Raw genomic sequence first — 57,671 nt, 5'->3', positions numbered from 1 at the left:
GTGAGAATACCCCATAGTTCATCCCTTCCTATCCTGGCACCGTGGCCCTGCTATCCTTAAAAGCGAACGTCTTCAAATAACCATTTAGACGTCTATATGTCTACAGAATGTCGTGATAACAATTTAATGTCAACCAAGTAATCATGAATTTTTCTCAAGTTCATCTTGCATAATTTTCACAATAAAAAAACCTGCCAAGGGCAGGTTTTAAAAGGAATAGTGCATGTTTCTAGCGATAGAATTATTGCTAACTAATCATCCTATTTAGTCAGGTTACCATCGCTATATTCAACTGCCTTAGATGATCATAGCAGTCGATTACACAATCGCCATTAATACTGAACATTATGGATAACGACTTCATCACGTCCCTAAAGCAAAGCCGCTAAGCGATTAATATCAGACAGCAACGCCCCAGCCGTGACATCACGACCCGCCCCCGGACCACGGATCACCAGCGGATTATCGCGATACCACCGACTTTCAATTGCAAAAATATTGTCACACGGCAGCAAGTTCGCCAATGCATGTTCTTTCGGTAAGGCTTCCACTCCCACGGCTGCTTTGCCTTTCTTATCAAGCCGAGCAACATAGCGCAGCACTTTTTCTTCCACATTCGCCTTCACCAATCGCTCTTCCAAGCGCGTATCGAGCTCTCCCGCTTGTTCGAAGAAGGTATCGAGACTGACATCAACCAAGGATTCAGGCACCAGTGTTTCCACTTTAACCTGCTCGGGCTCAATGCTAAGCCCTGACTCACGCGCCAGAATAACCAGCTTACGCATCACATCACTGCCGTCTAAATCATGGCGAGGATCGGGTTCAGTTAACCCTTGCTGCCACGCTTGCTCAATCAAGGCTGAAAACGGCACTGAACCATCGTACTGCTGAAATAACCATGACAAGGTGCCAGAGAAAATGCCAGACACCGCAATAATATCATCGCCACTCTCTCGTAAATCACGCACAGTGTGATTTACAGGTAAGCCCGCGCCAACCGTGGCGTTATACAACCAGTGCCGACTGGTTTTGGCAAACGCATCCTGCACCGCATGATAATCAGCACTTGATGCCGAGCCTGCCACTTTGTTTGCGGATATCAGGTGTAAACCACTCTCAGCAACCTGCGGGTATTTCACCGCTAGCTCAGCACTGGCTGTCACATCTAACACCACCACGTCATCGTATGGGTGTGCCGCTAAAGTCGACAGTAATTCACCCTCTGCATATTCAACCGCTTCATCGTTAAAACAGGTTAATGCCCGTGAAGGAGCGATACCTTCATAATCAATCCAATGACGACGACTGTCGGCCACACCGATCAAGGTAAATGTCTTACCATGACGCTTACTCAGTTGCTCACGCTCAGTTTCAAATAACTCAAGCCAGCGACTGCCTATGTTACCTTTGCCACACAGCACCAAGCCAATCCGCTTTTGGGCTTGGAATAAACTTTGGTGGACGCGGCCGATCAAGGTTTCAGGGTTCACATGGCGTAAAATAGCCACAAGACTCAAACCTGATTCAGCTTCAGCCAGAAACTCAACCGGTTGACCTTTAAGTTGCTGATAGAAACCGTGACAATGCACAGGGTTATTGACCACACCCGCTCCCACCACTGCGATCATAGTGAAACCATCACGTAACCGTAATTCAGCAGCAATACCGCTATCTTGCAGTAACCCTAAAACACCATTGACCACCTCACCCGTATAAGCCAGCAAAATACGACCTTGTTCTGGATCCACGCTTTGGGCCAGCGGTGGCAGCTGAGCTCGGAGTAAAGTGCGATCTAACTCTTTACGCACTGGTTCAAAGTCATTCGCACGTGGTACATCAAGCTCAATCAAACAAACATCATCTAGTGAGGTCACAATCTTTGCGCCACGACCAGAAGCTAATACGCGTTCCACCCGCGTCGATCCCGATTCGGGTTGATGACTGCAACGCAAAGTTAAATCTATCGTGCTCTGCGCAACGGGCTGGAGGGTACGGCTATGGAGTACAGGTGCCGCAAGACGTGCTAACTCACTGGCTTCATCAAGCCGTAATAAGGGTAGTAAGCAAGCATCTTTAACTTGGCGCGGATCGGCACTATAGACCCCTGCGACATCACTCCAAATCGTCACTCGCGCAACATCGGCCAAGGCGCCAATCACGGTTGCCGAATAATCAGAACCATTACGCCCCAATAGCACGGTTTGCCCCGTGTGGTTTTGCGCCATAAAGCCTGTGATCACAATCCGATGCTGGCTATGCTGCACCAGTTGTTGTTGCAGTAATGGCCGTGAAGCCGCGCAATCGACTTCAGGTTGTGCGGCAAGTTCAGCCCGTAAAAACTGGCGAGAATCGAGTGAACAAGCCGGTAAAGCACTCGCATTAAGCACAGCGGCAAGTAGCCGTGCAGACCACAGTTCACCGTGCCCTAACACCTTGGCACGAGTCGCCTCATCAAGGTCTAATTCACTCAATGCCGATAAGGCACTCAACTCAAGGTGAAGCTGAGTTTGCAATTCGTCAGCGGCGAGTTCAGGCAATAAATCCGTGATTAAATCTTGCTGATACTGACGTAGCTCCTGCAACACTTCATGCGCATGACGACCGTCTTTTGCCAGCAAGGCTAACCATTCTATGAGACGGTTGGTTGTTTTACCCGCCGCAGAGACCACAATCAGATCTTCGGCTGCCGAGTACTCTTGCAAAATCGTTGCAACGCGGCGATAGCACTCAGCATCTGCTAGACTACTGCCGCCAAACTTATGTAATTGACGTGCTTGTACTTGGCTCATTTATCCTACCTCGACAGCTTGCTGAAAGGCTTGTGCAAGATCGGCTACAAGATCGGTAGGATCTTCCAGCCCTACCGATAGACGCAATAATGCCGTATTGATACCCGCTTCGGCTTGCGCTTCATCTGACATCGCACGGTGTGTCATGCTCGATGGATGGGCTATCAAGCTTTCAGTTCCCCCCAAAGATTCCGCAAGCGAGAAACATTTCAGCGCTTTCACGAACACCTCAAGTTGTTGGAAACTCCCCGCCAACTCAAAACTAATCATAGAACCAAACCCTTTCTGTTGACGCTTCGCGATGTCGTGGCCTGGATGATCCGGCAAACTTGGGTGATAAATAGCCGCAACTTGGGGGTGGTTTTGTAAGAAAGCCAGCACCTGCGCCCCATTTTCTTCGTGCATCTTCATCCGTGGCACTAACGTACGTAAGCCCCTTAGGGTCAGGTATGCATCAAAAGGTGCGCCTGTTGCACCAATACAGTTAGCCCACCATGCAATGTTCTCAGCCTGCTCGGCATCAGCAGAAATCAGAATACCGCCGACGACATCAGAATGGCCATTGATGTACTTGGTCGTCGAGTGCACCACAAAATCTGCTCCTAATGCGATAGGTTGCTGCAAGACTGGTGAAAGGAAGGTGTTATCTACGGCCACCAGCGCCCCTGCGGCTTTGGCTTGCTGACACAAAGCTTCTACGTCAATCACGCGAAGTAAGGGGTTGGAGGGGGTTTCCACCCAAATAATTTTCGGTTGTCGAGCCAGCGCAGCGGCAAACGCCAGAGGATCAGATTGATCAACAAACTCAACCTTGAAGTCACCTTTGTTGGCACGGGTATTAAATAGTCGGTAAGTGCCGCCATAGCAGTCATGCGGCGCTATAATCAGATCGTCTGGGCCTAATATCGCAGAAACAAGAAGGTTAATCGCTGCCGTTCCACAACTTGTCACAACACCACCCGCACCACCTTCTAATTCTGTCAGTGCATCGGCCAACATATTGCGACTTGGGTTACCAGAGCGGGAGTAATCGAATTGCGGTACCTCACCCAGCTGTGGAAAACTGTACGTAGATGTGAGATAGATAGGTGGGACAACAGCGTGGTGCTGAGAATCGGATTCAATGCCGGTACGAACTGCAATAGTGGCAAGTTTCTTGTCACTCATATTAACCTTCCTTGTTTCGGTTTAATGCCGAATAAAATTCCTTCACCAACATTAACCATATAAAACTGGGACGTCAACACTTCTAGACGTCTATATGTCTTTGCTTATGGCGGTAAATATCGCTAAAATTCACCCAAACTTTAATTATGACTCACTGCCCTACTCGCAGTTATTTCGTATGACCCCATATTCTCTGAGGTTTTCTCAGTATAGTCATGGCATGAAATAACCTGAGCGGCGGTAAAAACAACAACGCTGAGAAGGTAAAACATGGCAGAGTGGAATGGCGAGTACATCAGTCCATACGCGGAACACGGTAAGAAAAACGAACAAGTAAAAAAAATTACGGTGTCAATTCCATTAAAAGTCTTAAAAATTCTGACTGATGAACGTACACGTCGTCAGGTAAATAACCTGCGCCATGCGACCAATAGTGAATTACTGTGCGAAGCATTTTTGCATGCTTATACCGGCCAACCGTTACCAACGGATGACGATATTCGTAAAGACCGTCCTGATGACTTACCGGCAGAAGCGAAAGCTTTGATGGATGCGATGGGAATTACTTACGAAGACATCAACGAGTAAGTTGATAACCAACAAAAAACTGACTGTGATGACAACTTTGGAATCACAGTCAGTAAATAAGGAAACACGCTACTTCGTTATCTAATTAATGGTAGCTTTTACTTTATCAGCTCTTTTACGCGGTTCGCCCTACAACCAGCGTCAAAAGAAAAATAGTAATAACGATTCCAAGTATCTTAAGTTCACGCTTTTTCATAACTCTCTCCTTGCTGTTTCTCACTCAAAATAAGTTTTCTCACCACCATGATGAACACACCGGTTAGCACTAAGTTCAGCGCCAGCGACAGCATGCTGATCGTGACAATAGGGCCACCAAAGCCATAACCTATGCTTATCATCAACACACCTGCACCTACTTCACCGCGCGGCCACATGCTGATCGACAACGCTAAACGCTCTTTCAACGTGGCTTCTTTGCGGTAACAGAACAGTGGGAACATCTTGCCGATATTGGCAATCACAGAAATGATCAACACGTGGTAAGTAATTTCAGCTAACGACATTGCTGGCATTGCCACTGTGATGCTCTCTGATGAGGAGGTTGCTACTCCCCCAAAGATTTGCGGCAAGCTCAGACCAACCAACATCATAAACACACCAGCCACAAAGCTTGATACTTGTTGATCGGCGGCGGATTCATGTTGCGATTTCATCATGCACCCCAACACGAAAGCGGGTAGCAAGACTTCGAAATGGACGCCACTGCGTAAATAAAACAACTCACACAGCAACGCAATAATGACGGAATAGCCCATCACAGCACCCGCTGACGATGGAATAGACCAAAGGTGTAAATAGCGATAACCCAGCGCTAATAAGCCAAACATTAAGACTAAAGTGACACCTAATGCAGGCTGCCAGCCCACCACTAAAATTGATAAAGGGATCATCAAGAGCACGGTATCGAGATCATCAAAGATGGCTAATACACGCGCTTTACTAAACATCCAGGTCGCCCCTAATCCCGCGGCAGCTAACATCGCAAACAGTACACCCGCAGACGTTGGCGCAGCAAAGCGGCCAATCACTAAGGTCTCTGTCCACGCGTCGACATTACTCCACATCTCTGCTGGCATAAGGACAAAAATGAAATACAGCACAACGCCAATCCACGGGAAGGTTGCCGTTGTCATTGCGACCACGTAATCCCAGCGGTATTGTTTTAAGTTGTTCTTATCAATTTCAAATTCACGACCAACATTGATCATGATGTAGGCCAGCGCTGACATGGTCAGCACCATAATGGTGGGTTGCAGTTGGCCGTAGCCGGCAATGAATGATGGTAGCAGTTGTGAGCACACTAGCCCCACCAACAGTAATGCGGAATATAGAATGATTTTTTTCACGTCATAACCTCTTGTATTACATTGCTCGTCGAAGGGTCAGCCCCCTAAAAAGAGGGCTGACAGTTGGGTTAGACGAATTTCACTTTCGTTATTTCTTTGATACCCGACAGTAAGAATGTCGGTACAGATGCCGCAATAATCACAGTCATTAGGTGACCAAACGACAGTGCTTCGGTATTAAAGATCATTTGACCTAAGCCTGTGTACATCACGCTCAGTGATAGGGTTGCAGACAAGGCTACTGCGCCTAGTAGGTACTTATTGGTGAATGGATTTTTGCGGTATAGCGTTGTAAAGCTACGCGAATCAAATAAGTGCCACAGTTGTGCAAAGATCAGCATGGCGAAAGCAACCGTCTGTGCATACTGCGCGCTATGACCCGCATTCAACGCCCAGCTAAATGCTACGTAACTCATGCCACCCAGTGCTAAACCACGGATCACTATCTTGGCGCCCAAGTTGTCACCAAAGAAGCCTTCGTTACGCTTGCGCGGTTTACGTGACATCACGTCTTTTTCTTCTGGCTCAACCCCCAATGCCAAGGCTGGTAAACCATCAGAGACCAAGTTGATCCACAAAATCATCAGTGGTGTCAGCGGCAAGATAGTCTCTGGCCCCATCATCAGAAAGGCAATCAAGATCACCGCCACTTCACCCACATTGGCTGTCAATGCCTGACGAATAAACTTGCGTAAGTTATCGAAGATCTGACGACCTTGGCGCACGGCTTTGACTATGGTGCTGAAGTTATCATCCAGCAATATCAAATCACCAGAGTCCTTCGCCACCGAGGTGCCTGCAATCCCCATCGCTACTCCGATGTCAGCGCGACGCAGTGCTGGGGCATCGTTCACACCATCACCTGTCATGGCAGGGACTTCGTTATTGTCCTGCTGCGCTTTAACAATACGTAGCTTATGCTCTGGGCTAACTCGCGCAAATACAGCGACTTCAGGACAAATGCGACGCAGTGCTTCATCGTCCATCTCATCAAGCTGAGCGCCCGTGATCACTTTATCGTTTTCAGAGCGAATAATACCGATATCGCGGGCAACCGCTGCCGCAGTAAGGGCGTGGTCACCGGTGATCATGACAGTACGAACGCCGGCATCAAAACAACTGTTCACTGCATCACGTACTTCAGGACGCGGTGGATCCATGATGCCGTAAAGGCCAAGGATGGTAATGTCGTGCTCAAGCTCGTGATGGTCACGCTCTAGATCTTCGTCGGTTAATGGACGGAACCCAACGGCCAGAGTACGCAGCGCTTGATCAGCAAACTCTTTGATTGCTTGTTGATAATTTGCAATATGCTGTTCTGCAGGGCTGGTTGCCAATGCAAGATTACCTTGCATTTCTTGCTCAGAGTGCGCCACAACCGTGCCATCAATCATAAAGCCTGATGCATTACGCAGGATCACATCGGGCGCACCTTTGACAGCAAGGAAGTGTTGGCCTGCTTTATCTCGTACAATGACAGAAGCCATCTTACGTCCAGAATCAAACGGGAATTTTTCAACAATCGTAAACTCACCCGATGCCAGCATATTGCCCTGCTGTAAGCCGGCTTTAGCCGCAGCAACAATCAATGCGCCCTCTGTTGGGTTACCACGGACGGCGTATTTACCTTTTTCTTGCAGATACTGTGCATCGTTACATAAAGTCGCAACAGTAAGGCCACGCATCATTTCAGGGCTATCTGCCACGGCAACTTGATGTTTCTGTGGTTCAAACTCCCCTTTAAGATCGAAACCTTTACCCGTCACTTTCCAGTAACGACCAGCGGCATCGTATGCTTGCATCACCTGCATTTGGTTTTGAGTCAGCGTACCTGTCTTATCCGAACAAATAACCGTAGTGGAGCCCAGCGTCTCAATCGCAGAAAGTTGTTTTGCCAAGGCGTTACTCTTCACCATCTTGGTGGAACCCATGGTCAATACAATAGATACAACTGTTGGTAGACCTTCAGGAATAGCAGCAACAGATAACGAGATACCCGTATTTAAAATTTCCAACCATGGCATACCGTGGTAGAGACCAATGGCACACACAACAGCAACCACTGATAGGGCTGCAATCATCAATGTATGCGCGATGGTATCCATGCGAACTTGCATCGGCGTCTTAGTTTCTTCAGTGTTGGTCATCATGTCGGCAATGTGGCCAACTTCAGTTTGCATTCCCGTACCAACAACAACGCCATAACCATTACCTGACGTGACAATCGTGGTCATGAACCCCATATTGACCTGATCACCCAAGCCAATGTTGTCACCATCAAGCTCAGCAATACGCTTATCAACAGGCTCAGATTCCCCCGTTAGAGCAGCTTCATCAATAGAAAGTCGATTGGCTTCAATGATCCGCACATCTGCAGCTAAGATGTCGCCAGTATTGATTTTAAGGATATCGCCGGGTACCAGTTCACGTGCTGGTATCGACAGCACGTCACCATCCCGCACCACTTGTGCATTCGGGGCAGCCATTTCTTTTAAGGCGTCCATGCCTTTTTTCGCTTTCATTTCTTGCCAGAAAGCAATCAAGGCATTAATGAAAATGATCACTGTGATAGCAATGCCATCTACATTATGACCAGTAAAGAATGAGACTAACGCCCCTACTCCTAGAATAAAAATAAGTGGATTTTTAAATTGATCTAAAAACATCGCTAGAGCAGATTTACCTTCTTGCTCTTGCAATTCATTTGGGCCGTATTTTTGTTGACGTTCTTTTACTGTTTTTGATGATAATCCAGAGCGTGTTGTTTCTAACGCTGAAAGCGTATTATCCGCTGTCTTTGTAAACCACTTTTTTCGCATACAATAATCTCCCACAAAATAAAGGCGAACGCATTCAGCCAAAATACTTGGCAAAACCTGAACTTTGTTTATCTATGACACTCAAACAGAATTGTTAAAGCGAGTTAAAATTATAATATTCACACAAATGATGAAATTATTTTCGGCGTTTGAAATACTTATTTGGGAATTTTTTTGATTATTATCAAAATTCATTCCGATATCAGTGCGAATTATTAAAAACAATGTAAACAGGTATAAACAACACCTAATAACAACCACAGCAAATACTCGGTAAAACCGAGCATTTAAAGCCAATACCTAGGTTTTAATGTGCTGAGAGCTGATTTTTGCGATTTACATCACACGTAGAGGGTCTGGGCAAACCGATGAAATTTCAGCCAGGTAATTAGTGGCGAATAGCCGCAAATAAATGCTATCATTCACTTTCACAACGAGAATTAACTCATAACTTCGGTGAATGTAAGCATCTATTTCAAAAGCTCTACATTTATTAAATATTATTTCCCTACGTAATAAATGTCTAGAAATACAAATAACCTCGTATTTTGTTTTCTATTTGTTTTAAACCAAATAGTACTGTTAATTAGGAAATGGTTATTTCAAAGACGTGTTAATTTGATCTGAATTGTAAAAACACCACCTAGCTATAACTATTTAAATAATCTTTTAGCGTTATTTAAATACCGAATATGAAAATGATCAGAATCAATTAGTGCCTAAGATTAATCCATACACTTAATGCATGGGTTAAATTTAAAACAACACGAAGATTCATTGTTCATTTTCTATGTGTTAGCAATAAGTGGGGTGGTATATGTTAGATTCTGTAATTAATACAATTGGAATGTGCTTAATCGGCGGGAAATACATGTTAATGATAATCTTAGCGGGTATGGCGTTCTTTTCTGGCGCAGCAAGCTTTGACCTACTGATGGTACAAGGCGTGCAGCCAGCAGAGTGATTCACCTCGAGAAACCGCTACGGCATTTCAGCAGGCATAAATAGCAAAAAGCCAGCAACACTGCATGCCGCTGGCTTTCGATGGTCTGTAACAGATATAGCAGGGTTACATTAACTTTCCATGTAGCCCTTAGGCATGTCAATTTGTGCAACACCCGACTCAACCGCAGCCACTGCCACTGCTTTTGCTACGCGAGGCAGCAAGCGTGGGTCCATTGGTTTTGGAATAATGTACTCTGGACCAAAGCTCAAACTTTCTGCACCCGCAGCAGCTAATACTTCAGCAGGCACAGGCTCTTTTGCTAGCTCGCGAATCGCTTTCACGGCTGCCAGTTTCATCTCATCGTTAATTTGGCTCGCACGCACATCCAGTGCGCCACGGAAGATGAATGGGAAACACAATACGTTGTTCACTTGGTTCGGGTAATCCGAGCGACCCGTACCCATGATCAAATCATCACGAACGGCATGCGCCAACGCCGGTTTGATTTCTGGATCTGGGTTTGAACAAGCAAACACTACTGGCTTATCAGCCATCAGCTTTAATGCTTCTGGTGATAATAAATCTGGGCCTGAAACACCAACAAAAATATCCGCACCTTCAATCACATCCTCTAGGGTACGCTTATCTGTGTTGTTAGCGAATAGCTGTTTGTATTCGTTGATATCATCTCGACGTGTGTGGATAACACCTTTACGGTCCAGCATGTAGATCTTCTCACGCTGTGCACCACACTTAATCAGCATTTCCATACAAGCAACTGCAGCGGCGCCTGCACCTAGACAAACAATCACAGATTCTTCGATTGTTTTGCCTTGCAGATCCAGCGCGTTCAACATACCCGCCGCCGTAACAATAGCCGTACCGTGTTGATCATCGTGGAATACTGGCACGTTACAGCGCTCAATCAGACGTTTTTCAATTTCAAAACAATCTGGCGCTTTAATATCTTCAAGGTTAATACCACCAAAGGTGTCTGCGATATTAGCCACAGTATCAACAAACTCATCAATGGTACGGTGCTTCACTTCGATATCAATCGAGTCTAAACCTGCAAAGCGCTTGAATAGTAGCGATTTACCTTCCATCACCGGCTTAGAGGCCAGTGGACCTAAGTTACCTAGTCCTAGAATCGCAGTACCGTTAGTAATAACAGCAACCATGTTGCCTTTACCTGTGTACTTGTAAACATTTTCAGCATTCTGCGCGATTTCACGCACTGGCTCAGCAACACCCGGGCTGTAAGCTAATGCTAAGTCTTCTACCGTATCGGCAGGTTTCGTCAGAGAAATAGCAGTTTTACCTGGAACTGGGTATGCGTGGTAATGAAGCGCTTGTTGGCGAAAATCTTCAGACATGATGTTCTGGTCCTGATGATAATGGGGGTAAAGATACGATGCTGAACAATTATCTGGCGTAATAAAAGTAAGCCAGCTTAGAATTCGTGCGAGCCAGATCATATTCTATAGCGAGTGAAAATCCTAGCTCAGCAAAGCTGGTCGAGCCAATCGAATTACGATTTTCGCTAACAATATTGAAAAAAGGGGTAGAAAACGTGTCACAAATTTTTCATATCGATTTTTTGTTCTAAAAACCGATAGATAGCATTACTTTTTGTGTGGGTTTAAACATGGTGAGTTTACAGACTTGTAATAAGAATATTACCTGTGCGACGTGATAGTTCTGCGTGAGAAATAGAGATAGCAGAAAACAAAAAGGGACGCTTGCGCGTCCCTTTTGGCGGTATTATCCAAGCAAAAATTATTTGCTTGTAAGCGCACCGAAACGCTTGTTGAATTTGTCGATACGACCACCGGTGCTAACTTGACGTTGCTTACCAGTGTAGAACGGGTGACATTTGTCACAAACATCAAGGTTGATGTCTTTGTTCATTGTAGAGTTAAATTCAAACGTGTTACCGCAAGAGCAACGAGCACTTACAGCTTTGTATTCTGGGTGAATACCTACTTTCATTGGGATAACCTCAAATAAAGGCCGTGTCGCTCTCCCGATCCAAAGCCGGGCACCACACGCGTTAAAAAATAGTTACCGCGCAAGGCGATAATTCAGGCGGCGTATAGTAATCAATCACACCGCACAGATCAACTAATCATGGAGTATTCCCCACTAAAAGTCGAATGGGCCTTTTAACAGCTCACTCATTACAGATTTGGGATACTTTCTGAGGCGAGGTACACTGCCTACCTTATTCATGCTAAAGCTAATGCGGATTTGCAATTTACGATGACGCTCGATATTGCCAAAGTGGCGCTTCCAGTACCACTGGACAAAACGTTTGATTACCTCATAAAACCCAATACTTACCCTGTGATTGGTGGACGTGTGCGTGTGCCATTTGGCCGCCAACACCTGATTGGTATTGTGGTGGCTTTGAGTGACCAATCCGATTTCCCACGGGCGCAACTCAAGCCGCTTGGCGCTGTTATCGATAGCGAAACACTCTGGTCTCCTGCACTGTTTGGTTTATTAAAATGGGCCAGTCAGTATTACCAGTATCCGCTCGGTGATACGTTAGCCAATGCCATGCCAGCTTTGCTTCGTAAGGGGCGAGAAGCCTCGCCGACGGCCTTAAAAAGCTGGGCATTAACGGAAGCAGGCAGGAACCAACCACTCATAAGTTTGAAACGTGCCCCGCGTCAAGTCCAAGTACTGACGGTATTACAGCAAGGCACCACCAGCCATGAAGCCCTTTTAGCACAAGAAGTTAGCTCAGCAACCTTAAAAACCCTGTCCGAAAAAGGTTGGATTGAAGAAAAAATCGAACAGCCTAAGCAAAATGATTGGCTTAAACATTTTGAGGTCACGGAAGAAAAGCCGCGCTTAAATGAAGAGCAAGCGCTGGCGATTGCAACCGTGAACTGCAATCCCGACTATGGTTGTTATTTATTGGAAGGGGTGACAGGTTCAGGCAAAACCGAAGTGTACCTTAACCTGCTAGAGCCGATTTTAGCCGCAGGTAAGCAAGCGCTAATTTTAGTGCCTGAAATCGGCCTAACACCGCAGACAATTAATCGCTTTAAGCGGCGCTTTAATGTGCCATTAGAGACCATCCACTCGGGCCTCAATGACACTGAGCGTTTATCCGCTTGGCTCGCTGGCCGCGATAACCAAGCTGGTATCATCATAGGAACACGCTCAGCCTTATTCACCCCCTTTGCTAACCTTGGCATTATTATTGTGGATGAAGAGCATGACGCCTCTTACAAGCAACAAGATAGCTTACGTTATCACGCCCGTGATATTGCCGTGCTGCGTGCTAACAAAGAAAATATCCCTGTGGTATTAGGCTCTGCGACACCCGCATTAGAAAGCCTGCATAATGCTAAAACTGGGAAATACCACCACCTCACCCTGACTCAACGTGCAGGCGTGGCCCAGAAAGCCCGCCATGGTGTACTGGATATCAAAGGGCTGTACTTAGAGTCGGGGCTATCGGCACCGCTGATCGCTCAAATGCGTAAACACCTCCAAGCAGGAAACCAAGTCATCCTGTTTTTAAACCGTCGGGGTTTTTCCCCTGCCATCATGTGTCATGAGTGCGGCTGGTTGGCCGATTGCCAGCGTTGTGATATCCACTACACCTTCCACCAGCAAACGGGGGAATTGCGCTGTCACCACTGTGGTGGACAACGCCCGATCATGCCGCAGTGTGGAGATTGTGGTTCAACCCAGCTGATCCCAGTCGGTGTCGGTACCGAGCAACTTGAACAACAACTCGCTACCTTATTCCCTGAATACAAAGCCGTGCGTATTGATCGTGATAGCACCCGCCGTAAAGGGTCGCTAGAAAACTATTTAGAAGCGATTAAAAATAACGAATACCAAATTCTAATTGGCACCCAGATGCTGGCAAAAGGGCATCACTTTCCCAATGTCACCTTAGTGGCTTTAATTGATGTGGATAGCGCCCTTTTTAGTAATGACTTCCGCGCCTCCGAGCGCTTAGCCCAACTGTTTATTCAGGTCGCAGGACGGGCTGGCCGAGCCAGCAAACCTGGCGAAGTGATGCTGCAAACTCACCACCCTGACCATGCTTTGTTGCAGGATTTGCTGCACAAAGGTTACGACAGTTTTGCCGCCACTGCGCTCAATGAACGCAAGCAGGCTTGGCTACCACCGTATACCTATTTAGCCTTGATGCGGGCCGAATCTAACGATAATGACCAAGTGCTCCAGTTTTTACAGCAAGTAAGAAACACCTTTGAAGCCAGCCCAAGGTTTAATCAAGATGTGTGCATTATGGGCCCCAACCCTGCGCCACTTGCACGTCGTGCAGGTCGTTACCGTTGGCAGCTACTCTTGCAAGCTCCCGACCGAAAAACCCTGCAGCAACTACTCTGCATAGCCAAACCTATGGTGCAATTATTACCTCTCGCCAAAAAGGTTCGCTGGTCGATAGATGTTGAACCCCAAGATTTGACTTAAAATAGGCAATGCGAGCTAGATCACATACCGAATGTAATTTATGCCATGATAGGCATGTTTAATTTATGTAGAAATGCCTACAATAATGAGCTTGTCGGTTTAGGTATCTGCCCATTTTGGCTATGGTCCTCCGGCAATTTTATGAGAGAAATCATAGAGAGGAAGTGCAACTATGGCGACAATGAAGGATGTTGCCCAGCTCGCCGGTGTATCTACAGCCACGGTATCCCGTGCTTTAATGAACCCGGAAAAAGTGTCAGCCTCAACCCGTAAAAAAGTTGAACAAGCTGTCATGGAAGCTGGTTATTCACCGAATTCACTAGCAAGAAATCTCCGTCGTAACGAATCAAAAACCATAGTCACAATTGTTCCTGATATTTGTGACCCTTACTTCAGTGAGCTTATTCGTGGTATCGAAGAAGCCGCCATGGAGCACGGCTATTTGGTTTTATTGGGTGATAGCGGCCAACAAAAAAACCGCGAAAATTCATTCGTCAACCTGGTCTTTACCAAGCAAGCAGACGGTATGCTGTTATTAGGCACCGACCTACCATTTGATGTCAGCAAACCTGAGCAGAAAAACTTGCCGCCCTTGGTTATGGCTTGTGAATACTCACCTGAGCTTGAACTACCAACAGTACAAATCGACAACCTGACAGCAGCGTTTGAAGCGGTTAATTACCTCACGCAAATGGGGCATCATCGCATCGCCCAAATTTCAGGACCAGACACCGCGCCTTTGTGTCATTTCCGTTCGCAAGGTTATCAGCAAGCATTGCGCCGTGCTGGGATTGATTTAAACCCAGCCTACACAGTAAAAGGCGACTTCTCGTTTGCTGCTGGTGCGCGTGCAGTAACCGCACTACTGTCATTGCCTGAGCCACCTACCGCTCTCTTTTGTCACAGCGACGTAATGGCAATTGGTGCAATGCAGCAAGCCAAACGACTCGGCTTACGTGTTCCTCAAGACATCTCTATAGTCGGCTTTGATGATATTCAATTTGCCGAATACTGCGATCCACCACTGACGACGGTTTCACAACCCCGCTACGAAATTGGACGCCAGGCAATGCTGATGTTGCTGGAATTATTGAAAGGTAAAGATGTGCAAGCAGGTTCACGCTTATTGGATGCCAAACTGGTTATCCGTGAAAGTGCAGCGCCACCGCCTGCATAAACGAGCATCACCTCAGTCGCAAACCTAATACTGTGAGCTTATCGTTTTGCGTATAAGCTCACACTTCTCACGTCGATCACTCCCCTCTTTCAAGCCTAAATTGACTCTGCCACTAGTCAGTATCCACCCAAGTTTGTACCATAGTGATACCGAGTTCTTTGTACTGTCAGCATTGTGGCCACTAAAGATTATGTAAAGCGCGGGCGCGCGCCAAAAAAGCCAGCTAATAACCGTCGTAAATCTACTGCGACTCGTTCTTTTCCTATCAAATGGGCCATCATTGCCGTGCTTTTGGTGGGTGCATTAGGCTATGGCTTATATTTTTTAGCGACCAGTGATCCTGCCCCCGCTCAGCCGAAAGTCACCAAACCGACAACGGTGAAACCACAAGTTGCGAAGCCAACAGTGGTAGCCCCCAAGCCTGCGACGAAACCGAAAGCCGCGCTACCGCCTAAACCGGAAGAGAAATGGCGCTATATCGAAGAGCTTGAAAACAAAGAAGTGAAAGTTGAAACCAAAAAAGAGCAGAAACCTACTCGACCTTATTTGATGCAATGTGGTGCCTACCGCACGCTGAAACAAGCTGACGAGCGTAAAGCCATGATCGCTTTCCAAGGCTTAACCAGCCAAATTAAAGTAGCAAACGGCGAAAAAGGTAAGTGGTATCGTGTGATTCTGGGCCCTTACCCTCAAAAACGTAAAGCCGAGAGCGACCGTAACCAATTACGCCGTGGGGGGATTGAGCCTTGCGCAATTTGGTATTGGGAATGGTAATTCATAATAATTTTCTTCTCTGATTAAAGATAAAAAAGGGTGCTACGGCATCCTTTTTTGATCACAAGCACTGCGACCACCTTGAAATTTCCCACCACCAACCCAAGATAATAATGATATTGATACCGGCACTGAACGCCGGCGCAAACCAAAGAGGTTTCCCCGTGACAACTATTGTATCTGTACGTCGAAACGGAAAAGTCGTTATTGCAGGTGATGGCCAGGTTTCTCTGGGCAACACTGTAATGAAAGGTAACGCGCGCAAAGTCCGCCGTTTATATAACAATAAAGTACTGGCAGGTTTTGCTGGCGGTACTGCTGATGCATTCACTCTATTTGAGCGTTTTGAGCGTAAGCTCGAAATGCACCAAGGCCACCTGCTGAAATCAGCGGTGGAGCTTGCGAAAGATTGGCGTACCGATCGTGCGCTACGCAAACTTGAAGCCTTATTGGCCGTGGCCGATGAAACTGGCTCATTAATTATCACGGGTAACGGTGATGTGGTTCAGCCTGAAAACGATCTGATTGCGATTGGTTCTGGTGGTAACTTTGCACAGGCAGCCGCAACCGCACTGCTTGAAAACACCGATTTAGGTGCACGTGAAATTGCAGAAAAATCGCTAAATATTGCTGGCGATATCTGTGTATTCACCAACCATAACCATACCGTTGAAGAACTAGAGACCAAGTAAGGAAGTTGCCATGTCTGAGATGACTCCACGCGAGATTGTTCACGAACTTGATCGCCACATTATCGGTCAAGATAAAGCGAAACGTGCAGTGGCTATTGCCCTACGTAACCGCTGGCGTCGCATGCAGCTTCCTGAAGAGCTGCGTGTTGAAGTCACCCCGAAAAATATTCTGATGATAGGCCCAACGGGTGTCGGTAAAACCGAGATTGCTCGTCGTCTAGCGAAACTAGCGAACGCGCCTTTCATCAAAGTTGAAGCAACCAAGTTCACCGAAGTGGGCTATGTAGGCAAAGAAGTGGAAACCATTATCCGCGACTTAACCGACGTTGCAGTGAAAATGACCCACCAGCAAGCGATGGAAAAAGTAAAATTCCGCGCTGAAGAACAAGCTGAAGATCGTATTCTTGATATCTTGCTGCCACCTGCTCGCGATGCATGGGGCCAAAATGAAGAAGGCGATAGCAATTCATCAACCCGTCAATCTTTCCGTAAGAAGCTGCGCGAAGGTAAACTTGACGACAAAGAAGTTGAAATCGATATTGCCGCGCCGCAAATGGGTGTAGAGATCATGGCGCCTCCAGGTATGGAAGACATGACCAACCAACTGCAAGGTATGTTCCAAAACCTTGCGGGTAACACCTCTAAAAAGCGTAAGATGAAAATCAAAGACGCGATGAAAGCAGCAACCGAAGAAGAAGCTGCCAAGTTGGTCAACCAAGAAGAACTGAAAGAACAAGCGATCTTTGCGGTAGAAAACAACGGCATCGTTTTCTTGGATGAAATCGATAAGATCTGTAAGCGTGGTGAATCATCAGGCCCAGATGTGTCACGCGAAGGTGTTCAGCGCGATCTACTGCCACTTGTTGAAGGCAGCACAGTATCAACCAAGCACGGCATGGTAAAAACTGATCACATCCTCTTTGTGGCTTCGGGTGCATTCCAAGTTGCAAAACCTTCGGATCTGATCCCTGAACTACAAGGTCGTCTGCCGATCCGTGTTGAGTTAGAAGCCCTAACAAGCCATGACTTCAAGCGTATCCTAACTGAGCCAAATGCATCGCTTACTGAGCAATACCGTGCTCTGATGGCGACAGAATCGGTTGAGATCTCGTTTACTGAAGACGGCATCGATAAACTGGCAGAAGCCGCATGGCAGGTGAATGAGCGTACTGAAAATATCGGTGCTCGCCGCCTGCACACTGTGATGGAGCGTTTGATGGAAGAACTATCTTACGACGCCTCTGAAAAATCAGGTGACGCCATGGTGATCGATGCAGCTTACGTGACTGAGCGTTTAGGTGAATTGGTTGAAGACGAAGATCTAAGCCGCTTCATTTTATAATAGCGCCTTGCACAACACTTGATATCACATCTAACGGCGCATTCACTGCGCCGTTTTTTTATCTGAAATTTGCGTTAATACACTTCCCCGACCGAATCTATCCAATATCAAGTGCTATATTGCATCCATCAGACACAGGGATAGCAAATGGAATAAGTGTCATATCTAGGTCACAATTTTTGTTCTGAAACAAACATTGTTGCGATAAATTTGCCCAGCGGGCGAATTGCGCCATAATAGCCATTCGATACATTGCTAAGTACGACATTATGAAATCATCTTCTTCACTCGCGATTTGGTTAGATGCAGCTCGGCCGAAAACACTGCCGCTGGCGATAGCATCCATTGTTTGTGGTAGCGCAGTGGCAGGATGGCAAGGAAGTTTTTCTGCATCAATCTCAGCGCTGGCATTGCTGACAGCACTGTTACTTCAAATTTTATCTAATCTAGCTAATGACTATGGCGACGCCGTCAAAGGGACAGATAACGATGACCGTCTAGGGCCTCAGCGTGCCATTCAGTCCGGTCTCGTTACGCCTGGTGCCATGCGCACCGCCATGGGCTTAAATATCGTCTTAACCGTTGTTAGCGGGCTAACCTTAATCTTCCTCGCCTGTAACAACCTTCAAGACATGTTTGGCTTTATGCTACTGGGCTTGATGGCCATTGCGGCTTCTATCGCCTACACCGTCGGTAATAAACCTTATGGTTACCGTGGGCTGGGCGATTTGTCAGTATTGATGTTCTTTGGCTGGCTGGGTGTCGCCGGGACTTACTACCTTCAAGCAGGACAAATCGATTCTGTGATCATGCTACCAGCAACCGCTTGTGGCTTGCTGGCTGTCGGCGTTCTCAATATCAATAACCTACGCGATATCGATAACGATCGCGCCTGCGGTAAATTAACGCTAGCGGTGCGTATGGGGCCTGAGTGGGGTCGCAAGTACCACTTGTTTTTACTGACCGGCAGTGTGCTTTGTTTGGCCTTATTTGCCCTACTTGAAATGCACTCACCGTTTGGTTGGCTCTTTGTACTCAGCACACCACTGTTGTTTAATCATGGTAAAAAAGTCCTGCAATCAGCTGATGGTGCAGCCCTTCGCCCTATGATGGCGACTATGGTGAAATGCGCCCTGCTGACCAATATTTTGTTTGCTGCTGGTGTGATGCTGTCTTAATGTCATCACCAATCAATTAGCAGTGATTCGATTAGCGGTGATATCACTGACGTGAAGTGCATCATCACCGTTAGTCACTTATTGCAATGCCCTTTTAGCTGGTTATACTTTCAACAAGTTAGAACAATATTGATACCCCTTTATTGATCATCGGATTGGTTCAATCAACCTTTCGCACAATTCGCCACAACAAGAAGTGAACTTATGGAATACAACACCTCAGAGCTATGCGATATCTACCTAGATAAAGTGGATGTGGTAGAGCCTATGTTCAGCTCTTACGGTGGTCGCAGCTCATTTGGCGGCCAAGTCACCACAGTGAAATGTTTTGAAGACAATGCTTTAATTCATACCGTCTTAGAACAAGAGGGCGCTGGTCGCGTACTACTGATTGATGGTGGCGGTTCATTACGCCGAGCACTGATTGATGCAGAACTTGCTCAACTGGCTGCTGATAATGAATGGGAAGGGATTATTGTGTATGGCAGTGTTCGCCATGTCGATGATCTTGATGAACTCGATCTCGGTATTCACGCACTAGCCTCTATCCCAGTGGGAGCAGATGAGCAAGGTGTCGGTGAAGTGGATGTGGCGGTGAACTTTGGTGGGGTGACCTTCTTGCCTGAAGATCATATCTATGCCGATAATACGGGTGTGATCTTATCGCAAGACCCGCTCGATATCGACTAACAGCATGAGTGGCAATATAACAGCCGCTCAGCCAAACTATCACGATGGTGAGTGATACTCCCATCGTGATCACTAGATGCAGCTCAGTTCTCTGGGCTGCATATCAAAGCTAGAATGACACCAATCTCAATCAGATTGGTATTCAATTACTCTACGCCTTCCATTTTACCTAGCAGGTTACGCACACGATCTTGCCATGCGTTATGGTCGTTACGAAGCTTTTCGTTATCTTGTACAAGCTCTTCACGGCTTGAACGTAATTCTTGCGCTTCCATTGCTAGGCTATCTTTTTGTTCTTTTAGTTCTTCAATTTCCATTTGTAGCAGAGAAATTGTATCAACCGCCATTTGTACTTTTGATTCTAGCTTTTCCAACATTTCTAATGACATAAAGTTCACCTGATTGTAGGCTCGCCCCTTCGCCTAAACCCTTATAAGACGCGGCACGAGCGTGTTTAATATGCGATGTTGAAATCTATTCTAACCACGCAGAGGCTATCAAGCATCCCCTAATACTGTGCTTTTTTGCAAGTGATTAAAAAAAGAACAATTTTGATGATCATTTTGCATACCGCCACTGTGTTATTCATTCTGCGATTAACTGTGCACCTTTGTGCAATCCGCAGGTGGTATGGATCTGAATGTTCATCCGCGCACCCCATTCATCTAAATTGTCACCAAGCTGCATGAATAGGCAGACAGCCAAGTGTAATAATTCACTCTTAGCCACTGAAACAATGCGTAGAATTGCGATCTCAATCTATTTTCATGCAGCCTCACCATGCTACTTTTTATCTTGATCGTATCTCTCTTGGATTTATCCAAGATTTGCCCTCTCTGGCACATCCGACCTACTTTAGGTCGGATTTTTTATGTCAATTCAACCACATACCCATAAAGTGGTAGATGTGGATGTTGCTTTTCGCGCATTTAAATACTCATTTAGTCAAAATGAGATTTCAATCATAAAACACGCAAACGCTTGCGCGTTTACGCATTGTTATCTTCCTTTTATGCTCGAACGCACATTATTCGAACGGGAATATTTCCATAATATCGGTACACAGCACCTCGCTGTGAAATAACTATAAAAAACGATACCCCTACAACATATCGATAAAAGGACTGAAAGATGACCAACTCAAAACAACACACCCTCCTCGGAGAGTGTATCGCTGAGTTTATAGGAACAGGTTTGCTGATCTTCTTCGGCGTCGGATGTGTCGCTGCGCTTGTATTAACAAGTGCAGAATTCGGCCAGTGGGAAGTCAGTATCATGTGGGGCTTTGGTGTGGCACTTGCTATCTACTGTACTGCAGGTGTCTCCGGTGCTCATATTAACCCAGCGGTAACTATCGCACTGGCACTCTTCCACGGCTTTGATAAACGCAAAGTCGGCCCGTACATTGTGGCCCAAGTACTTGGTGCTTTCTGTTCGGCGGCTCTTATCTACGCACTTTACAGCAACCTATTTACCGAATTCGAAGCCGCGAATCAGATCGTCCGAGGCAGTGAAGCTAGCCTTGCAACCGCAGGCATCTTCTCGACTTACCCTAATGCAGCCCTCTCTTTTGGTGGTGCATTTGCAGTTGAGTTCGTGATCACAGCCGTACTGATGTTCGCCATTCTAGCCATTGGTGATGATAAAAACGGTGCACCACGTGGTGCAATGGGCCCACTATTGATTGGTATTCTAATCGCCGTTATCGGTGGCTCTTTAGGTCCACTGACTGGGTTTGCAATGAACCCAGCGCGTGACTTTGGCCCTAAATTCTTTGCCTTTATGGCGGGATGGGGTGACATGGCGCTCACGGGCGGTAAAGATATCCCATACATGATAGTCCCAATTCTAGCGCCTATCTTCGGTGCATGTTTTGGTGGCTGGTTATACCCTAAAGTGATTGGTACCTACCTACCGGGCAACAACTGTACGTTACCAAACAAATGCGAAGGCGATGCCGAGCAAGAAACGGCCAGTGCTTAAACGCATTCGCACGAAACAAACATAAAAATAGGATGCCAGCCCGACTCTGCGTCTGTGCTCGGGCTGAAGATAGCGTCCATCTCTACTACCCTATAAAAATATATCGAGGAAAATGTTATGACCACTGAGCAAAAGTACATTGTTGCACTTGATCAGGGTACGACTAGTTCCCGCGCGGTTGTGCTGGATCACAACGCCAATATCGTCTGTACGTCCCAACGTGAATTCACTCAAATTTACCCTAAAGCCGGCTGGGTTGAGCACGATCCACTCGAGATCTACGCAACCCAAAGCTCAACCTTAGTGGAAGTGCTAGCCAAAGCGGGTATCCGTTCCGACCAAGTCGCGGGTATCGGTATCACTAACCAACGTGAAACCACCATTGTTTGGAATAAGAATACAGGTAAGCCTGTTTACAATGCGATTGTATGGCAATGCCGCCGTACAGCTGATATTTGTGAAGGCCTGAAAGGTGAAGGGTTAGAAGAGTATATCCGTGACAACACAGGTCTAGTGGTTGACCCGTATTTCTCGGGTACCAAGATCAAATGGATCTTAGATAACGTTGAAGGTGCACGCGAAGAAGCAGAAGCCGGAAATCTCTTATTCGGTACCGTGGATACTTGGCTGATCTGGAAGATGACTCAGGGACGTGTTCACGTGACTGACTACACCAATGCGTCACGCACCATGGTGTTTAATATCAATACCCTACAGTGGGATGAAAAACTACTCAAAGCACTCGACATTCCATTGTCTATGATGCCAGAAGTGAAACCATCTTCTGAAGTCTATGGCCAAACCAACATTGGTGGTAAAGGCGGTACACGTATTCCAATTTCAGGTATTGCTGGAGACCAACAAGCCGCACTATTTGGTCAAATGTGTGTGGAACAAGGCCAAGCAAAGAACACCTATGGGACAGGCTGTTTCTTGCTGATGAATACAGGCAAAGAAAAAGTAACCTCGCACAATGGTCTACTGACAACGCTCGCCTGCGGACCGAAAGGCGATGTGGCTTACGCATTGGAAGGCGCAGTCTTTATGGGCGGTGCATCAGTACAATGGCTGCGTGATGAAGTGAAACTACTAAGTGATGCTAGCGATTCTGAATACTTTGCTGAAAAAGTAGGCAGTGCAAATGGCGTATACGTCGTACCAGCCTTCACAGGATTAGGCGCACCTTACTGGGACCCGTATGCACGTGGCGCAATTGTCGGCTTAACACGTGGCGTTAACTCTAACCACATCATTCGTGCAACGCTAGAAAGCGTCGCTTACCAAACCCGTGACGTATTAGATGCAATGCAAGCGGACTCTGGCATCAAGCTCGCTAGTCTACGTGTCGATGGGGGTGCAGTGGCCAACAACTTCCTGATGCAGTTCCAATCTGACATCCTTAACACTGAAGTACACCGCCCTGTCGTCACCGAAGTCACAGCACTGGGTGCAGCTTACCTTGCCGGTCTTGCTGTCGGTTTCTGGGACAGTATCGACGAACTACAAGACAAAGCGGTACTCGATCGAAACTTCCTACCTTGTGCCAACGACAAGAAACGTGATCGCCGCTACCGTGGTTGGCAACGTGCAGTTGAATGTGCCAAAGGCTGGGCCATTGATGAAGACTATGACGACGAATAATCCTCAGTGATCTCGCCCTTTCTTTAAAGGTTCCCCCTCAAAAAAGGTCTGCACACGCAGACCTTTTCTTTTTCTAAATCTTTATTTTTATCGTCCACTACAGGCTCATGCTGCAAAGGTTAAGCAATTAAGCTGTGCCACAAAATAGGCACCACAATGACCACTATCAGTAATAGTAATAAGCCATATTCAAGCCGAAGTAATTGGTTGTGGGCTCGGTGTTGCTGTCGCTTATTCAATTGTTGGTTTTCTTGCTTTACCTCACGGCGAAAGCGCTTAATCAACCTATGCATCGTATCTCTCTATTTCTGTTGTATTTTTATGCTGATATTTTGACCGAAAGCCATATTTATTATCGTGATCTTTTTCACGCCTACTACTTGATAGTGCACAGAATTAAATTAACGCAAACGTTTCACTCAAGCTGTGATAAAATCCCCGCCAGTTCAAAAGCCCACTGATTTCTATTTCCGGAGTAACCATGAAACGCGATTTAGCGATGGCATTTTCCCGTGTCACTGAAGGTGCCGCACTGGCAGGCTACAAATGGCTTGGCCGTGGTGACAAAAACGCTGCCGATGGCGCAGCAGTTGAAGTTATGCGTACCCTTCTTAATCAAACTGAGATTGAAGGTGAAATCGTTATTGGTGAAGGTGAGATCGATGAAGCACCTATGCTCTACATTGGTGAGAAAGTCGGTTTGGGCGGTGATGCTGTCGATATCGCCGTTGACCCAATCGAAGGCACTCGCATGACAGCGATGGGACAAAACAACGCATTGGCGGTACTTGCAGCTGGCGAAAAAGGCTCTTTTCTTAAAGCACCAGACATGTACATGGAAAAATTGGTTGTTGGCCCTGGCGCAAAAGGGGCGATTGACCTTGATAAACCACTGAGTGAAAACCTAGAAAATATTGCAGCAGCACTGGGTAAAACACTGGATTCATTAGTTGTGACGACACTGGCAAAACCGCGTCATGACCAAGTGATCGCCGACATGCAAGCCATGGGTGTACGCGTCTTCGCTTTCCCTGATGGCGATGTTGCCGCTTCTATCCTAACTTGTATGCCAGACAGCGAAGTCGATGTCATGTACTGCATCGGTGGTGCACCTGAAGGTGTTGTTTCAGCAGCCGCGATTCGCGCGCTTGGCGGTGACATGCACGGTCGTCTGATCCCTCGCCATCAAGTAAAAGAAGACAACGAAGAGAACCGTCGTCTTGGTCAAATTGAAATTGACCGTTGTGGTGAGATGGGTATCGAACCTAACAAGCTACTGCGTATGGAAGACATGGCGCAAAGCGATAACGTCATTTTCGCTGGTACAGGTATCACTAAAGGTGACCTGCTTGAAGGCATCAGCCGCCAAGGCGACATGGCGACAACCGAAACCCTACTTATTCGCGGTAAGTGCCGTACTATTCGTCGCATTAAATCGACGCACTACTTATCACGCAAAGATGATGCGATCAAAGGTCACATCATCTAATTCGGCAAGCCAGTTCATGGTTTAACCGCCGTCTCATCAAGGCGCATCTGTTTGGTGCGCTTTTTTATTGCTCCCAGTTCAATCCTTTATCCACCTCAATCCTTTCACATTTCTCGCCTATAGTTGCATTCATCTTCTATGCTTAGTTTGTAAAGTCGTTGCTTTATTTAGCTCGCTGGTTACATAATAGTGATGACAAAGGAAGATGCTGCTATGAAAACAATCGATAAAATTCTTCAACGAATGAAGCGTGAAGGTGATGTCACCGCCAAGGAGCTGGCACAAGAGTTAAGCCTGACCACCATGGGCGTACGCCAACACCTCCAAGGGCTAGAAGAGTCTGGTCTGGTTGATTTTCACGATGTAAAAGTAAAAGTGGGTCGTCCTACTCGCCACTGGCGCTTAACCGCCCAAGGGCACAGTCAATTCACGGATCGTCATGGTGATTTGATCATTCAAATGCTCGACTCTGTCGAAGACTTATTTGGCTCGACTGGCTTGGAAAAAGTGATCAATCAGCGTGAGCAACAAACATTCACCCAATACCAACAAGCACTAGCAAAGTGTGAAAATTTAAAAGAAAAACTCGAATTACTGACTACACTCAGGGAGCAGGAAGGCTACATGGCTGAGCTGCTACACGATGAGCAAGGCTACCTGCTGGTTGAAAACCACTGCCCTATTTGCCACGCTGCAAAACGTTGCCCATCGCTGTGTCAGTCAGAATTGAATGTCTTCCAACGCTTATTGGGAAATGAATACCTTGTCGAAAGGAACGACCACATTATCGCCGGAGAGAGGCGTTGCGCTTATCGAATCATGAACAATTAGAATAAGGAGCCAACTATGGCTGACTGGATCCCCGCGGAAGTCATAAACAATCGTCATTGGAATAACGATTTGTTTAGTCTAACGTTACGAGCAAATATCGAGCCCTTTAAAGCAGGGCAATTTACGAAACTCGGTTTAGAAATCGACGGCAAGATGATCCAGCGGGCTTATTCATTTGTTAACCCACCCAGCGACAACACCATAGAAATTTACGCCACACGCGTCGCCGATGGTCTGCTCTCCCCGCGCCTTCATCAGCTTGAAGCAGGTGATCACGTTTACGTTTCAGCACGAGCAACGGGCTACTTCATGCTCAGTGAAGTACCTCAGGGTGAGCATCTGTGGCTACTTGCTACAGGCACTGCCATCGGCCCTTATCTATCCATGCTCCGCGAAAAAGAAGTATGGCAACGCTTTCGTAAAATTGTGTTAGTTCACGCCGTCCGCTATGCGGCCGACCTGAGTTACCAAGCCGAAATCAATGCGCTAAAAGAACAATATCCCGATCAATTAATTGTACAGCCATTTGTCAGTCGCGAACCGGCCATGCTGTCATTACCCGGCCGGATCCCACTGGCGATTGCCGATGGGCTACTCGAACGTCATGTTGGATTAACGCTTAGCGCCGAGCAAAGTCAAGTTATGCTATGCGGTAACCCTGAAATGGTACGAGATACTAAAGCAGCCTTAGAACAAAAAGGCTTAGCGAAAAATTTACGTCGAGCACCAGGACAAATTACGATGGAACACTACTGGTAATTACATCTAGATTCGGAAGTCGATCGATTTTATCAACTCTGTCTCAACTCTGAGCCAGTCAGATTCTCAGCTGACTGGCTAGGGTAAGAAGAGACGTGATAAAAGGAGGTCGATGATGCCAGACCAAACAACCGCGCATTTAGCCCAATCTTCTCAGAAAGCACAGACTCTACCGAGTTTTGACGAACTCAAGACCTTGGCAGAACAAGATCCGGAGGCGTTAGAAGCCCTACGCATCACGATGAGCCAAGATATCATTGATAACGCCAGTCAAGCAATGCAACCCCGCCTGCAGGCCCAGCTAAGCCATATCAATCAAGTGATTGCGACAGGAAAGAACCCGAATCATGTTAACGTGCTGCTGCGCAAAGAGCTTCACAGGCAATTCGTACGCTTTTCACAGGCGCTAACAGCACCAGAGACAATCAAACATCAGCAGGCTGACATCAAGCCATTTTGCCGCCCCACTCCAACCTCTTAAAGTTACAATCTGCATACAGTGGGGCGTCTCACTTTCAACCCAGTTTACGCGCTAACTTTCAAGAAGGTCTCAGGATCCATGTCGCGCACATCAATCGTTAAACTATTAATGTCAGCGGCATGTTTTTCCAGTTCAGCCATTACTTCTCGTGTTAAAAGACGCTTTTGCTCTACCGTTCGCCCAGATAATAAGCTGAGCTCAATGTGGATAAACGTTTGTTTAACACCGTCTTCACCAATCAACCAGTTATGGCAAGGATAAGCACGCGTTTTGACGGCATCGGCTTCAAACAAACCACTGGCCAACATCACCCTGTGTAAATCATCCAGCAAGCCAGCCACATTGACGCGTTCAGCGACAGGATCGGCATACTCCACCACAAGATTTGGCATTTTTCCTCCTTAAAAAACTCGTCCATTGCACTAGCACAATCTGCTAGCACCTAGCCAATACAGTACGATATTTAACCAAGCAAGGCGAGTTACATAGGTGAAAATTCAACCAAAGATCACTGTCTAATTTGACCGCCAAAAATAAAATTTACGCTGAATTTATGATTAATTACGCTTTCACTGTTCACTTTTCTTCACGAAAAAGGTACAACCAAGCACGATAATGATTTTGGACAGTAAAATTATTCAGAATTCTGTTATATTTTTACGTAATTGAGACCAATCGAATTCAGTAATCCTCTTGGCATAGGGATAACCTCCAAGGATTACGGTTACTTAAATCGATTTGTTTTAATTTACATCTATTAAATTTGGAGAAATGCTATGCGCCATCCTGTAGTTATGGGTAACTGGAAGCTAAACGGTAGCAAGGAAATGGTCTCTGACCTTCTTAAAGGCCTTAACGCTGAACTAGAAGGTGTTCAAGGTGTTGACGTTGCCGTTGCTCCACCAGCGCTATACATCGACCTAGCTGAGCGTGAAATCGCAGCGGGCGGTAACAAGATCATTCTTGGTGCACAGAATACTGATCTAAACAACAGCGGTGCTTTCACTGGTGATATGTCTCCAGCGATGCTGAAAGACTTCGGTGCAAGCCACATCATCATCGGTCACTCTGAGCGTCGTGAATACCACGCTGAGTCTGACGAGTTCGTTGCTAAGAAATTCGCTTTCCTTAAAGAAAACGGCCTAACACCTGTTCTTTGTATCGGTGAGTCTGAAGCACAAAACGAAGCTGGCGAAACAGTTGCAGTATGTGCACGCCAAATCGACGCTGTGATCAACACACAAGGTGTTGAAGCTCTTGAAGGCGCTATCATCGCTTACGAACCAATCTGGGCGATCGGTACAGGTAAAGCAGCAACAGCTGAAGATGCACAACGCATCCACGCACAAATTCGTGCTCACATCGCAGAGAAATCTGAAGAAATCGCGAAGAAAGTTGTTATCCAATACGGCGGTTCTGTTAAACCAGAAAACGCAGCGTCATACTTCGCACAACCAGATATCGATGGTGCGCTAGTAGGCGGTGCAGCACTTGACGCGAAAGGCTTTGCCGCTATCGCTAAAGCAGCTGCTGAAGCTAAAGCATAATCTCGTGTAATCACAGATTAGCTTGATAAAAGGTCACTTCGGTGGCCTTTTTTGTGCCTGCTATTCCAATAACAAGCCAAATCACAGCCACAAAAAAGCCGACACAAGGCCGGCTTTCATTTCTTCACTCACATCCAGCATGCTAAACCTGAGTGATATCTATCTGCCATTTAGAACAACTTGTCTGCTACTGCGTAAAGGTCTTTACGCACTGGACGTTTCATGTTTTCAATCGCATCGATGATGTCGTGGTGAACCATTTGTTCGTTCTGAATGCCCACACAACGGCCACCTTCGCCTTGTAGCAGAAGATCAACCGAGTAAGCACCCATGCGTGACGCTAGGATACGGTCGAAGGCTGTTGGCTGACCACCACGTTGAATGTGACCCAAAACCGTCGCGCGTGTTTCACGGCCAGTTTGGTCTTCAATGTATTTAGCCAGTTCATTTGCATCTGTCATCAATTCAGTCAGTGCAACGATAGCGTGTTTTTTACCTTTCGCGATACCTTCATTGATTTTCTCAATCAAAGCTTCTTTATCTAGGCCTGTTTCAGGTGTGATGATGTACTCACAGCCACCCGCAATCGCAGACATTAGCGTAAGATCACCACAGTGACGACCCATCACTTCAACAATAGAAATACGTTGGTGAGAAGATGATGTGTCACGTAGACGGTCAATCGCGTCAATAACAGTATTAAGTGCTGTTAAGTAACCGATAGTGTAATCCGTACCCGCTACGTCGTTATCGATCGTGCCAGGAATACCGATACATGGGTAACCCATTTCAGTTAGCTTCTTCGCACCCATGTACGAACCATCACCACCGATAACAACCAAGGCGTCGATACCGTGTAGTTTCAAGTTCTCAATAGCTTGCTCACGTACTTTGACATCTTTGAACTCAGGAAATCGTGCTGAGCCTAAGAATGTACCGCCTTTGTTGATCACATCAGACACGCTAGTACGCGTTAATTGCTCGATACGGTTTTGGTGAAGGCCTTGGTAGCCGTCGTAAATACCGAATACTTCTAGGCCTTCCGATAGCGCTGCACGAACAACACCGCGAACCGCTGCATTCATACCAGGTGCGTCACCACCACTGGTCAAAACACCAATCTTCTTAATCATGGTTACCCTCTGACTTTGGGAATTGAAAAATCAAATCCAGACACGAGTTACCGAGGTTCCCCCTCTCGGCACCATAGGATGAATCCTATGCTCGCGAAAACTGTAACTTTCCTACTAATGTAGGAGTATTACAATCTTGATAAAAAAATTCGTTGATTCACATCACGATCGCTTGTGACTTCACATTATTCAACAAGCCGTATACAAGGCGTAATATGAAAAACTTCACCGCGTAAGAAACACCGCCATGAAGAGGTAGACATCTGTTTGTAGCGTTCATTGCTACCAAATATGCACAATTTTTGGGTGATAACCGTGGGCTAAGGTGAATTGTCGTCCATGATAATCCCAGCAAATTGTGAGCTGCAAAGTGGTGCAAGGCTACCTTGCGTATTGGTTTACTCTTGTAGTTTAGCAACCAATAATTTGCTTAGTCGGGAGTATAGCTGTTTTGCGACGAAAATTAATAACAAAAATGTTTTGATATGTTGAAAAAATGAAAAAGCCGTAGCGGTAACTACGGCTTTTATAACGGATTTATCGGCGCTTCAATCAGTTCGATTTTGCATCACGGTGAGCATCACACTTCGCCATACGCTCACTTTGCAATTCTTGCAGCTTGGTCTTTTGCTCTGCGGTCAAGATATTCAACATGTCGTGACGATTTTTCAGCATAGCGACACGGTGATCCAGCTGCTGCTCTGACATTTGCTGTGCTAGTTGACGTACTTCGGCTTCGTTGAAGCTATCAGCCAGTAGCAGTTGCTGCATTTGTTGATGGGATGCTCGGCGTGCATCACGGTTATCGCTGTTAGCTTGGCGTTGTTCGCGGTGGCTTTCACGCAGTGTTTTCATTTGCGCTTTCTGCTCACTGGTCAGATCCAATTCACGGAACATTTTTTTGCCGCCATCCATACCGCAACCGCCTTTACCACCGTGATGACCTTTACCACCACCGTAAGCCATTGCTGATGCAGAGCCCAGCGCTAAAGGAAGTACGATTGCCATGGCTAAGGTTTTCTTAAAGCTTTTCATTTGTCTTCTCCAGATATGCCGTTCTCGGTATGCATTAATAATAACTCGCGCAAGGTAAAGCGCTGTCTTTCTAACGTAAAGCTGCGTAAATCCAGATCAGAGAACTTGGCTGTTAAGGAGGCTTTAGAGATACTAAGGTTAGGCACTTTATTGTTTGTTGAGTGTTTGCTTACTATTTTGACCTGCAGGACACTGCTTCAGAGAAGGCTGATAACAATGGCAAAAATTCTACTGGTTGATGACGATACGGAACTGACCTCCCTACTCACCGATATTCTAGAACTGGAAGGCTTTGAGGTGTGTGAAGCCAATAATGGTGAAGAGGGGCTCGCAAAAGTGGATGACAGCATAGATCTCATTTTGCTGGATGTCATGATGCCTAAACTCAACGGCACAGAGATGCTACGCCGCTTGCGAGAGAATTACGCCATTCCTGTCATGATGCTCACCGCCAAAGGGGAAGAGATTGATAGGGTTATTGGGTTAGAGCTTGGCGCTGATGATTACCTCCCTAAGCCGTTTAGCGATCGGGAGCTGTTAGCCCGTATGCGTGCTATTTTGCGCCGCACCCAAACCAGCACCAATGCCACACAAGTGCAGTCTGATTGCTTACGTAGCCAAGGCATTGAGGTCTACCCAGGCCGCCAAGAAGTGATCTGTCAGGGACAATTGATAGAGATGACAGGCACGGAGCTGGCCTTATTGAGCTACTTAATCCAGCATCCGGGGAAAATCATAGCCAAAGAAGAACTCAGTCTAGAAGTACTCGGCAAACGCTTGGCACCTTTTGATCGTGCTATTGATATGCACGTATCGAATTTACGTAAAAAACTCCCCGAGCGCGAAGATGGTAAAGCACGGATTAAAACCTTGCGTGGTAAAGGCTACTTATTGGTCGATGACCAATAACAACGTACTGTCACCCTATAGCAACGTCCTACGCCTCCCCGTTCAGGCTCACTCATGAGAAAAGGTAACTGCATGCGTCGACCATTATTTTCCAGCTTATACGGCCGTATCTTTGCCGTATTTTGGTTAACGCTATTTTTAGTCGTTATTACACTCCTGCTCTTGCCCAATCTCGATCCTAGAGCGCAGCACACGATTCCCGAGCCACAGATTTTTAAATTGAATCAAACGGCAGAGCGAATATCCAACCGCATCAGTGCCATGCCCGGTGAGCTAAACCGTAAACTTAACAGCATTACACGCCATGATCGTCATGATGGTGCACGGGTTTACTTCACTACCCTTGATGGCGAAGTCATTGCACCACACGGCCGTAATAAAGCATTACGCAATTTCGTGACCATTGCCGATAGCCCCGAGGCTCCCCGACAAAAACTCTATGGCCGCTGGATGATGGCCGGGCCTTTTGCCATTAGCGATAACAATCAGCAAGCTTTAATGTATGTCGGACGTTTTTGGCGTGAGAAACCGCCCTTTTTCATTCAAATATTAGACAAGCCGTTCCAGCTACTCTTGTTGACCATGCTGGTGAGCACTCCCTTATTACTCTGGCTCGCCTGGGCCATCAGTCGTCCAGCCCGCCGTTTACAGCAAGCCGCTGAACGCGTGGCAACAGGCCAGTTTTCCCCGGATCCCAAACTAGAACAAGGCTCAGTCGAATTTCAGCAAGCTGGTGCTAGCTTCAACCAAATGGTGCAGGCGATCAATCAAATGATTGGTGGCCAACAACGCTTGCTATCCGACATCTCACATGAGCTACGCTCGCCACTCACTCGCTTACGTATGGCCACCGCACTCGCACAACGCAAACAAGGGGAAAGCAAAGAACTATCACGTATCGATACGGAAGCTGAACGCTTAGAGCAAATGATCAGTGAACTACTAGAACTATCGCGAATGCAGGTCAATAGCCACCAACAGCGTGAAACGTCAGATGCCCATTCATTGTGGTTCGAGATGTTAGAAGATGCCCAGTTTGAAGCAGAGCAATGCCAGAAAACACTGAGCTACAATCCACTGCAAGCATGGCCGATCAGCGGCAACCCGAACCTGTTAATCAGTGCGGTTGAGAATGTGGTGCGTAACGCGATTAAGTACGGCGATAACGTGATTCAAGTCCAGATAGTCCCCGTTGAGCACCAGTTAATGATCACCGTAGATGACAACGGTGAAGGCGTACCAGACGATGAACTCAATGACATCTTCAGGCCTTTCTATCGAGTCTCAACTGCGCGTGATCGCAGCAGTGGCGGTACGGGCTTAGGGCTCGCAATTACAGAAAGTGCGATTCGTCAGCATAGCGGCACGATAGTCGCAAGCCGTAGTCCACTGGGTGGATTACGTATGAGCATTACCTTACCGCTGAACACTTAGCACACTAGAGCACAGAAGAAATTAGAACAGCGTGGGTGATATTCGTTACAATAGGCTCAGTTTATCTTTGCAGACCGAAGTGATTATGTTTGATATTGCGTTATACGAGCCTGAAATTGCCCCAAACACTGGCAACATTATTCGCCTGTGCGCTAACTGTGGTGCCAACTTACACCTGATTGAACCACTTGGGTTTGATTTAGAAGAGAAAAAACTGCGTCGTGCAGGTTTGGATTATCACGATCTTGCCCACGTCCATCGCCATAAAGACTTTGCCGCATTTATGGAAGCCATTGGTGAGCGTCGTATTTTTGCGTGTACGACAAAGACCACAAACTTCCATACCAACGCCCAGTTTACTAAAGGCGATGTATTACTGTTTGGCCCTGAAACGCGCGGCCTGCCCGCCGATCTAATTGAAAGCTTACCGCTAGAACAGCGCCTGCGTATTCCTATGCACCCAGACAGCCGTAGCCTAAACCTCTCCAATGCTGCTGCTATCATTGGCTATGAAGCATGGCGCCAGCTGGGTTTTGAAGGCGCAATGTAAGCAACAATCTTCACTGACCGTACAATAAAAAAGCAGCCTATGGCTGCTTTTTCTATTTCGGTGGCAGGGTTTAAATAACAATAAGATAAATCTTAAATGCCATCACCCGCAGTAAAAGTTTGCGAACTGCCGTTAAATTGCTGATCCATGTCCATAGCAGGTTTTTCGGTGCTTGGTCGACCCACGACTTTTGCAGGTACACCCGCAACGGTTGTGTGTGGTGGCACTGCATTCAATACAACAGAGCAAGAACCTATCTTCGCCCCTTCACCCACTTCGATGTTACCCAAGACTTTCGCACCCGCACCTATCATCACCCCTTCTCGGATCTTAGGATGACGATCACCGCCGGCTTTGCCTGTACCGCCCAAGGTCACGTCTTGCAAGATAGAGACATCATTTTCAACCACGGCTGTTTCACCAATCACAATCCCTGTTGCATGGTCAAACATAATACCCTGGCCAATTTTCGCCGCTGGGTGCACATCAACCTGGCAGGTTACCGAGATCTGGTTTTGCAAATATACAGCCAAGGCAACACGGTTCTGTTTCCACAACCAGTTAGCCACACGGTAGCCTTGCAGAGCATGAAAACCTTTAAGATATAAAAGTGGTACTGAATACATACCAACAGCAGGATCACGCTCGACGACCGCGCGAATATCACAAGCCGCAGATTCAGTGATCATACAATCAGCAGCATAAGCTTCTTCGATCACTTCACGTACCGCCATCGCAGGCATTGAGGGTGTTGCCAGTTTATTCGCGAGAATATAGCTCAGTGCCGCCCCTAAATTATCATGTTTGATAATCGTGGCATGATAGAAACTGGCTAACATAGGTTCTTGCTCTGACTGATCTCTCGCTTCCTGCTTGACCGATTGCCAAAGACTATATTGCTTACACTCCTTCACATCACCCTCTGCTGTTTTCTTATTTGAAATGAGCCAACAACGCATTCCATTCGTTATCTTGGGCTGTGAGATAGCAAGATAACGAATGAATTTAGTCACACTTTATAGCTCTAACTGTAACGTGCTCTGAAAAAAAAACAACGCGAGCCATAAGCTCGCGTTATAAATATCAGCCAATTGTAACTACCCAGTAAATACTCGATAGCACTTAGTCACTGACATTATTCATCTTTTTTCTCGCGTGCGAGTAAATCTTTCGCCGCTTCACGGGCATCTTTACCTTGGTATAGCACCTGATAAATTTGCTCAGTAATTGGCATTTCAACCTGATGGCGCTCCGCTAACACCCAAACTTCTTTGGTATTACGGTAACCTTCAACCACTTGACCAATCACTTCTTGTGCACCGTCTACCGTTTGACCTTCACCCAAGGCAAGACCAAAACGGCGATTACGTGATTGGTTATCGGTACAGGTTAAGACTAAATCACCCAAGCCAGCCATGCCCATAAAGGTTTCAGGCTGAGCACCAAGCGCAGCACCTAAACGGCACATTTCCGCTAAACCACGGGTAATAAGTGCAGTACGGGCATTGGCACCAAAGCCGATACCATCAGACATACCTGCGCCAATCGCAATCACATTTTTAACAGCACCACCAAGTTGCATGCCGATAAAATCAGTATTGCTATAAACGCGGAATGACTTACTACAGTGAATTTTTTCTTGCAGATCGCTTACAAACTCAGGGTCTGGCGATGAGACTGCAATCGCTGTTGGCATACCCGCCGCCAACTCTTTCGCAAACGTAGGGCCAGACAACACAGCAAGCGGGACTTGATCGCCCAGTGCATCTTGCGCGACATCTTTCAACAGACGTCCCGTTTCTGGCTCTAAGCCTTTGGTTGCCCAGCAAATACGTGAATCTTCACGTAAATGAGGCTTCACTTGCGTCAGCACATCACCAAAAACATGGCTCGGCACTACCACTAATAAGTCACGGCTCGCAGCAACGGCTTGTGCTAAATCCGAGGTCAAAATTAATGACTCAGGAAAAGCAACACCGGGCAAGAAAGCCTCGTTAGCACGATCAATTTCGAGCTGTGCAATATGTTCAGGCTCATGGCCCCACAGCACCACATTGGCACCTGATCGTGCCAAAGCAATCGCGAGTGAGGTACCGTATGAACCGGCACCTAACACTGTCATGCTAACGTTTTGTTTCGCATTCTGATTCATATCAACTTCGCGCATTGATTACGCTTCAGCGTTCTCTTGGTTCGCTTCAGCTTGGTTTTGTAGGTAGTTCATGAACAAAGCGTCAAAGTTAACTGGCGCTAGGTTCAGTTGAGGGAACGTACCTTTAACCACTAGGCTTGAAATTGTTTCACGCGCGTATGGGAATAGGATGTTCGGGCAGAATGCACCTAGGCAATGTGCAAGTTGTGGTGCTTCCATACCGTCAACAGAGAAGATACCGCCTTGCTGAACTTCACATAGGAATGCTGTGTCTTCTGCGTTTTTAACCGTAACAGTTAGGCGAAGAACAACTTCAAATACACCTTCACCTAGCTCACGGCTTTGCGTATCAAGATCCAGTTTTACATCTGGGTTCCATTCTTTTTGGAACATGTCTGGCGAGTTAGGCGCTTCAAAAGAAACGTCTTTTAGAAAGATACGTTGGATTTGGAAGTTTTGTTGCGCTTCGTTAGTTGCTGCTTCAGCCATGTTGATATCCTTTTATTTACCGTGTTCATCTAGTGATGAAATAAAACATGTTACCGAGCCGATGTTCTCACCATCCACTCGGCAAAAATTTTGACAGTTGAAACTTATTTTTTGCCCTTGCTACGAATAAGCGGCAAGTTACCTTCGTTCCAAGAGATCAAACCATCCTTTAATACGCTGACGTTTTCAAAACCAGCTTTATTAAGTTCATTTGCACTATCTGGCGCAGTTTGACCTGTCTTACATACCACAATGATTGGGGCAGCTTTGTACTTTTCAAGCTCAGCAAAGTTATGTTCTTTAATTTGGCTCGGTAAAATGTGATGTGCGCCCGCAATATGACCTTGGCGGTACTCGTCACGTGAACGAATATCGACAACCACACCATTTTCACGGTTCATTAGTGCCGTTGCTTGGGTTGGGGTAACAATTTGGTAGCCTGCGGTTTTTTGCTTCACAAACGATGTGATGATCGCGACAACCAGACCAATCCACACTAAAGATAAAATTGGGTTGCCTGTCAGAAATTCAATGTATTGTTGCATGGCCTTCGCTCTACTCTCGCTTAATCCTTAGCCCATAATTGGCGCTAAGCTCATATAAAAACGTACATACTTCTTGTCAGAGTGAATACTACTTATGCCACTAAACTCAGTCGGCAAGCAATACTCTGCGGCAAGGTGCATGTCCGTAACAAAGAAACCGAGTATACCCACGTTGCCTGCCAAGTACAGCGACAGACAGATAATCCGTGTGATAACTCACTTGCTATTATAAGAGCTAACCTATCGTTGAAATAGTAAAAAACAATGGAAAAAGACTTACCTTCTCCCTCATAAATGAATATATTTTACGGAAACACTAACAATTTATTTACAGCATTGTTTGATCTTACCCTACAGTTTTCGGGTGGAGTTGTAGTAAAATTACCAACATTCAAAACTCATGACGTTAATTACTTTGAAAAAATCAAAGCGTTAAGGTGATTAGTTTTGATTTTTCACTTATGACATACAAGAGGACAGCTTATGTCTGCTAAGAAGCCATTGGCTCTAGTGATTCTAGATGGTTGGGGTTACCGCGAAGACGCGCAAAACAACGCGATCGCAAACGCAAAAACACCGGTAATGGATGGCCTAATTGCAAATGAAGCGAACACGCTGATTTCTGCATCAGGTATGGATGTGGGTTTGCCAGATGGTCAAATGGGTAACTCTGAAGTAGGTCACACCAACATTGGTGCGGGCCGCGTGGTTTACCAAGATCTGACTCGTATCACTAAATCTATTGCTGACGGCGACTTCTTTGAAACAGAAGCGCTAGTCAATGCAATGGATAAAGCAATCCAAGCAGGCAAAGCTGTTCATATCATGGGCCTAATGTCACCAGGTGGTGTTCACAGCCATGAAGACCACATTGCAGCCGCTATCGAGATGGCAGCAAAACGTGGTGCTGAAAAGATTTACCTACACTGCTTCCTAGACGGTCGTGATACACCGCCACGCAGCGCACAAGCATCCCTTGAGCGTTTCGATGCCCTATTTGCTGAGCTAGGCAAAGGCCGTACCGCATCGCTGGTTGGTCGCTACTACGCAATGGACCGCGATAACAACTGGGATCGCGTAGAAGTTGCTTACAACCTACTGACTCAAGCAAACGCTGAGTTCACAACAGCAACAGCAGTTGAAGGCTTAGAAGCTGCATACGCTCGTGATGAAAACGATGAGTTCGTTAAAGCAACTGAAATCCGTGCTGAAGGCCAAGCGTCTGCAGCTATGGAAGACGGTGATGCTGTTATCTTCATGAACTACCGTGCTGACCGTGCGCGCCAAATCACGCGTACTTTCCTAACAGATTTCGCTGGTTTTGAACGTGCGACGTTCCCTGCCGTGGATTTTGTAATGCTGACTCAATACGCTGCTGATATTGATCTTGCTGCAGCATTCCCACCAGCAAGCCTAGAAAACACTCTAGGTGAGTGGCTATCGAAGAAAGGTAAAAAACAGCTACGTATCTCTGAAACAGAGAAATACGCGCACGTCACTTTCTTCTTTAACGGTGGTGTAGAAGACGAGTTTGACGGTGAGTCTCGCTCACTGGTTGCTTCACCAAAAGTAGCAACTTATGATCTTCAACCAGAAATGAGCTCACCTGAGCTAACTGAAAAACTGGTTGCAGCAATCAAATCTGGCGAATTCGATACGATTATTTGTAACTACCCGAATGGCGACATGGTTGGCCACACAGGTGTTTACGATGCAGCCGTTCAAGCCTGTGAAGCATTAGATAGCTGTATTGGTCAGGTTGTTGCGGCTATCCGTGAAATGGATGGTCAGCTGCTGATCACTGCCGACCACGGTAACGCTGAAATGATGATCAACCCAGAGACTGGTGGTGTTCACACAGCACACACCAACCTGCCAGTTCCACTGATCTACGTAGGTAATAAATCTCTGACGCTGAAAGAAGGCGGTAAGCTATCTGACCTTGCACCAACTATGTTGGCAATGTCTGATATCGAAATCCCTGCAGAGATGACTGGTCAGGTGCTGTTTGATCTGAAATAATCAGTCCCATGCGGGATATGATCAAACACCTCACAAAGACCTTCCGCGCCAGTGCTTTATGCACTGGCGCTTTGTTATGTCTGTGCGTTAGCCAATCAGTCTATGCGTCAGGCGATAATCAACTCGATGGCGTAAAACACGAGTTGTCACGCCAGCAAGACCAGCTCCAAGACAAGCAAAAGCGCTATGTCGCATTGCAAAATGAACTCAAGCAACGCGAACTCACCATTGCCAATGCAACCAAGAAGATCCATCAGGCTGAAAATAAACTAAAAGCACTCATCGCCTCGATCGCTAAGCTCAACCAAGAACAGCAAAATCTTCAGCAACAGCGCCTTGGTCAACAAGAAATGCTACGCGAGCTGATCAATACCCAATATCGCCAAGGTGAAGATAGCCAACTAGCTAACCTGCTGAGTGGTGAAGATAGCCATACTTTAGATCGCTATACCGTGTACGCAGAGCGGATCAGCAAAGCCCGTATTGACGCCCTTACCGCATTAAGTGCTATCGATACTGAGCTGCAATTGAAGAAACATGAATTAGCTCAGCAACGTCAACAACAGCAAGCCTTGATCAGTGAACTGCAAGCAGAAAATGAAAAGCGAACCAAAGAGCAAACCAAACGTAAACGTACCTTAGCGGGCATTAAAGGCCAAATGAGCAACGATCGTAGCTACATTAACGAACTCAAAGTTAATGAACGCCGCTTAATCAAAGAAATTGCGAAGGCAAAACTGGAAGCTGAACGCGCGGCTCGCCAAGCCCCAATGGATGGCTTAGCCAAGCACCGTGGAAAATTACCTTGGCCTGTCAAAGGCAGCGTCCTACACAATTACGGCACCAAACAGCAAGGCGAATTACGCTGGAAAGGCATGGTGATCAACAAAGCCAGTGGCAGCAAAGTCAACGCTGTCTATCCTGGTAAAGTCATTTTTGCTGATTGGTTGCGGGGCTATGGTTTGATGCTTGCCATCGATCATGGCAAGGGTGACATGACCTTCTACGGGTACAACCAAACCTTGCTGAAAAAAGTGGGGGATAACGTGCAAGCTAACGAAGCCATTGCATTAGTGGGTGACAGTGGTGGCCAAGAGCAATCAGGGTTATATTTTGAAATTCGCCGCAAAGGCACGCCAACTAACCCGAGAACCTGGCTCAAAAAATAACGTCAACATCAACTAGGTGAAGCATGCAAAGGATCGCAACTTCCACGCTAGGAGTACTTTGTTTACTCCTCTCCCCCTTTACAATCGCGGCTAAACTAGCGATTGTGATTGATGATCTTGGCTACAATCCGATGCCCGCAACCTTATCAACGCTGCCTTCTCAAGTCAGTCTCTCTATTTTACCTGATACCCCATTTGATATTGCCACCGCTGAGTTGGCCTATCAGCAACAGCGTGATGTGTTACTGCATATGCCGATGCAACCACAAGGCGTTGCACCACTCGAACCCAGTACCCTGACTCAGCAGATGTCAGAAGATACCTTCAAACAAACCTTACGCCACGCACTATTGCGAGTACCGCATGCTGTTGCGATTAATAACCACATGGGCAGCGCCTTAACCCAAGATGTTACCCGTATGGACTGGGTAATGACGGTATTAAATGAACAAGGTTTGGGGTTTCTCGATAGCCGCACCAGTGTGCACAGTGTGGCAGAAAAACGAGCACGTACACACCAACTTCCGACTTTACGTCGCCATGTTTTCCTCGATCACTTTCGCACCCAAGCGTTTGTCACTCAACAATTAAACGTAGCAGTGAAACGTGCTCAACGTTATGGCTATGCCGTGGCGATTGGCCACCCTTATCCCATCACTCTAACAACCTTGCAGCAGCAACTTCCCTTACTCGACACCGACGTTGAGTTGGTGCCGCTATCAGCCTTGTTTTAAGCTATTTTTACGCGATATCTTGACGTTCTTGATCCATATAGTGGGTTTCAAGTTGCAATACCCGCTCACGACCTTTATCCGTAGTTAACGGACGAACAATGCTGAGTACTTGAAGGACACCTTGGTAGATCACCGCTTTGGTGATCTTTGCACCTGGTGCTTGAGTGGTTTGGTAGCAAATCCAGCTTGAAGCCACTAACTTTAAAGTATTGGTTAAGCTCAATAGCTCTTTGTCATCTAAATCCAGCAGCCCACCTTGCTTAAAACTTTCCATCAAGGCCATCATGTTTTGATGTAAATTTTCCTGAGCTGCCATATACTTACCTTGCAAACCCTCATCGCGGCGCAAGATATCAGGCAAGTTGGCATAGAAGAAACGGTAACGCCACATCAGCATAAAGACCGCATCTAGGTACTGTAATAAACTCTCGGCAGTAGCATCAAATTCAGCTTGCGGTTGAAAGCGGATCCGCAAATCACTGGCGTATTCATCAAAAATACTGTGTATAATCTCTTCTTTATTACGAAAATGATAATAGAGATTGCCAGGGCTAATGCCCAAATGCGCAGCAATATGGTTGGTAGTTACATTGGACTCACCGCGCTCGTTAAAAAGCTCTAGCGCAGCCATGATGATTCGATCTCGGGTCTTCATTTGTCTTCACTTCCTTCGCACTTAGGCTCTCTGTTGATGTTATCATAAGATAGACAGAATTCTTGTACGGTGGCGACATCGCGGCCGTAAGATCAACGTTTTAGCAATAGGACTACTCATGATTATTGTAACTGGCGGCGCCGGCATGATCGGCAGCAACATCGTAAAACACCTAAATGAACAAGGCCGTAACGACATTTTAGTTGTCGATAACCTTAAAGATGGCACCAAATTCGCCAACTTAGTTGATCTTGATATCGCTGATTACATGGACAAAGAAGACTTCATCACGCAAATCATGGCGGGTGACGAGTTTGGTCCAATTGACGCTATTTTCCACGAAGGTGCGTGTTCAGCGACCACTGAGTGGGATGGCAAATACATGATGCTAAACAACTACGAGTACTCAAAAGAGCTACTTCACTACTGTTTAGAGCGTCAAATTCCATTCCTATACGCTTCATCTGCTGCCACTTACGGTGGTCGTGATCATGACTTCATCGAAGAAAAAGCGTACGAAGGTGCACTGAACGTTTACGGTTACTCGAAACAACAGTTCGACAACTACGTACGTCGTGTATGGCAAGATGCTGAAGAGCACGGCGAAAAACTGTCACAAGTAACAGGCTTCCGTTACTTCAACGTTTACGGTCCGCGTGAACAGCACAAAGGTAGCATGGCATCCGTTGCTTTCCACCTGAACAGCCAAATCAACAAAGGTGAAAACGCTAAGTTATTCGCAGGCTCTGAAACCTTCCAGCGTGATTTCGTCTATGTGGGCGATGTCGCTAAAATGAACCTATGGTTCTTAGAAAACGGCGTATCAGGTATCTTCAACTGTGGTACAGGTAATGCCGAATCGTTCCAAGCGGTAGCTGATGCCGTGATCAAACACCACGGTAAAGGCGGCGTAGAAACCGTGCCTTTCCCTGAGCATCTAAAAGGTCGTTACCAAACTTATACCCAAGCGGATCTGACTAAAGTTCGCGCGGCAGGCTACAACGAACCTTTCAAATCTGTTGCTGAAGGCGTTGCGGAGTACATGGCGCTTATTAATAAGTAACCGTCGACACCAATTCTGTATAGCTAACTGAAATAAGTTAGCTATACCTAACAATGTTTAGATTATGAGCGCAAAGACTTATAACCCCAAATTTAAACTGCACTTTTTACATCCTAAACATTGGGGTGTATGGATTGGTGTGTTTTTTGCGACGCTATTAGCCTTCGTACCTTATCGCCTACGCGATAAATTGGCGGTAGGCTTGGCTAAGGTCGCAATTAAAATAAATAGCAGTGCTAAAAAACGCGCTGTTATTAATTTGCAAGAATGTTTCCCAGAATTAACCCCACAGCAGCGTGATGACATCTTAGCCGAGACCTACGTAAACGCAGCCTGCAATATATTAAGCTTTGCGACCTTACTGGTACGTAGTCGCCACTATGTTGAGAAACGCTCTGCCTTTCATGGTGAAGCGCAACTGATGGCAGACATCGAACAAGGCAAAAATGTGATTTTATTAGTGCCACACACCTGGGCAATTGACTACCCTGGGGTTATTTTTGCCTCACGAGGCATGCATGTGGCCGCTATGATGAAAAAGCAACGCAACGAAGTCATTGACTGGCTGATGAATGTCCAACGCCTCAAATATGGTGGCCGCACCCACGAACGCAGTGATGGCATCAAACCCTTCATTAAATCGATTCGTGACGGCTACCTCGGCTATTACCTGCCCGATCAAGACCACGGCCCTGCCAACAGTGTCTTTGTTCCTTTCTTTGGCACGCAAAAAGCTACACTGGCTGGGCTAGGTAAACTCGCTCGTTTGAGCAAAGCGAAAGTGATCCCTGTACTGCCTTATTACGATCGCAGTACAGGCACTTACACCATCGAAGTACAACCTGAGTTATCAGACTTCCCGAGCAATGATGAACACATTGATGCCAGAAAAATGAATGAGCGTATCGAATCTTTTGTCCATCGCCACCCTGCACAATATATGTGGATACTGAATCTGCTACGCTCGCATCCCGATGGCTCACAAAGGTATTAACAATTCGATGAATACGAACAACGCCGTATTACACATCTGCCTTTCTGACGGCTGGGGCGGCTTAGAGATGTACCCTATTCGTACCGGTAAAGCGCTGCTAGAACAAAATTGGCAAGTGCTGGGACTGTGCCTGAAAGGCACCCGTGTCGCGCAGGGTATGAAAGAGGCTGGTATGAGCATTTTTGAAATAGACTCGAAATGGGATCTTTTCAAAAAAATCACCACGGTACACGCGTGGCTTAAAGAGCACAATACCAAACTGATCCATGCCCATAAGTCTGGCGATCTTGTTTTTGCTGCGCTACTCGATACCATCGCCAGCTACCGTATTATTTTCACTGAACACATGGGGGTTACTCGCCCCAAAAAAGACCTTTACCACAAGTGGGTCTACAGTCATGTTGATCAAATACTGTCAATCAGCGACGAAACTAAAGCGCGTAATTTAAAAGCACTCCCAGTACCTGCGGATAAAATTCAGCGCCTCTGGCTAGGCACTGAGATCACGCCGCCGATTACCGATACTCAGCTAATCAGTAATATTCGACAGGAGCTGTCCATACCTCCTGATGCAAAAGTCATAGGCACACTTGGCCGAATTGGTTCGGGAAAAGGTCAACTTGAGCTATTAGAAGCTTTCATTCAATTAAAAGCCAATGGTGAACATCCTGATGTCCACCTATTGATTGTTGGTGGACTAAGCAAAGATGAAGGCTCAAATGAAGACGTGGTACAAAAACTACAATCGCTGACCAAACAGCACCAGTTGGAAGAATTTGTCCATTTCAGTGGCTTCCGCCGCGATACCAAAAACATGCTAGCCACCATGGATATCGTCGCCATACTATCGCACAACGAAGCCTTTGGCCTGACGGTTATTGAAGCCATGGCTGCGGGTAAGTTAATCTTAGGATCTAATACAGGCGCGATTCCGGAGATCTTAGGAGAAGGGTATCCGTTCACAGTAAACCCACATTCAAGTACTGACATCGCCTCTCAATTCAAAGCAATGACTATTGAACCTAATCAATATGAAGATTATTTGTTAGCGCGTGCAACGAAACATTTCAGTTTAAAGCAACATCAGTATGCATTATGTAATATCTATCGACATTCAGGGATAAGAAAATAAATGAGCTTAGTAAAGTCATTAAAGGTCAATCAGATAACCAGTATTGTTGTTGCAGCCTTTCCTATTTTATGTCTCTCCTATGGAAAAGGTTATAATTTAGCCGCAATTTTATTATTCTTAACCTCTCTGTGTCTGTTATTTGTCAAATCAGAAGAAAAAACCAACCTACAAATACTGAAAGACAGCCGAGTTCAGATGATAATTTCAGCATTTGTATTGTATTTTTCGTTATTTGTTTTATCTATGATAATGAAAAATGGTGATTTTTCAGAAGTAGATATGCCAAGTAGAGTGATATTATCAATTCCAGTATTACTCGCGGCTATCAAGCACCCACCTAAGGTAAATTGGGTCCTGAATGGTTTTGTCATAGGTGCAGTCATAGCTGGATGTATCGCGTTAATACACACCGAATATTTAAACCAACACCGTGCATTTTGGGGAAATGACAGTATTTACTGGCTAAAAGGCTATATGGCTATCCAATCGGGTAATATGGCTATGTCGCTTGGTATGATTAGCTTAGTGATTAGTGTGTTTTATTTAAAGTTTAACAAGTATTTTTTAGCTGTTTTTGCCGTAACCGGAGCAATACTAGGTATATTAGGGAGTCTTCTCTCTGGATCTCGTGGTGGCTGGATTTTCCTTCCTATTGCTTTAATTTATCTTATTTATGTAAACCGTGATGTTTTTTCATTAAAGAAGACATCCTTGCTCGTAATCTCTGTATTATTCGTGGGCTATACAGCCATGCACCTCAATCCAGAAGTAACAAGTAGGGTTAGTCAATCAATACAAAATGTACAAGACTATACCTCAAATAAAAACACTTATACTTCAGTTGGCATTCGATTTCAGCTTTGGGAAAGTGCAATTAATTCATTTAGCCACTACCCTGTTTTTGGTGCTGGTTACAAAGAAAGGCTCGTACTAAGGAAAGAATTCGCCGAAAGTGGGGCTATAGAACAAAGCGTTGGGAATAATAACACTCACTCTCACAATCAATATCTTGAAGACTTATCGGTTCGTGGAAGCCTTGGCTTTTTGGCCCTTTTGGGTATCCTTTTTACACCCTTCTACATTTTCAAGAAAAACAATAATAACAGCAATCTAGAAATACAGGCTATCAATCAGTGTGGTATTATCAGCATCATAATGATGCTGGGATATTTGTTATCACAAGCCATGTTCCGACATAACTCTGGCATTATCTTTTACTCAATAGTGACCGTGATTTTTCTAGCCCTTTCAATTAATAATAGTAAAAAATAAACATAGAGGTGGTGACGACCACCTCTAAAGTAAGAGCATAGCTATGATAATAAATATATTACAACTAGCATCTTTTCTCTATATCCAAATAGCGCTGTCAGTTTATTTGATAAAAAAAGTGTATCAGTTAAAGTCACACACACCATCAAATATAAACATACTTGATTTAAAAAACATATTAATTATCACAGCTGTAAATGTTATCTTCCTGAACATGGGGCTGAATTATCTATGCTTGTTACTAACACTCCCTCTTGTTTTAATTTTATGGTCAGATTCCATACTCATTCACTGTTATGGACTTAAGATATCGTTAAAAAACATAAAAGTTTTCATATCTGGTATTGGAACATTCTCAGGTGAAGCTGCAGTTATATTAAACTTCATCGCAAGATTCCAATGGATTACAGCATCCTTAATATTCTCTATTTCATGCTTGTTCGCAATAATAACTAACAACAGTACTCTTATTGCTCTAGCTATAGGTTCTTTGCTCTTTTCTCTCTCTAAATCACGGTTAAAACCACTGTTTGGACTTCCTTGGCTAATCCTTACGGTGCTACTATCCCTAGGGCTACCTTATATTTCAGATATAGCAGCGTTCCATTATTTCATAATAATGGCTGTTGTTGCACACATTTCATATACACTAATCAATGCATTATTCATTGTAAAAAACACCAAGGTTAAATCCATATTCTCAGGTCTTTTGGTTGGCAATGATATAAAAAAACATGCTATCGATGAAAACATTGCACAAATCCAAGCAATTAATAGTAGTGTTAGCTTGCTGACTGATACATCAGCACCACAAAAACAAAACCTAAATATACTTCTTTTTACCGTCGAGTCTTTATCCGAAGAGGCATATAACAACTCACCCTACTCAAAAATGTTGGATGAACACTTCCCTGATAATTTATTGGTTGATAAGGCTTATTCTGTATCACCAAATACAAACCAATCTATCTATCAGTTATACACCAGTTGTTATGGTAATAATTCGAGCTTCATCAACCTACAATCACTGATTCAGCAAGGTTATTCGACTACTTATATCACAACTCAAGAGACCCAGCATTTTGGAATGAATGAACTGCTAAAAAGTGCAGGATTTAACACCATTTATGACCGTTTTTCTTTCCCAACATTTACCAATGACTATGACTTATTAAACCTTGAAGATGAAATAGCAAAAAAACTTCAATCAAATAAAGCATTTATCCATATATCTAACGACCAAACGCATAGTAATTATAAAGTTATTGATAAACAAAAGTTTAATCGCTGTAATAACAGAGAAACTAAAGGTCGATATTTTAATGCTGTTGATGAGTCGCTCTATATCATTAATAAATTATTATTGTCATTAAAAGATAAAGGGGGCTTAGAGAACACCCTTTTGGTGATAACAGGCGATCACGGTCAATCATTTGGTGAACTCGGTTACTATGCGCACTCAAGTGCAACAATCAATCCTCAAGTGAGGGTTCCCTTTAAACTGCATTGCTCTAAACTCGCTAAACACCATGTAGAGCAAATAACACTGCTTGATATTATGCCTACGATCACATACTTACTTGGTCAAGAATATCCGCAGACAAATGTCGATGGTATCAACGTCATCAATAATAAAACGAACTATACACTGCTTTACAGTGATACTCGTGCAGCAAACGCCCCCTCCAATGCCAGTGTCATCATTGATGATATAAAATACTATGTCGATACTATCTATAATCAAAGACTTCTCTTGGACTCAGAAGATAATATAATCACAGATAGTGCTTTAACTGAAAATGACATTGAATCCATTGTTTATCATGCTCTCGACAAGCATGGATTGATATACTAATAAATCGTAGGCTTATCGTGAAAATTCTGATTATTGGCCCTTCGTGGGTGGGCGATATGGTGATGTCACAATCACTGTTTATCTCTTTAAAAAAGCGTCACCCTAACGCGCTGATTGATGTATTGGCTCCCGCTTGGTGCAAACCTATCCTTGAGCGTATGCCTGAAGTTAATCAAGCCATTGAAATGCCAATTGGTCATGGTTCGTTTAACCTAAAAGGCCGCTATCAGCTCGGTAAATCGCTTCGTGAGGCCAAATACACCCACTCGATTATCATGCCAAATTCAGCTAAATCGGCTCTGATCCCGCTATTTGCTAAGATCCCTGTTCGTACGGGTTGGAAAGGCGAATCACGCTACGGCTTACTTAATGACATTCGTACCAATAAAAAAGACTTTGGTCTGGTCATTGAGCGCTACTGTTCACTCGCGTATCCCAAAGCAGCAATGACGCATGGCGATCAAATTCCAGAATTGCCCTACCCTAAACTGGTTGTCGATGACGCAGTGCAAGCCTCTGCGATGGCCAGATTATCTCTGGATACAAAACGCCCTGTGATAGGTATGTGTCCAGGCGCTGAATTTGGCCCCTCTAAGCGTTGGCCTGAGCAATACTTTGCCAAAGTAGCGACCCATTTTATTCAGCAAGGTTATCAAGTTTGGCTGTTTGGCTCTCAAAAAGACGAAGCCGTAACACAGTCGATTGTTGAGCATGTTACCCCTGAACACCAACAGCATTGCCATAGCTTGGCGGGCAAAACCAATTTAATTGAGGCGGTGGATTTGATTGCCGCATGTAAAACTGTCGTGAGTAACGATTCAGGTCTCATGCATATCGCTGCTGCCGTATCCTGTAACGTCGTTGCTGTCTATGGCTCCACATCGCCAGACTATACCCCACCGCTGTCAAAGACAGTTGAAATCGTGCATACCGATATTGATTGCCGACCTTGCTTCAAGCGCGAGTGTCCTTATCAGCATTTGAAGTGCTTAAAAGAATTGCCACCCGAGCAAGTTATTGCGGCGATTAATCGTTTCACGCACTAGCAGGGCTTGCTATCATGGCCAGTTCAAAATAAAAAACATAATTTAATAAGCCGTATTTGAAGAGAAATTCAATGTCTTATAACTCAAACAGTACTCCTATCGCGACTACTCGGGCTAACCCAGCTTCTATTACCTGTATTTTACCGTCCTATAACGAGGCCGAGAATTTACCTGTCGTCATACCGAAAGCGTACGAGTACCTCCTACAATTTGGTAGCGAGATTGAATTTCTTGTTGTCGATGATGGTAGCCGTGATAACACGGTTGAAGTCGCGCAACAACTCGCAGAACAATACCCTGTTTCACTGGTAAAATTCTCACGTAATTTTGGTAAAGAAGCAGCGTTAAGTGCGGGTATTGATCACGCCAACGGCGAAGTGGTTATTATTATGGATGCTGACGGTCAGCACCCATTGAATGTGATCAGTGAATTCATCGAACATTGGCGTAACGGCTACGACATGGTGTACGGCGTGCGCGATTGTCGCCAAAATGAATCTGCTGCAAAGCGCTATTTCACCAAGTGGTATTACCGCATTCTTAATAAGATTGCGGATATTGATATCCACCCAGATGCAGGTGATTTTCGCTTAATGAGCCGCAATGTAGTACTTGCCTTGCGTGATCTGCCAGAGCGTTCACGCATGATGAAAGGCCTCTATGCATGGGTCGGATTCAAGAGCCAGCCCGTTTATTTCCATGTCGATGAACGCCTAAGTGGCATGACAACCTTTGGCTTAAAACAACTGTCATCGCTCGCATTAACCGGCCTGACCGCGTTTAGTAGTGTACCATTACGTGTATGGATGGTAGTGGGTGCTGTCACATCGGGTATCTCTTTTCTTTATGGCCTCGGCATTATTTTTAAAACCCTCTTTTTTGGGGTCGATACCCCGGGTTGGCCAACCATTGCTGCCAGTATCTTCTTCTTAGGCGGCATTCAGTTACTGTCTATCGGCGTATTAGGCGAGTATCTGGCGCGCGTTTTCTCTGAAGTGAAAAAGCGTCCACTCTACATTGTGGAGCAGCATCAGAAACATGATGCCAAGGCGCAACAACCCACGCCCGCAGAGAGCGAATAATGAAAAAAGGTATCATCCTTTGTGCTGATGATTTTGGCATGTCTGACAGCGTCAACCATGCCATTATTGAGTTGATTGAATTAGGTCGACTCTCTGCCACAAGCTGTATGACCACCATGCCAAACTGGCAGAGTGCAGCGAATCTACTCAAAAATAGTCAATCTAGCCAGGCAGCAATAGGCTTACACTTCAACCTCACTGAAGGTGAACACAGCCAGCCTCTCAATCGCTTAATTGTGCAATCGTTATCTGGCAAAATTAATACCGATCATATCGTGATGACACTTCGCCAGCAGCTGGACGCCTTTGAAAATACACTGGGCTATGCGCCGACATTTGTTGATGGCCACCAGCATGTACATGCGTTCCCAAGGATCCGCACAGCTATCATGACAGAGCTACAGCAGCGTTACGGTGACAATCAGCCTTGGGTTCGAGACCCTATCACCCCGCTGACTGGCCATGATTCGCTACTCAAAGCCGTCATCATACGTACACTACAGTTCGGGTTTCGTCATTCCCTGAATAAGCATACTCACACGAACAGCTCTTTTGCTGGCCTGTATTCGTTAACACCTGAAGCTGATTTTCCTGCCATGATGGTCCAATGGCTATCTCAGCTATCCCATGGTGGATTAATCATGTGTCACCCAGCAAGCGAAACAAGTCAAGATGAACACGCACAGGCACGCATTCGTGAGTACCAATACCTCGCCAGTGATCAATTTGGTGACACTCTCGATCAACTGAATATCAACTTGGTTAATCATCCGAGTGATACCACAGCGCCCCACAAAGGATAATCGCAATGCGTCACTATTTAGATAAACTGCTGCAGTTTCGTATTGTCCGATTTGGCTTAACCGGTGGCATGGCTGCGTGTATTCATATCTCGGTTGCATTCCTTTTCTTGCACTTTATTGCGGATAACGTCTTTGTTGCCAACCTGTCGGGATTCGGCTGTGCGTTTATTTTTTCCTATATTGCCCAGTCATTAATCGTATTCAAATCACCGATTGCGTTTAAAAATGCGCTGCGCTTTTTTACGGTGCAGTTCTCAGCACTGTTACTTTCTCAGCTATTGAGTGAGCTCTTTGCTGATATTAATAGCTATATTCGTATTGTTTTGATTGTGTTCATTATTCCAATGATCACTTACCTCATACACAGAGTGTGGACTTTTTCTCACTCAACCAAACCAGACTATTCTGCTGATTGATAATAAAACCCTTACAGAGATGCTTGAATGAAACCCAATCACTTTTTAGCCAAACACTTCACCTTGCTCTACCGTTTCGGTTTTGTTCTTGGCATTGTGTTAGCCATTATCTATGCCCACCACCAGATCCTGCGTGGCGATCAAACCCAAATGCTCTTTAAGGGATATTTAGGTGCGTACAGCGACCTTTGGCTTAACTACGGTAACTTCGCCAGTACTGTGGGTAATTTACCGGGGTCATTGTCCGCTTGGCTGGTTGGCTGGCCGTTGATGGTCTGGGACTCCCCTTGGGCGCCAATGCTACTGATCATCGCATTACGCGTGGTCTCGTTTTTCTTGTTTGATAGCATCATCAAGCAAGTTTTTAGCTCAACAACCCGCTTGCTCTTTATGTTGTTGTACTGGCTGAGCCCTTGGCTGCTGTACGATACCTTGATGTATAACCCAGCTTATCTGTGTTTATTTGCTTCGATGCACTTTTGGTCAGCCTTTCAAATGCGCCATAAGCCATCCTTCATCTACAGCTTTATTCATGTCATCTCGATCGGCATGGCAATGCAACTGCACTTTTCATGGCCGATTTTGGCCGTAATGTCATCATATCTGTTCTACCGCGGTGTTATTAAAGTATCTTGGGCTGGCATCATTAGCGCCATGGTTGTCATCATCGCGTCACTGGTACCTTACCTGACTGAGTTGATGACCAATGATGCTCTAGTAGAAGAAAGTGACCGCTATATCGGCTGGGGGGGCGTACATGTTTACCCAGTTTTAAAAGCATTTTTGTATTGGGTTCGCTACGGTTCATTCCTGTTTTCTAACCGTATTATTACTGATGCAACCTTTGATTGGCTTACCACTGTCGGCTGGTTACAAACGGTAGTGCAGTATTTATGGCAAGCCGTGTTGTTTGTCGTTGGCGGCTTAACCGTGGTAGTTTCAGCCAAGATCAACTGGCGCTGTTGGAAGCTAATCCGTCCACAAATTCTGCGTGATAGTAAAAAAGTCGATGACATGACTTGGCTGCTACTTTTTGCGTTTGCCGCCATTTTTGGTATTTTCATCAGTGCTATTTTGTCACCAATTATCTTCTCGTACTGGCACTTAATTATCGCTTACCCATTTGGGCTAATACCGATCTTGTACCTTGCCGAGCAATGGCAACCAAGCAATCAACAAAAGTTCCTACAGTACTTTATGATAGCGGCAGGCTTCTTATTAGTGGTGAACCTTGTTGCAGCCCATGACAGTAATAAGTTTTCATACAAAGTCGATTACGCGCAACAAGTCGAACAGTATGTCGAACAAAATAAAGCACAATTAATAAAATAAACGAAGGGCTCCCATTGGAGCCCTTCTTATTTAGATCGTAAAATGAATCCAGCCTACTGATACAGAGATCACTATGATACGTACTCTCTACACACTCATTCTCGCCTTAGCATCACCTTTCTTGCTATACGGCCTTTATAAGAAAAAGCCTGGCAAACCCAGTGTTGGTCAGCGATGGGTTGAGCACTTTGGCTTCAGCCCCACATCAAGCCAATCAAAACCACTGTGGATCCATGCCGTCTCGGTGGGCGAGGTTATCGCAGCAAAACCCATTATTAAAGCGCTCAGAGAACAATACCCTAGTGTGCCACTGCTGATCACCACCACAACCTCAACAGGTGCAGAACAAGCGATGCAGTTAGGTGAAGGGGTTGAGCATCGCTATATGCCGATTGATTTTTCATGGACGGTGCGTGGCTTTCTTAAACGCATTCAACCGCGTGCCTTGCTCATCATGGAAACCGAGCTATGGCCCAATACGCTAGCAACCGTGAAGCAAGCTGGGCTGCCGATCACCGTACTCAATGCACGTTTATCAGAACGATCCAAACAGCGTTATCAACAATTTCAAACCGTGTTTGATCTGCTCAGCAACAACCTAGATCAGGTGATTTGCCAATACAAAGAAGATGCAGACCGCTTTATGGCACTAGGCATTGAGCAAAACAAAGTCTCTATCGCCGGTTCGGTCAAATTCGATATCACAGTCAATGCGGCAATCACCACGGCAGCCAGTGAACTCAAAACTAGCTTTAACCAACGTCCTGTTTGGATTGCTGCCAGCACTCACAGTGGCGAAGATGAAATTATTCTCAGGGCTCACCAACAAGTGCTTGCCCAAGTCCCTGATGCATTACTCGTGCTCGTACCGCGCCACCCTGAGCGCTTCGATAGCGTGGCCGATCTGATCAGCCAGCAATTTACAGTCAGTCGCCGTCACCACAGTGAGGCAGTTACCACACAAACCCAAGTCTATCTTGGCGATACCATGGGGGAGATGATGCTGCTATTTGCTTGTGCGGATGTTGCCTTTATGGGGGGAAGTTTACTCGGTGATAAAGTGGGAGGGCATAACATGCTAGAGCCAGCGGCACTGGCCAAACCGATACTGACAGGACCAAGCTTTTATAACTTTCAGATCATTACTGAGCAGTTAATGGCGCAGCAAGCATGCGCTATTTGCCATAACGATCAAGAAATCGCAGAACACGTCATTCGCCTATTCTCACAACCTGCATTACAGCAACAGCAAGGCAGTGCCGCGCTTGCCGTTGTTCAACAAAACCAAGGAGCGGTACAACGCACGCTGGAGCAGATTGCCCCCTACCTTGGTGAATACAGTCACTAACATACAAGCTTAACGCGTATAACCTTGCTCAAGGTATGCCCAGTGGGATTCTTGCCAGAGGATCCCACACTTCTTTAGCTCTTTATGCAATGAGCGCAGTAAGCGCTGTAAATTGCCCGCCTTCCAACTATCACCTTTACTTTGATAACATTTATCAAAATCAATCAACCAAAATGCACCCTCACCATCCATCAAAATATTATGGATGTTCAAGTCGGTGTGACACACCTGCAAATCATGCATCTGACGGATCAGAGCCCCGACTTTTAGCCACTCATCTTGACTGAGTGAACGTTGCTTTAACACTGCGACCAAATCACTCGCATTCGGGACTTTTTCGACTAGGATATCGGCTTGATAGTAGCAACCATGGCGCACTGCACGAGCAGCAACGGGCCGAGGAACATTCACACCGCCATCAACAAGCCGCTGCAATAAAGCTAGCTCTTGGGCACAACGAGTTTTCTCCCACCCTAAAAATACATAACTATCGGCAACCAAACGGCCAAATAAACCACCGCGGCGATAATGACGCAACGCCATCTCAAGCTTATCGGTTTTGACAAACCAGGTTGTACCCCGCCCTTTCGCTGAACCAATCACAGCATCACGTTGCTGCCAAAACTCAGCATCAAAGCTTGATTCTGGTGGTGTCATTAATAAATCTGGGTTCAACCAAATACGGCTATTTGCGGTAGAAAGCACATGCATAGTATTTAAAAAGCGCCATTTTACAATTGTAGGTGTCAGCTGCATAATGCAGGTTAATTCGGTATTGAGCAATCCAACATGGCCTTATTTTCTTCTCCACCCTCTTCTATTTGTATACTGCGCTTATCCGCGATTGGTGATGTATGTAATGCCAGCGCCATGGTAAATGCAATTCAACAGCAGTGGCCAAAAACTCACATTACTTGGGTGATGGGTGCCATGGAGGCCAAATTACTGGGCGACCTACCGAATGTCACCGTGATCCCTTTTGATAAAAAAAGCGGATTCAAAGGCTATCTAGCCCTGTGGAAAACCCTAAAGGGTCAACGTTTTGATGCCTTGCTACACATGCAAACCGCTTTACGTGCCAGCATAGCGAGCATAGGGATCCGTGCCACACACAAATTAGGGTTTGATAAAACACGCCGTAACGATCTACAGCAGCTTTTTATTAACCACTCAGTTCCATCCCCAACATCGCCTCATGTTCTTGATGGTTTCATGCAATTTGCCTTTGAGTTGGGCGTGTCTCGCTGCGAACCCAGCTGGAACATTCAATCACAACCCGTTGATATGGACTGGGCACACGCACAGCTGTCCACAAGCAAACCGAATTTAGTGATAGTGCCAGGTGCCAGTAAAGCCTACAAAAATTGGACAGCACAAGGCTACGCTGCTGTCGCCGATTACGCTGAAAACAAAGGCTTTCATATCGTGTTAGCGGGCAGCCCAGCCAGTGTTGAAACCGAACTTGCGCAGCAAGTTTGCCAACACTCTAAGGCCACACTCGTTAATTTGGTCGGTAAAAGCTCACTGACCCAGATGCAGGCGCTACTACAACAAGCCGATCTTGTTATTGCGCCCGATACTGGCCCTGCCCACATGGCTGTTGCGGCGAACACGCCCGTCATTGGCCTTTATGCGCACCATAATCCAGCCCGAACAGGGCCTTATTTATACCGTGACTATGTGGTCAGCGCCTATAAAGAAGCCATTGAAGCCGAAACAGGTAAAGACATCACGCAGCTATCATGGCGCTCTCGCGTCAAAGATAAACATGCGATGCAACGCATTCAATCAGATACCGTTATTACTATGCTTGATAAGGCCGTTGCCGACTTCAAGCTTATCAAGGAATAATCATGACAACGCAAACACCCACTCTTGCCGTTGCGCTCATCGTTAAAAATGAAGCCCAAAACCTGCAAGCCTGCTTAGACACAGTCAAAGGCTGGGTCGATGAAATTGTTGTCTTAGATTCTGGCTCGACCGACAACACCCAAGAAGTGGCGCTGCAATATACCGATAAGTTTTTTACCAATGAGGCTTGGCCGGGATTTGGCCCGCAACGCCGCTTGGCGCAAAGTCATGTTGAATCAGATTATGTACTATGGCTCGATGCCGATGAGCGTGTCACCCCAGAACTCAAAGCCAGCATACTGGCAGCAGTGGCTGCACCCGCAAAAGATACGGTCTACAGCATTCCACGATTAAGCTGGGTATTTGGCCGCTACATCAAGCACTGCGGTTGGTACCCTGATCGCGTATTACGCTTATACCCTACTCAGCTAACGCAATACGATGAATCGCTCGTGCACGAAAAAGTTGAAGTCACCGGTACCATGAAAACGGCGCCACTCACTGGTGATTTAATTCATTTCACGTATAACGACTTACATCATTACCTTGTTAAGTCGGCGGGCTATGCCAAAGCATGGGCAGATCAACGTGAAGCGCGAGGTAAAAAAAGCAGTATCAGCCAAGGACTGCTACATGCCATGGGCTGCTTTTTGAAAATGTATGTGGTGAAAGCAGGCTTTCTCGACGGCAAGCAAGGTTTCTTACTGTCAGTATTATCGGCGCATTCAACCTTTATCAAATACGCCGATTTGTGGATCAGGACCAGTACTGAGCCAGCCAAGGAGCTGTAGCAACTAATACATTGGGTATTGAGATTAAACTCATGTCCGTCGCCTGATCGCCTTGGTCTGCAGGCGGACAAAATGCTAAATGTCGCCCTTCACTATTTATGGTTTTCCAGCGTAACGGCGTTGCAGAACGCTTACTCGGGAAAAAACCGATAGTCGGTACATCAACCGTCGCTGCAATATGCAGCGGCCCTGTCGACCCAGCCACGAATAAATCGGCACAAGCAATCGAGCGAGTAAAATCAGGTAGCCCGTCATTTTTATCGTATACCTCGGCTTTTATTCCTTCGACTAACGCTTGCAGCTCTCGCGCTTTGTCTGCTTCACCAGGCCCTGCAGTCAGTACAAACTCACAATCATGCGCTTGCGCCAAGCCTTTAATCAAATCAGCATATTGCGCTAATGAAAGATTATTGGCAGAACCGCCACTACCAGCATGAACGAAACACCATTTCTTCATTTCATTTAAGCCTAAAGCACTCGCTAATTTGCTTTTCTGCTCGGCCAGCATGTTATCTGTAACGCTCAAGTAAGGCGCGCTTGGCTCAACAATATCGACACCGTTATCCGTTAAAAAATAACGAATAATATCTAAGTTATACTCATATTCAGGTTTTTCCGAACGTGAGCGACGCTGGGTCAAGCGACGATTATAAAGCAGCTGAGCCAGTTTAGTCGCAGGGGCAAGGCGATAAGGAATACGAGCTTGCCACATCAATTTGGCGTTATAACCATTGGAGAACAGACAAATCACAGCATTAAATGATGCCGTTTTGATCTGTTGAACCAATTGCTTTTTTGTCGTTTTATCCGCGTTAGATGTGCAATCGACAATGACATCATCAATCCAAGGGCATAGCTGCGCTAACTCCGCAGTATAAGCTGGGACTAAAGCGGTTACCTGGCAATCTGGCATTGATTGCTTCAGCATCGCAAAGCTCGGCCAAGCCAGCATAAAATCACCGATTTTATCATTGCGAACAACTAGCACTTTTTCCATTTCACCCTCAGCTTATTATGTCTTGGTTCTTCTTGTTACGATCATACTGATAAAACAGCATTTCGCTACATCTGGATAGAGAAACTCACCCATTATTTGGTAGCATATGGCCAATATTAAAAAAGGATCTCTGCGAGCATGAAAAAGAGCACACGCGTT

At 45.8% G+C, this 57,671-nt stretch carries 54 protein-coding genes (2 of these 54 running past the window's edge); 35 read left to right on the top strand and 19 right to left on the bottom strand.

The genetic code is table 11. The features are described 5' to 3' along the window. The 3 genes from metF to OCU77_RS01060 form a co-directional block, all read right to left on the bottom strand. Positions 1 to 15, bottom strand: partial view of a methylenetetrahydrofolate reductase gene (metF, locus tag OCU77_RS01070; RefSeq protein ID WP_048898872.1) — the beginning only. The gene continues 891 nt to the left of window position 1, outside the view; the window shows 15 of its 906 coding nt (coding positions 1-15); the start codon lies at positions 13 to 15; its stop codon lies off the left edge, out of view. Between the two features lie 356 nt (positions 16 to 371). After that, positions 372 to 2,789 (bottom strand): bifunctional aspartate kinase/homoserine dehydrogenase II, encoded by a 2,418-nt coding sequence (locus tag OCU77_RS01065; RefSeq protein WP_107302830.1) that lies wholly within the window; start codon positions 2,787 to 2,789, stop codon positions 372 to 374. Continuing rightward, positions 2,790 to 3,956 (bottom strand): O-succinylhomoserine (thiol)-lyase, encoded by a 1,167-nt coding sequence (locus tag OCU77_RS01060; protein ID WP_048898871.1) that lies wholly within the window; start codon positions 3,954 to 3,956, stop codon positions 2,790 to 2,792. A 270-nt stretch (positions 3,957 to 4,226) separates the two neighbouring features. On the opposite strand from OCU77_RS01060, the gene metJ reads away from it, so the two are divergent. After that, a complete protein-coding gene (gene metJ, locus OCU77_RS01055) occupies positions 4,227 to 4,544 on the top strand; it encodes a met regulon transcriptional regulator MetJ (RefSeq protein WP_048898870.1) in 318 nt (105 codons plus the stop codon). 182 nt (positions 4,545 to 4,726) lie between these two features. Here the strand turns inward: metJ and OCU77_RS01050 are convergent, their stop codons facing one another. The 4 genes from OCU77_RS01050 to rpmE form a co-directional block, all read right to left on the bottom strand. Then, a complete protein-coding gene (locus OCU77_RS01050; RefSeq protein WP_048898869.1) occupies positions 4,727 to 5,890 on the bottom strand; it encodes a hypothetical protein in 1,164 nt (387 codons plus the stop codon). Between the two features lie 68 nt (positions 5,891 to 5,958). Beyond that, a complete protein-coding gene (locus tag OCU77_RS01045) occupies positions 5,959 to 8,709 on the bottom strand; it encodes a cation-translocating P-type ATPase (protein ID WP_048898868.1) in 2,751 nt (916 codons plus the stop codon). Positions 8,710 to 9,783: 1,074 nt separating this feature from the next. Then, the gene (locus OCU77_RS01040; RefSeq protein WP_048898867.1) at positions 9,784 to 11,031 is read right to left on the bottom strand and encodes a malic enzyme-like NAD(P)-binding protein; all 1,248 of its coding nucleotides are present in this window, start codon (positions 11,029 to 11,031) and stop codon (positions 9,784 to 9,786) included. A gap of 403 nt (positions 11,032 to 11,434) precedes the next feature. Beyond that, complete coding sequence (gene rpmE / locus OCU77_RS01035; RefSeq protein WP_048898866.1) at positions 11,435 to 11,647, bottom strand: 50S ribosomal protein L31; 213 nt, start codon at positions 11,645 to 11,647, stop codon at positions 11,435 to 11,437. Positions 11,648 to 11,917: 270 nt separating this feature from the next. Between rpmE and priA the strand changes: the two genes are divergently transcribed. The 7 genes from priA to rraA all read left to right on the top strand — a co-directional run bounded on the left by priA (position 11,918) and on the right by rraA (position 19,972). After that, positions 11,918 to 14,119 carry a primosomal protein N' gene (gene priA / locus OCU77_RS01030; RefSeq protein WP_048898865.1) on the top strand — a complete coding sequence of 734 codons (2,202 nt, stop codon included), beginning with the start codon at positions 11,918 to 11,920 and terminating at the stop codon, positions 14,117 to 14,119. Positions 14,120 to 14,291: 172 nt separating this feature from the next. After that, positions 14,292 to 15,296 (top strand): DNA-binding transcriptional regulator CytR, encoded by a 1,005-nt coding sequence (cytR, locus tag OCU77_RS01025; RefSeq protein WP_048898864.1) that lies wholly within the window; start codon positions 14,292 to 14,294, stop codon positions 15,294 to 15,296. Between the two features lie 174 nt (positions 15,297 to 15,470). Beyond that, entirely contained in the window at positions 15,471 to 16,070 is a 600-nt protein-coding gene (locus tag OCU77_RS01020) for an SPOR domain-containing protein (RefSeq protein WP_048898863.1), read from the top strand. 164 nt (positions 16,071 to 16,234) lie between these two features. Further along, a complete protein-coding gene (gene hslV / locus OCU77_RS01015; RefSeq protein WP_048898862.1) occupies positions 16,235 to 16,762 on the top strand; it encodes an ATP-dependent protease subunit HslV in 528 nt (175 codons plus the stop codon). Between the two features lie 10 nt (positions 16,763 to 16,772). After that, entirely contained in the window at positions 16,773 to 18,104 is a 1,332-nt protein-coding gene (gene hslU / locus OCU77_RS01010) for an HslU--HslV peptidase ATPase subunit (RefSeq protein ID WP_048898861.1), read from the top strand. Positions 18,105 to 18,373: 269 nt separating this feature from the next. Next, on the top strand, positions 18,374 to 19,282 hold the full coding sequence (locus OCU77_RS01005) for a 1,4-dihydroxy-2-naphthoate polyprenyltransferase (RefSeq protein ID WP_048898860.1): 909 nt from the start codon (positions 18,374 to 18,376) through the stop codon (positions 19,280 to 19,282). Positions 19,283 to 19,486: 204 nt separating this feature from the next. Continuing rightward, positions 19,487 to 19,972, top strand: coding sequence for a ribonuclease E activity regulator RraA (gene rraA, locus OCU77_RS01000; RefSeq protein ID WP_048898859.1), 486 nt, complete (start codon positions 19,487 to 19,489; stop codon positions 19,970 to 19,972). A gap of 146 nt (positions 19,973 to 20,118) precedes the next feature. Here rraA and zapB read toward each other — a convergent pair whose 3' ends face one another. After that, positions 20,119 to 20,361, bottom strand: coding sequence for a cell division protein ZapB (gene zapB / locus OCU77_RS00995; RefSeq protein ID WP_048898858.1), 243 nt, complete (start codon positions 20,359 to 20,361; stop codon positions 20,119 to 20,121). Between the two features lie 742 nt (positions 20,362 to 21,103). Here zapB and OCU77_RS00990 point away from each other — a divergent pair. Together OCU77_RS00990 and glpK are read left to right on the top strand one after the other, a co-directional pair. Beyond that, positions 21,104 to 21,955, top strand: a complete 852-nt coding sequence (locus OCU77_RS00990) for an MIP/aquaporin family protein (RefSeq protein ID WP_107302829.1) — start codon at positions 21,104 to 21,106, stop codon at positions 21,953 to 21,955. A gap of 117 nt (positions 21,956 to 22,072) precedes the next feature. Then, the gene (glpK, locus tag OCU77_RS00985) at positions 22,073 to 23,596 is read left to right on the top strand and encodes a glycerol kinase GlpK (protein WP_107302828.1); all 1,524 of its coding nucleotides are present in this window, start codon (positions 22,073 to 22,075) and stop codon (positions 23,594 to 23,596) included. 119 nt (positions 23,597 to 23,715) lie between these two features. Here the strand turns inward: glpK and OCU77_RS00980 are convergent, their stop codons facing one another. Further along, complete coding sequence (locus OCU77_RS00980) at positions 23,716 to 23,889, bottom strand: hypothetical protein (protein WP_160314710.1); 174 nt, start codon at positions 23,887 to 23,889, stop codon at positions 23,716 to 23,718. Between the two features lie 188 nt (positions 23,890 to 24,077). On the opposite strand from OCU77_RS00980, the gene glpX reads away from it, so the two are divergent. From glpX to OCU77_RS00960, 4 genes are all read left to right on the top strand, one after another. Beyond that, positions 24,078 to 25,085, top strand: coding sequence for a class II fructose-bisphosphatase (gene glpX / locus OCU77_RS00975; RefSeq protein WP_107302827.1), 1,008 nt, complete (start codon positions 24,078 to 24,080; stop codon positions 25,083 to 25,085). A 213-nt stretch (positions 25,086 to 25,298) separates the two neighbouring features. Beyond that, positions 25,299 to 25,916 carry a helix-turn-helix transcriptional regulator gene (locus tag OCU77_RS00970; RefSeq protein ID WP_048898856.1) on the top strand — a complete coding sequence of 206 codons (618 nt, stop codon included), beginning with the start codon at positions 25,299 to 25,301 and terminating at the stop codon, positions 25,914 to 25,916. Between the two features lie 15 nt (positions 25,917 to 25,931). Continuing rightward, entirely contained in the window at positions 25,932 to 26,675 is a 744-nt protein-coding gene (locus tag OCU77_RS00965) for a ferredoxin--NADP reductase (RefSeq protein ID WP_048898855.1), read from the top strand. Positions 26,676 to 26,787: 112 nt separating this feature from the next. Next, entirely contained in the window at positions 26,788 to 27,156 is a 369-nt protein-coding gene (locus OCU77_RS00960) for a DUF3135 domain-containing protein (RefSeq protein WP_239685962.1), read from the top strand. Between the two features lie 44 nt (positions 27,157 to 27,200). On the opposite strand, the gene OCU77_RS00955 is transcribed toward OCU77_RS00960, so the two are convergent. Then, positions 27,201 to 27,548, bottom strand: coding sequence for a 5-carboxymethyl-2-hydroxymuconate Delta-isomerase (locus OCU77_RS00955; RefSeq protein ID WP_048898853.1), 348 nt, complete (start codon positions 27,546 to 27,548; stop codon positions 27,201 to 27,203). A gap of 384 nt (positions 27,549 to 27,932) precedes the next feature. Between OCU77_RS00955 and tpiA the strand changes: the two genes are divergently transcribed. Beyond that, positions 27,933 to 28,703 (top strand): triose-phosphate isomerase, encoded by a 771-nt coding sequence (gene tpiA, locus OCU77_RS00950; protein ID WP_048898852.1) that lies wholly within the window; start codon positions 27,933 to 27,935, stop codon positions 28,701 to 28,703. Positions 28,704 to 28,873: 170 nt separating this feature from the next. Here tpiA and pfkA read toward each other — a convergent pair whose 3' ends face one another. Both pfkA and OCU77_RS00940 read right to left on the bottom strand, forming a co-directional pair. Continuing rightward, on the bottom strand, positions 28,874 to 29,836 hold the full coding sequence (gene pfkA, locus OCU77_RS00945) for a 6-phosphofructokinase (RefSeq protein ID WP_048898851.1): 963 nt from the start codon (positions 29,834 to 29,836) through the stop codon (positions 28,874 to 28,876). A 552-nt stretch (positions 29,837 to 30,388) separates the two neighbouring features. Then, positions 30,389 to 30,871 carry a CpxP family protein gene (locus OCU77_RS00940; protein ID WP_048898850.1) on the bottom strand — a complete coding sequence of 161 codons (483 nt, stop codon included), beginning with the start codon at positions 30,869 to 30,871 and terminating at the stop codon, positions 30,389 to 30,391. Positions 30,872 to 31,087: 216 nt separating this feature from the next. Here OCU77_RS00940 and OCU77_RS00935 point away from each other — a divergent pair, with 216 nt between their 5' ends. The 3 genes from OCU77_RS00935 to trmL all read left to right on the top strand — a co-directional run bounded on the left by OCU77_RS00935 (position 31,088) and on the right by trmL (position 33,764). Further along, positions 31,088 to 31,780: a response regulator gene (locus OCU77_RS00935; protein WP_048898849.1), complete on the top strand. Its 693-nt coding sequence runs from the start codon at positions 31,088 to 31,090 to the stop codon at positions 31,778 to 31,780. Between the two features lie 72 nt (positions 31,781 to 31,852). After that, on the top strand, positions 31,853 to 33,214 hold the full coding sequence (cpxA, locus tag OCU77_RS00930) for an envelope stress sensor histidine kinase CpxA (RefSeq protein WP_107302826.1): 1,362 nt from the start codon (positions 31,853 to 31,855) through the stop codon (positions 33,212 to 33,214). Between the two features lie 85 nt (positions 33,215 to 33,299). After that, on the top strand, positions 33,300 to 33,764 hold the full coding sequence (gene trmL, locus OCU77_RS00925; protein ID WP_048898928.1) for a tRNA (uridine(34)/cytosine(34)/5-carboxymethylaminomethyluridine(34)-2'-O)-methyltransferase TrmL: 465 nt from the start codon (positions 33,300 to 33,302) through the stop codon (positions 33,762 to 33,764). 92 nt (positions 33,765 to 33,856) lie between these two features. Here the strand turns inward: trmL and cysE are convergent, their stop codons facing one another. From cysE to OCU77_RS00905, 4 genes are all read right to left on the bottom strand, one after another. Next, positions 33,857 to 34,678, bottom strand: a complete 822-nt coding sequence (cysE, locus tag OCU77_RS00920; protein WP_048898927.1) for a serine O-acetyltransferase — start codon at positions 34,676 to 34,678, stop codon at positions 33,857 to 33,859. 221 nt (positions 34,679 to 34,899) lie between these two features. Beyond that, complete coding sequence (gene gpsA, locus OCU77_RS00915; protein WP_107302844.1) at positions 34,900 to 35,916, bottom strand: NAD(P)H-dependent glycerol-3-phosphate dehydrogenase; 1,017 nt, start codon at positions 35,914 to 35,916, stop codon at positions 34,900 to 34,902. Between the two features lie 18 nt (positions 35,917 to 35,934). Continuing rightward, complete coding sequence (gene secB, locus OCU77_RS00910; protein ID WP_048898846.1) at positions 35,935 to 36,405, bottom strand: protein-export chaperone SecB; 471 nt, start codon at positions 36,403 to 36,405, stop codon at positions 35,935 to 35,937. A gap of 104 nt (positions 36,406 to 36,509) precedes the next feature. Then, on the bottom strand, positions 36,510 to 36,950 hold the full coding sequence (locus OCU77_RS00905) for a rhodanese-like domain-containing protein (protein ID WP_048898845.1): 441 nt from the start codon (positions 36,948 to 36,950) through the stop codon (positions 36,510 to 36,512). Between the two features lie 483 nt (positions 36,951 to 37,433). On the opposite strand from OCU77_RS00905, the gene gpmM reads away from it, so the two are divergent. From gpmM to OCU77_RS00890, 3 genes are read left to right on the top strand one after another with little or no spacing between them, the layout of a single operon-like run. Then, positions 37,434 to 38,972: a 2,3-bisphosphoglycerate-independent phosphoglycerate mutase gene (gene gpmM, locus OCU77_RS00900; RefSeq protein ID WP_048898844.1), complete on the top strand. Its 1,539-nt coding sequence runs from the start codon at positions 37,434 to 37,436 to the stop codon at positions 38,970 to 38,972. A 17-nt stretch (positions 38,973 to 38,989) separates the two neighbouring features. Then, complete coding sequence (locus OCU77_RS00895) at positions 38,990 to 40,141, top strand: peptidoglycan DD-metalloendopeptidase family protein (RefSeq protein ID WP_048898926.1); 1,152 nt, start codon at positions 38,990 to 38,992, stop codon at positions 40,139 to 40,141. Positions 40,142 to 40,164: 23 nt separating this feature from the next. Continuing rightward, a complete protein-coding gene (locus tag OCU77_RS00890) occupies positions 40,165 to 40,875 on the top strand; it encodes a divergent polysaccharide deacetylase family protein (RefSeq protein WP_107302825.1) in 711 nt (236 codons plus the stop codon). A gap of 7 nt (positions 40,876 to 40,882) precedes the next feature. On the opposite strand, the gene OCU77_RS00885 is transcribed toward OCU77_RS00890, so the two are convergent. Further along, positions 40,883 to 41,530 (bottom strand): TetR/AcrR family transcriptional regulator, encoded by a 648-nt coding sequence (locus OCU77_RS00885; RefSeq protein WP_048898843.1) that lies wholly within the window; start codon positions 41,528 to 41,530, stop codon positions 40,883 to 40,885. Positions 41,531 to 41,648: 118 nt separating this feature from the next. Here OCU77_RS00885 and rfaD point away from each other — a divergent pair, with 118 nt between their 5' ends. From rfaD to waaA, 11 genes are all read left to right on the top strand, one after another. Further along, on the top strand, positions 41,649 to 42,593 hold the full coding sequence (rfaD, locus tag OCU77_RS00880) for an ADP-glyceromanno-heptose 6-epimerase (RefSeq protein ID WP_107302824.1): 945 nt from the start codon (positions 41,649 to 41,651) through the stop codon (positions 42,591 to 42,593). A 64-nt stretch (positions 42,594 to 42,657) separates the two neighbouring features. Beyond that, entirely contained in the window at positions 42,658 to 43,587 is a 930-nt protein-coding gene (lpxM, locus tag OCU77_RS00875; protein ID WP_107302823.1) for a lauroyl-Kdo(2)-lipid IV(A) myristoyltransferase, read from the top strand. Between the two features lie 7 nt (positions 43,588 to 43,594). Further along, complete coding sequence (locus OCU77_RS00870) at positions 43,595 to 44,719, top strand: glycosyltransferase family 4 protein (protein WP_239685960.1); 1,125 nt, start codon at positions 43,595 to 43,597, stop codon at positions 44,717 to 44,719. Further along, positions 44,720 to 45,991, top strand: a complete 1,272-nt coding sequence (locus OCU77_RS00865) for an O-antigen ligase family protein (RefSeq protein ID WP_048898842.1) — start codon at positions 44,720 to 44,722, stop codon at positions 45,989 to 45,991. Positions 45,992 to 46,034: 43 nt separating this feature from the next. After that, positions 46,035 to 47,846 carry a sulfatase-like hydrolase/transferase gene (locus OCU77_RS00860; protein ID WP_084711784.1) on the top strand — a complete coding sequence of 604 codons (1,812 nt, stop codon included), beginning with the start codon at positions 46,035 to 46,037 and terminating at the stop codon, positions 47,844 to 47,846. Positions 47,847 to 47,863: 17 nt separating this feature from the next. After that, the gene (waaF, locus tag OCU77_RS00855; protein ID WP_048898840.1) at positions 47,864 to 48,892 is read left to right on the top strand and encodes a lipopolysaccharide heptosyltransferase II; all 1,029 of its coding nucleotides are present in this window, start codon (positions 47,864 to 47,866) and stop codon (positions 48,890 to 48,892) included. A 71-nt stretch (positions 48,893 to 48,963) separates the two neighbouring features. After that, a complete protein-coding gene (locus tag OCU77_RS00850) occupies positions 48,964 to 49,974 on the top strand; it encodes a glycosyltransferase family 2 protein (protein ID WP_048898839.1) in 1,011 nt (336 codons plus the stop codon). Continuing rightward, the gene (locus OCU77_RS00845; RefSeq protein WP_107302822.1) at positions 49,974 to 50,777 is read left to right on the top strand and encodes a ChbG/HpnK family deacetylase; all 804 of its coding nucleotides are present in this window, start codon (positions 49,974 to 49,976) and stop codon (positions 50,775 to 50,777) included. The genes OCU77_RS00850 and OCU77_RS00845 overlap by 1 nt, the downstream gene beginning before the upstream one ends. Before the next feature lie 5 nt (positions 50,778 to 50,782). Next, on the top strand, positions 50,783 to 51,193 hold the full coding sequence (locus OCU77_RS00840) for a GtrA family protein (RefSeq protein WP_048898836.1): 411 nt from the start codon (positions 50,783 to 50,785) through the stop codon (positions 51,191 to 51,193). A gap of 27 nt (positions 51,194 to 51,220) precedes the next feature. After that, positions 51,221 to 52,525, top strand: a complete 1,305-nt coding sequence (locus OCU77_RS00835) for a 3-deoxy-D-manno-octulosonic acid transferase (protein ID WP_048898835.1) — start codon at positions 51,221 to 51,223, stop codon at positions 52,523 to 52,525. Positions 52,526 to 52,601: 76 nt separating this feature from the next. Beyond that, positions 52,602 to 53,873, top strand: a complete 1,272-nt coding sequence (gene waaA / locus OCU77_RS00830; RefSeq protein WP_107302843.1) for a lipid IV(A) 3-deoxy-D-manno-octulosonic acid transferase — start codon at positions 52,602 to 52,604, stop codon at positions 53,871 to 53,873. Between the two features lie 9 nt (positions 53,874 to 53,882). On the opposite strand, the gene OCU77_RS00825 is transcribed toward waaA, so the two are convergent. Beyond that, on the bottom strand, positions 53,883 to 54,584 hold the full coding sequence (locus OCU77_RS00825; protein WP_048898924.1) for a 3-deoxy-D-manno-octulosonic acid kinase: 702 nt from the start codon (positions 54,582 to 54,584) through the stop codon (positions 53,883 to 53,885). A 78-nt stretch (positions 54,585 to 54,662) separates the two neighbouring features. Between OCU77_RS00825 and OCU77_RS00820 the strand changes: the two genes are divergently transcribed. Both OCU77_RS00820 and OCU77_RS00815 read left to right on the top strand, forming a co-directional pair. Continuing rightward, positions 54,663 to 55,724, top strand: a complete 1,062-nt coding sequence (locus OCU77_RS00820) for a glycosyltransferase family 9 protein (RefSeq protein ID WP_048898834.1) — start codon at positions 54,663 to 54,665, stop codon at positions 55,722 to 55,724. Positions 55,725 to 55,726: 2 nt separating this feature from the next. Beyond that, positions 55,727 to 56,515, top strand: a complete 789-nt coding sequence (locus tag OCU77_RS00815) for a glycosyltransferase family 2 protein (RefSeq protein WP_048898833.1) — start codon at positions 55,727 to 55,729, stop codon at positions 56,513 to 56,515. Here OCU77_RS00815 and OCU77_RS00810 read toward each other — a convergent pair. After that, positions 56,481 to 57,512, bottom strand: a complete 1,032-nt coding sequence (locus OCU77_RS00810) for a glycosyltransferase family 9 protein (protein ID WP_048898832.1) — start codon at positions 57,510 to 57,512, stop codon at positions 56,481 to 56,483. The two genes, OCU77_RS00815 and OCU77_RS00810, sit on opposite strands and share 35 nt — an antisense overlap. A 138-nt stretch (positions 57,513 to 57,650) precedes the next feature. On the opposite strand from OCU77_RS00810, the gene coaD reads away from it, so the two are divergent. Continuing rightward, a protein-coding gene (coaD, locus tag OCU77_RS00805; protein ID WP_048898831.1) for a pantetheine-phosphate adenylyltransferase crosses the window boundary here: on the top strand, positions 57,651 to 57,671 show its 5' portion. Its footprint extends 465 nt past the window's final position; only the first 21 of its 486 coding nucleotides appear in the window; its start codon is at positions 57,651 to 57,653; its stop codon lies beyond the right edge, outside the window.

The organism is Photobacterium swingsii (assembly GCF_024346715.1).
GTDB classification, from domain to species: domain Bacteria; phylum Pseudomonadota; class Gammaproteobacteria; order Enterobacterales; family Vibrionaceae; genus Photobacterium; species Photobacterium swingsii.
Note: the sequence above shows the minus strand (reverse complement) of the source record. Positions and strands in the feature narration are given on the sequence as shown.

Coding starts and splice junctions, on each gene's coding strand:
- OCU77_RS01065 (WP_107302830.1), bottom strand. CDS start 2,789: ATGAGCCAAGTACAAGCACGTCAATTACATAAGTTTGGCGGCAGTAGT.
- OCU77_RS01060 (WP_048898871.1), bottom strand. CDS start 3,956: ATGAGTGACAAGAAACTTGCCACTATTGCAGTTCGTACCGGCATTGAA.
- metJ (WP_048898870.1), top strand. CDS start 4,227: ATGGCAGAGTGGAATGGCGAGTACATCAGTCCATACGCGGAACACGGT.
- OCU77_RS01045 (WP_048898868.1), bottom strand. CDS start 8,709: ATGCGAAAAAAGTGGTTTACAAAGACAGCGGATAATACGCTTTCAGCG.
- OCU77_RS01040 (WP_048898867.1), bottom strand. CDS start 11,031: ATGTCTGAAGATTTTCGCCAACAAGCGCTTCATTACCACGCATACCCA.
- rpmE (WP_048898866.1), bottom strand. CDS start 11,647: ATGAAAGTAGGTATTCACCCAGAATACAAAGCTGTAAGTGCTCGTTGC.
- priA (WP_048898865.1), top strand. CDS start 11,918: ATGACGCTCGATATTGCCAAAGTGGCGCTTCCAGTACCACTGGACAAA.
- cytR (WP_048898864.1), top strand. CDS start 14,292: ATGGCGACAATGAAGGATGTTGCCCAGCTCGCCGGTGTATCTACAGCC.
- hslU (WP_048898861.1), top strand. CDS start 16,773: ATGTCTGAGATGACTCCACGCGAGATTGTTCACGAACTTGATCGCCAC.
- OCU77_RS01005 (WP_048898860.1), top strand. CDS start 18,374: ATGAAATCATCTTCTTCACTCGCGATTTGGTTAGATGCAGCTCGGCCG.
- rraA (WP_048898859.1), top strand. CDS start 19,487: ATGGAATACAACACCTCAGAGCTATGCGATATCTACCTAGATAAAGTG.
- zapB (WP_048898858.1), bottom strand. CDS start 20,361: ATGTCATTAGAAATGTTGGAAAAGCTAGAATCAAAAGTACAAATGGCG.
- OCU77_RS00990 (WP_107302829.1), top strand. CDS start 21,104: ATGACCAACTCAAAACAACACACCCTCCTCGGAGAGTGTATCGCTGAG.
- glpK (WP_107302828.1), top strand. CDS start 22,073: ATGACCACTGAGCAAAAGTACATTGTTGCACTTGATCAGGGTACGACT.
- OCU77_RS00980 (WP_160314710.1), bottom strand. CDS start 23,889: ATGCATAGGTTGATTAAGCGCTTTCGCCGTGAGGTAAAGCAAGAAAAC.
- glpX (WP_107302827.1), top strand. CDS start 24,078: ATGAAACGCGATTTAGCGATGGCATTTTCCCGTGTCACTGAAGGTGCC.
- OCU77_RS00970 (WP_048898856.1), top strand. CDS start 25,299: ATGAAAACAATCGATAAAATTCTTCAACGAATGAAGCGTGAAGGTGAT.
- OCU77_RS00965 (WP_048898855.1), top strand. CDS start 25,932: ATGGCTGACTGGATCCCCGCGGAAGTCATAAACAATCGTCATTGGAAT.
- OCU77_RS00960 (WP_239685962.1), top strand. CDS start 26,788: ATGATGCCAGACCAAACAACCGCGCATTTAGCCCAATCTTCTCAGAAA.
- OCU77_RS00955 (WP_048898853.1), bottom strand. CDS start 27,548: ATGCCAAATCTTGTGGTGGAGTATGCCGATCCTGTCGCTGAACGCGTC.
- tpiA (WP_048898852.1), top strand. CDS start 27,933: ATGCGCCATCCTGTAGTTATGGGTAACTGGAAGCTAAACGGTAGCAAG.
- pfkA (WP_048898851.1), bottom strand. CDS start 29,836: ATGATTAAGAAGATTGGTGTTTTGACCAGTGGTGGTGACGCACCTGGT.
- OCU77_RS00940 (WP_048898850.1), bottom strand. CDS start 30,871: ATGAAAAGCTTTAAGAAAACCTTAGCCATGGCAATCGTACTTCCTTTA.
- OCU77_RS00935 (WP_048898849.1), top strand. CDS start 31,088: ATGGCAAAAATTCTACTGGTTGATGACGATACGGAACTGACCTCCCTA.
- cpxA (WP_107302826.1), top strand. CDS start 31,853: ATGCGTCGACCATTATTTTCCAGCTTATACGGCCGTATCTTTGCCGTA.
- trmL (WP_048898928.1), top strand. CDS start 33,300: ATGTTTGATATTGCGTTATACGAGCCTGAAATTGCCCCAAACACTGGC.
- gpsA (WP_107302844.1), bottom strand. CDS start 35,916: ATGAATCAGAATGCGAAACAAAACGTTAGCATGACAGTGTTAGGTGCC.
- secB (WP_048898846.1), bottom strand. CDS start 36,405: ATGGCTGAAGCAGCAACTAACGAAGCGCAACAAAACTTCCAAATCCAA.
- OCU77_RS00905 (WP_048898845.1), bottom strand. CDS start 36,950: ATGCAACAATACATTGAATTTCTGACAGGCAACCCAATTTTATCTTTA.
- gpmM (WP_048898844.1), top strand. CDS start 37,434: ATGTCTGCTAAGAAGCCATTGGCTCTAGTGATTCTAGATGGTTGGGGT.
- OCU77_RS00895 (WP_048898926.1), top strand. CDS start 38,990: ATGATCAAACACCTCACAAAGACCTTCCGCGCCAGTGCTTTATGCACT.
- OCU77_RS00890 (WP_107302825.1), top strand. CDS start 40,165: ATGCAAAGGATCGCAACTTCCACGCTAGGAGTACTTTGTTTACTCCTC.
- OCU77_RS00885 (WP_048898843.1), bottom strand. CDS start 41,530: ATGAAGACCCGAGATCGAATCATCATGGCTGCGCTAGAGCTTTTTAAC.
- rfaD (WP_107302824.1), top strand. CDS start 41,649: ATGATTATTGTAACTGGCGGCGCCGGCATGATCGGCAGCAACATCGTA.
- lpxM (WP_107302823.1), top strand. CDS start 42,658: ATGAGCGCAAAGACTTATAACCCCAAATTTAAACTGCACTTTTTACAT.
- OCU77_RS00870 (WP_239685960.1), top strand. CDS start 43,595: ATGAATACGAACAACGCCGTATTACACATCTGCCTTTCTGACGGCTGG.
- OCU77_RS00865 (WP_048898842.1), top strand. CDS start 44,720: ATGAGCTTAGTAAAGTCATTAAAGGTCAATCAGATAACCAGTATTGTT.
- OCU77_RS00860 (WP_084711784.1), top strand. CDS start 46,035: ATGATAATAAATATATTACAACTAGCATCTTTTCTCTATATCCAAATA.
- OCU77_RS00850 (WP_048898839.1), top strand. CDS start 48,964: ATGTCTTATAACTCAAACAGTACTCCTATCGCGACTACTCGGGCTAAC.
- OCU77_RS00845 (WP_107302822.1), top strand. CDS start 49,974: ATGAAAAAAGGTATCATCCTTTGTGCTGATGATTTTGGCATGTCTGAC.
- OCU77_RS00840 (WP_048898836.1), top strand. CDS start 50,783: ATGCGTCACTATTTAGATAAACTGCTGCAGTTTCGTATTGTCCGATTT.
- OCU77_RS00835 (WP_048898835.1), top strand. CDS start 51,221: ATGAAACCCAATCACTTTTTAGCCAAACACTTCACCTTGCTCTACCGT.
- OCU77_RS00825 (WP_048898924.1), bottom strand. CDS start 54,584: ATGCATGTGCTTTCTACCGCAAATAGCCGTATTTGGTTGAACCCAGAT.
- OCU77_RS00820 (WP_048898834.1), top strand. CDS start 54,663: ATGGCCTTATTTTCTTCTCCACCCTCTTCTATTTGTATACTGCGCTTA.
- OCU77_RS00815 (WP_048898833.1), top strand. CDS start 55,727: ATGACAACGCAAACACCCACTCTTGCCGTTGCGCTCATCGTTAAAAAT.
- OCU77_RS00810 (WP_048898832.1), bottom strand. CDS start 57,512: ATGGAAAAAGTGCTAGTTGTTCGCAATGATAAAATCGGTGATTTTATG.